The sequence below is a fragment of the Streptomyces sp. NPDC005794 genome (assembly GCF_042871445.1).
Taxonomy (GTDB): Bacteria; Actinomycetota; Actinomycetes; order Streptomycetales; family Streptomycetaceae; genus Streptomyces.
This window is the reverse complement of the sequence record NZ_JBIAIN010000005.1, coordinates 342,409-399,455: the sequence shown is the minus strand read 5'-3', so window position 1 is coordinate 399,455 and position 57,047 is coordinate 342,409. Positions and strand designations below refer to the sequence as shown.

General features: G+C 71.3%; 46 protein-coding genes and 6 pseudogenes (2 of these 52 only partly in view). 24 read left to right on the top strand and 28 right to left on the bottom strand.

The annotated features are described in order from the left end of the window. The 5 genes and pseudogenes from ACFYQ5_RS11075 to ACFYQ5_RS11055 all read left to right on the top strand — a co-directional run. On the top strand, positions 1-113 hold the 3' end of the coding sequence (locus ACFYQ5_RS11075) for a (2Fe-2S)-binding protein (protein ID WP_389196277.1). 484 nt of this gene lie to the left of the window's left edge; the window shows 113 of its 597 coding nt (coding positions 485-597); its start codon lies beyond the left edge, outside the window; its stop codon occupies positions 111-113. A gap of 2 nt (positions 114-115) precedes the next feature. Next, the gene (locus ACFYQ5_RS11070) at positions 116-2,533 is read left to right on the top strand and encodes a xanthine dehydrogenase family protein molybdopterin-binding subunit (protein WP_389196276.1); all 2,418 of its coding nucleotides are present in this window, start codon (positions 116-118) and stop codon (positions 2,531-2,533) included. Positions 2,534-2,725: 192 nt separating this feature from the next. Continuing rightward, the gene (locus ACFYQ5_RS11065; RefSeq protein ID WP_389196274.1) at positions 2,726-4,183 is read left to right on the top strand and encodes an NCS2 family permease; all 1,458 of its coding nucleotides are present in this window, start codon (positions 2,726-2,728) and stop codon (positions 4,181-4,183) included. Positions 4,184-4,226: 43 nt separating this feature from the next. Further along, a complete protein-coding gene (locus tag ACFYQ5_RS11060) occupies positions 4,227-5,366 on the top strand; it encodes an XdhC family protein (RefSeq protein WP_389196272.1) in 1,140 nt (379 codons plus the stop codon). A gap of 178 nt (positions 5,367-5,544) precedes the next feature. Continuing rightward, positions 5,545-7,340: pseudogene (locus tag ACFYQ5_RS11055) on the top strand (S8 family serine peptidase); the annotation flags it as partial. 102 nt (positions 7,341-7,442) lie between these two features. On the opposite strand, the gene ACFYQ5_RS11050 reads toward ACFYQ5_RS11055, so the two are convergent. The 7 genes from ACFYQ5_RS11050 to ACFYQ5_RS11020 form a co-directional block, all read right to left on the bottom strand. Next, a complete protein-coding gene (locus ACFYQ5_RS11050; protein ID WP_389196270.1) occupies positions 7,443-7,607 on the bottom strand; it encodes a hypothetical protein in 165 nt (54 codons plus the stop codon). Between the two features lie 264 nt (positions 7,608-7,871). Then, positions 7,872-9,419 (bottom strand): peptidoglycan-binding protein, encoded by a 1,548-nt coding sequence (locus tag ACFYQ5_RS11045; protein ID WP_389196268.1) that lies wholly within the window; start codon positions 9,417-9,419, stop codon positions 7,872-7,874. A 270-nt stretch (positions 9,420-9,689) separates the two neighbouring features. Next, positions 9,690-10,133: a nitroreductase family deazaflavin-dependent oxidoreductase gene (locus ACFYQ5_RS11040; protein WP_389196266.1), complete on the bottom strand. Its 444-nt coding sequence runs from the start codon at positions 10,131-10,133 to the stop codon at positions 9,690-9,692. A gap of 299 nt (positions 10,134-10,432) precedes the next feature. Continuing rightward, the gene (locus ACFYQ5_RS11035; protein WP_389196264.1) at positions 10,433-12,847 is read right to left on the bottom strand and encodes an endonuclease/exonuclease/phosphatase family protein; all 2,415 of its coding nucleotides are present in this window, start codon (positions 12,845-12,847) and stop codon (positions 10,433-10,435) included. A 162-nt stretch (positions 12,848-13,009) separates the two neighbouring features. Continuing rightward, entirely contained in the window at positions 13,010-14,191 is a 1,182-nt protein-coding gene (locus ACFYQ5_RS11030; RefSeq protein WP_389196262.1) for a DUF1266 domain-containing protein, read from the bottom strand. Then, complete coding sequence (locus ACFYQ5_RS11025; protein ID WP_389196260.1) at positions 14,188-15,366, bottom strand: DUF1266 domain-containing protein; 1,179 nt, start codon at positions 15,364-15,366, stop codon at positions 14,188-14,190. Before ACFYQ5_RS11025 ends, ACFYQ5_RS11030 begins: the two co-directional genes overlap by 4 nt. A 57-nt stretch (positions 15,367-15,423) precedes the next feature. Then, positions 15,424-15,834: a VOC family protein gene (locus ACFYQ5_RS11020; RefSeq protein WP_389196258.1), complete on the bottom strand. Its 411-nt coding sequence runs from the start codon at positions 15,832-15,834 to the stop codon at positions 15,424-15,426. Positions 15,835-15,954: 120 nt separating this feature from the next. On the opposite strand from ACFYQ5_RS11020, the gene ACFYQ5_RS11015 reads away from it, so the two are divergent. Next, complete coding sequence (locus tag ACFYQ5_RS11015) at positions 15,955-17,460, top strand: MFS transporter (RefSeq protein WP_389196256.1); 1,506 nt, start codon at positions 15,955-15,957, stop codon at positions 17,458-17,460. Beyond that, complete coding sequence (locus ACFYQ5_RS11010) at positions 17,457-18,488, top strand: glutathione S-transferase family protein (RefSeq protein WP_389196254.1); 1,032 nt, start codon at positions 17,457-17,459, stop codon at positions 18,486-18,488. Before ACFYQ5_RS11015 ends, ACFYQ5_RS11010 begins: the two co-directional genes overlap by 4 nt. Positions 18,489-18,518: 30 nt before the next feature. Here the strand turns inward: ACFYQ5_RS11010 and ACFYQ5_RS11005 are convergent, their stop codons facing one another. Beyond that, on the bottom strand, positions 18,519-19,385 hold the full coding sequence (locus ACFYQ5_RS11005; RefSeq protein ID WP_389196252.1) for a DMT family transporter: 867 nt from the start codon (positions 19,383-19,385) through the stop codon (positions 18,519-18,521). Between the two features lie 103 nt (positions 19,386-19,488). On the opposite strand from ACFYQ5_RS11005, the gene ACFYQ5_RS11000 reads away from it, so the two are divergent. Further along, complete coding sequence (locus ACFYQ5_RS11000; RefSeq protein ID WP_389196250.1) at positions 19,489-20,607, top strand: winged helix DNA-binding domain-containing protein; 1,119 nt, start codon at positions 19,489-19,491, stop codon at positions 20,605-20,607. 19 nt (positions 20,608-20,626) lie between these two features. Here the strand turns inward: ACFYQ5_RS11000 and ACFYQ5_RS10995 are convergent, their stop codons facing one another. Next, complete coding sequence (locus tag ACFYQ5_RS10995) at positions 20,627-21,472, bottom strand: response regulator transcription factor (RefSeq protein WP_389196248.1); 846 nt, start codon at positions 21,470-21,472, stop codon at positions 20,627-20,629. 103 nt (positions 21,473-21,575) lie between these two features. On the opposite strand from ACFYQ5_RS10995, the gene ACFYQ5_RS10990 reads away from it, so the two are divergent. Both ACFYQ5_RS10990 and ACFYQ5_RS10985 read left to right on the top strand, forming a co-directional pair. Next, on the top strand, positions 21,576-23,252 hold the full coding sequence (locus tag ACFYQ5_RS10990; protein ID WP_389196246.1) for an AMP-binding protein: 1,677 nt from the start codon (positions 21,576-21,578) through the stop codon (positions 23,250-23,252). Further along, positions 23,249-24,856 (top strand): AMP-binding protein, encoded by a 1,608-nt coding sequence (locus ACFYQ5_RS10985; RefSeq protein WP_389196244.1) that lies wholly within the window; start codon positions 23,249-23,251, stop codon positions 24,854-24,856. Before ACFYQ5_RS10990 ends, ACFYQ5_RS10985 begins: the two co-directional genes overlap by 4 nt. Positions 24,857-24,877: 21 nt before the next feature. Here ACFYQ5_RS10985 and ACFYQ5_RS10980 read toward each other — a convergent pair whose 3' ends face one another. Further along, a complete protein-coding gene (locus tag ACFYQ5_RS10980; protein WP_389196242.1) occupies positions 24,878-25,099 on the bottom strand; it encodes a hypothetical protein in 222 nt (73 codons plus the stop codon). Positions 25,100-25,170: 71 nt separating this feature from the next. Continuing rightward, entirely contained in the window at positions 25,171-25,917 is a 747-nt protein-coding gene (locus ACFYQ5_RS10975; protein ID WP_389196240.1) for a hypothetical protein, read from the bottom strand. Between the two features lie 257 nt (positions 25,918-26,174). Here ACFYQ5_RS10975 and gcl point away from each other — a divergent pair, with 257 nt between their 5' ends. Further along, positions 26,175-27,959, top strand: a complete 1,785-nt coding sequence (gene gcl, locus ACFYQ5_RS10970) for a glyoxylate carboligase (protein ID WP_389196238.1) — start codon at positions 26,175-26,177, stop codon at positions 27,957-27,959. A 308-nt stretch (positions 27,960-28,267) separates the two neighbouring features. Beyond that, complete coding sequence (locus ACFYQ5_RS10965; RefSeq protein WP_389196236.1) at positions 28,268-28,717, top strand: DUF6083 domain-containing protein; 450 nt, start codon at positions 28,268-28,270, stop codon at positions 28,715-28,717. Positions 28,718-28,926: 209 nt separating this feature from the next. Here the strand turns inward: ACFYQ5_RS10965 and ACFYQ5_RS10960 are convergent, their stop codons facing one another. The 7 genes and pseudogenes from ACFYQ5_RS10960 to ACFYQ5_RS10930 all read right to left on the bottom strand — a co-directional run. After that, positions 28,927-30,384 carry a catalase gene (locus ACFYQ5_RS10960; RefSeq protein ID WP_389196234.1) on the bottom strand — a complete coding sequence of 486 codons (1,458 nt, stop codon included), beginning with the start codon at positions 30,382-30,384 and terminating at the stop codon, positions 28,927-28,929. A 182-nt stretch (positions 30,385-30,566) separates the two neighbouring features. Beyond that, positions 30,567-31,460 carry a 2-hydroxy-3-oxopropionate reductase gene (locus ACFYQ5_RS10955; protein WP_389196232.1) on the bottom strand — a complete coding sequence of 298 codons (894 nt, stop codon included), beginning with the start codon at positions 31,458-31,460 and terminating at the stop codon, positions 30,567-30,569. Positions 31,461-31,502: 42 nt separating this feature from the next. After that, positions 31,503-32,342, bottom strand: a complete 840-nt coding sequence (locus tag ACFYQ5_RS10950; protein ID WP_389196230.1) for a TIM barrel protein — start codon at positions 32,340-32,342, stop codon at positions 31,503-31,505. Positions 32,343-32,499: 157 nt separating this feature from the next. Then, a pseudogene (locus ACFYQ5_RS10945) lies at positions 32,500-33,309 on the bottom strand (glycoside hydrolase family 16 protein); the annotation flags it as partial. Between the two features lie 194 nt (positions 33,310-33,503). Next, positions 33,504-33,805: pseudogene (locus ACFYQ5_RS10940) on the bottom strand (family 20 glycosylhydrolase); the annotation flags it as partial. Continuing rightward, a pseudogene (locus tag ACFYQ5_RS10935) lies at positions 33,805-34,121 on the bottom strand (hypothetical protein); the annotation flags it as partial. The pseudogenes ACFYQ5_RS10940 and ACFYQ5_RS10935, both read right to left, overlap by 1 nt. A 148-nt stretch (positions 34,122-34,269) precedes the next feature. Beyond that, positions 34,270-34,620: pseudogene (locus ACFYQ5_RS10930) on the bottom strand (extracellular solute-binding protein); the annotation flags it as partial. Between the two features lie 248 nt (positions 34,621-34,868). Between ACFYQ5_RS10930 and ACFYQ5_RS10925 the strand changes: the two are divergent. The 8 genes from ACFYQ5_RS10925 to ACFYQ5_RS10890 all read left to right on the top strand — a co-directional run bounded on the left by ACFYQ5_RS10925 (position 34,869) and on the right by ACFYQ5_RS10890 (position 41,605). Beyond that, entirely contained in the window at positions 34,869-35,717 is an 849-nt protein-coding gene (locus tag ACFYQ5_RS10925; protein WP_389196228.1) for a GntR family transcriptional regulator, read from the top strand. 80 nt (positions 35,718-35,797) lie between these two features. After that, positions 35,798-36,049 (top strand): hypothetical protein, encoded by a 252-nt coding sequence (locus ACFYQ5_RS10920; RefSeq protein WP_389196226.1) that lies wholly within the window; start codon positions 35,798-35,800, stop codon positions 36,047-36,049. After that, on the top strand, positions 36,046-36,423 hold the full coding sequence (locus tag ACFYQ5_RS10915; RefSeq protein ID WP_389196224.1) for a helix-turn-helix domain-containing protein: 378 nt from the start codon (positions 36,046-36,048) through the stop codon (positions 36,421-36,423). The genes ACFYQ5_RS10920 and ACFYQ5_RS10915 overlap by 4 nt, the downstream gene beginning before the upstream one ends. A gap of 155 nt (positions 36,424-36,578) precedes the next feature. Continuing rightward, complete coding sequence (gene uraD, locus ACFYQ5_RS10910) at positions 36,579-37,100, top strand: 2-oxo-4-hydroxy-4-carboxy-5-ureidoimidazoline decarboxylase (protein WP_389196222.1); 522 nt, start codon at positions 36,579-36,581, stop codon at positions 37,098-37,100. 5 nt (positions 37,101-37,105) lie between these two features. Beyond that, positions 37,106-37,498 carry a hydroxyisourate hydrolase gene (uraH, locus tag ACFYQ5_RS10905; protein WP_389196220.1) on the top strand — a complete coding sequence of 131 codons (393 nt, stop codon included), beginning with the start codon at positions 37,106-37,108 and terminating at the stop codon, positions 37,496-37,498. 8 nt (positions 37,499-37,506) lie between these two features. Further along, on the top strand, positions 37,507-38,439 hold the full coding sequence (gene pucL, locus ACFYQ5_RS10900) for a factor-independent urate hydroxylase (RefSeq protein WP_389196218.1): 933 nt from the start codon (positions 37,507-37,509) through the stop codon (positions 38,437-38,439). A gap of 86 nt (positions 38,440-38,525) precedes the next feature. Next, entirely contained in the window at positions 38,526-39,923 is a 1,398-nt protein-coding gene (locus ACFYQ5_RS10895; protein WP_389196216.1) for an 8-oxoguanine deaminase, read from the top strand. Positions 39,924-40,150: 227 nt separating this feature from the next. Further along, a complete protein-coding gene (locus tag ACFYQ5_RS10890) occupies positions 40,151-41,605 on the top strand; it encodes a nucleobase:cation symporter-2 family protein (protein ID WP_389196214.1) in 1,455 nt (484 codons plus the stop codon). Positions 41,606-41,667: 62 nt separating this feature from the next. On the opposite strand, the gene ACFYQ5_RS10885 is transcribed toward ACFYQ5_RS10890, so the two are convergent. After that, a complete protein-coding gene (locus ACFYQ5_RS10885; RefSeq protein WP_389196212.1) occupies positions 41,668-42,534 on the bottom strand; it encodes a chitosanase in 867 nt (288 codons plus the stop codon). A gap of 310 nt (positions 42,535-42,844) precedes the next feature. Here ACFYQ5_RS10885 and ACFYQ5_RS10880 point away from each other — a divergent pair, with 310 nt between their 5' ends. Further along, positions 42,845-43,528, top strand: a complete 684-nt coding sequence (locus ACFYQ5_RS10880; RefSeq protein ID WP_389196210.1) for an alpha/beta fold hydrolase — start codon at positions 42,845-42,847, stop codon at positions 43,526-43,528. A gap of 45 nt (positions 43,529-43,573) precedes the next feature. Here the strand turns inward: ACFYQ5_RS10880 and ACFYQ5_RS10875 are convergent, their stop codons facing one another. After that, on the bottom strand, positions 43,574-44,182 hold the full coding sequence (locus tag ACFYQ5_RS10875) for a TIGR03086 family metal-binding protein (protein WP_389196420.1): 609 nt from the start codon (positions 44,180-44,182) through the stop codon (positions 43,574-43,576). 117 nt (positions 44,183-44,299) lie between these two features. On the opposite strand from ACFYQ5_RS10875, the gene ACFYQ5_RS10870 reads away from it, so the two are divergent. Next, complete coding sequence (locus ACFYQ5_RS10870; protein WP_389196208.1) at positions 44,300-45,292, top strand: fibronectin type III domain-containing protein; 993 nt, start codon at positions 44,300-44,302, stop codon at positions 45,290-45,292. A gap of 418 nt (positions 45,293-45,710) precedes the next feature. Here ACFYQ5_RS10870 and ACFYQ5_RS10865 read toward each other — a convergent pair whose 3' ends face one another. The 6 genes and pseudogenes from ACFYQ5_RS10865 to ACFYQ5_RS10840 form a co-directional block, all read right to left on the bottom strand. After that, positions 45,711-46,373, bottom strand: a complete 663-nt coding sequence (locus ACFYQ5_RS10865) for a lysophospholipid acyltransferase family protein (protein WP_389196206.1) — start codon at positions 46,371-46,373, stop codon at positions 45,711-45,713. Positions 46,374-46,493: 120 nt separating this feature from the next. Further along, complete coding sequence (locus ACFYQ5_RS10860) at positions 46,494-47,663, bottom strand: VWA-like domain-containing protein (protein ID WP_389196204.1); 1,170 nt, start codon at positions 47,661-47,663, stop codon at positions 46,494-46,496. Continuing rightward, positions 47,656-48,864, bottom strand: a complete 1,209-nt coding sequence (locus ACFYQ5_RS10855) for an AAA family ATPase (protein WP_389196202.1) — start codon at positions 48,862-48,864, stop codon at positions 47,656-47,658. Before ACFYQ5_RS10855 ends, ACFYQ5_RS10860 begins: the two co-directional genes overlap by 8 nt. Next, on the bottom strand, positions 48,861-50,573 hold the full coding sequence (locus ACFYQ5_RS10850) for an ankyrin repeat domain-containing protein (protein WP_389196200.1): 1,713 nt from the start codon (positions 50,571-50,573) through the stop codon (positions 48,861-48,863). Before ACFYQ5_RS10850 ends, ACFYQ5_RS10855 begins: the two co-directional genes overlap by 4 nt. A 23-nt stretch (positions 50,574-50,596) precedes the next feature. Continuing rightward, entirely contained in the window at positions 50,597-51,733 is a 1,137-nt protein-coding gene (locus tag ACFYQ5_RS10845; RefSeq protein ID WP_389196198.1) for a gala protein, read from the bottom strand. Between the two features lie 92 nt (positions 51,734-51,825). After that, a pseudogene (locus ACFYQ5_RS10840) lies at positions 51,826-51,901 on the bottom strand. A gap of 123 nt (positions 51,902-52,024) precedes the next feature. On the opposite strand from ACFYQ5_RS10840, the gene murJ reads away from it, so the two are divergent. Further along, positions 52,025-53,893: a murein biosynthesis integral membrane protein MurJ gene (murJ, locus tag ACFYQ5_RS10835; protein ID WP_389196196.1), complete on the top strand. Its 1,869-nt coding sequence runs from the start codon at positions 52,025-52,027 to the stop codon at positions 53,891-53,893. Between the two features lie 168 nt (positions 53,894-54,061). Here the strand turns inward: murJ and ACFYQ5_RS10830 are convergent, their stop codons facing one another. Then, the gene (locus tag ACFYQ5_RS10830; RefSeq protein ID WP_389196194.1) at positions 54,062-54,478 is read right to left on the bottom strand and encodes a hypothetical protein; all 417 of its coding nucleotides are present in this window, start codon (positions 54,476-54,478) and stop codon (positions 54,062-54,064) included. A gap of 340 nt (positions 54,479-54,818) precedes the next feature. On the opposite strand from ACFYQ5_RS10830, the gene gntA reads away from it, so the two are divergent. Next, the gene (gntA, locus tag ACFYQ5_RS10825) at positions 54,819-55,535 is read left to right on the top strand and encodes a guanitoxin biosynthesis heme-dependent pre-guanitoxin N-hydroxylase GntA (RefSeq protein ID WP_389196192.1); all 717 of its coding nucleotides are present in this window, start codon (positions 54,819-54,821) and stop codon (positions 55,533-55,535) included. Between the two features lie 59 nt (positions 55,536-55,594). Here gntA and aceB read toward each other — a convergent pair whose 3' ends face one another. After that, positions 55,595-57,047: the 3' portion of a malate synthase A gene (aceB, locus tag ACFYQ5_RS10820; protein WP_389196190.1), read on the bottom strand. 167 nt of this gene lie beyond the right edge of the window; only the last 1,453 of its 1,620 coding nucleotides appear in the window; its start codon lies beyond the right edge, outside the window; it ends in the stop codon at positions 55,595-55,597.

The window sequence follows — 57,047 nt, the reverse complement described above, 5'->3', positions numbered from 1 at the left end:
ACCAGGACATCCGGGAGGCGCTCTCCGGCAACCTCTGCCGCTGCACCGGCTACGAGAAGATCCTCGACGCGGTCCGCCTCGCGGCCGCCCGTCAGGCAGAGGCGGTCCGATAGCCATGGCGCTGCACCCGCGAGCCGCGTCCGTACCGGCCGGCACCCCCACCAAGATCACCCAGGGCTCCAGGACACGCGGCGGCATCGGCGAGTCCACCCTGCGCCCCGACGGCACCCTGAAGGTGACCGGCGAGTTCGCGTACTCCTCGGACATGTGGCACGAGGACATGCTGTGGGGCCACACGCTCCGCTCCACCGTCGCGCACGCCGAGATCCGCTCCATCGACATCGGCGAGGCCGTCGCCACCCCCGGCGTGTACGCCGTCCTGACCTACGACGACCTGCCCGCGGCGATGAGGAACTACGGGCTGGAGATCCAGGACACCCCGGTCCTCGCCCACGGCAAGGTGCGCCACCACGGCGAGCCCGTGGCGCTCGTCGCCGCGGACCACCCCGAGACCGCGCGCCGCGCCGCCGCCAAGATCCGGATCGACTACGCCGGGCTTCCGGTCATCACCGACGAGGAATCCGCGACCGCCCCCGACGCGGTCCTGGTCCACGAGGGCCGCACGGACCACCACATCGGCCATGTCCCGCACCCCAACATCGTCCACCGCCAGCCCATCGTCCGGGGCGACGCCGACGCGGCAGCCGAACGGGCCGACGTGATCGTCTCCGGTGACTACGTCTTCGGGATGCAGGACCAGGCCTTCCTCGGCCCCGAGTCCGGCCTCGCCGTACCGTCCGAGGACGGCGGCGTCGAGCTGTACGTCGCCACCCAGTGGCTGCACTCCGACCTCCGCCAGATCGCCCCCGTCCTGGGCCTCCCCGAGGACAAGGTCCGCATGACGCTCTCCGGCGTCGGCGGCGCCTTCGGCGGACGCGAGGACCTGTCGATGCAGATCCACGCCTGCCTGCTGGCACTGCGCACCGGCAAGCCCGTCAAGATGGTCTACAACCGGTTCGAGTCCTTCTTCGGACACGTCCACCGGCACCCCGCGAAGCTCCACTACGAGCACGGGGCCACCAAGGACGGCAAGCTCACCCACATGAAGTGCCGGATCGTCCTGGACGGCGGCGCCTACGCCTCCACCTCCCCGGCCGTCGTCGGCAACGCCTCCTCACTCGCGGTCGGGCCGTACGTGGTCGAGGACGTGGACATCGAGGCGCTCGCGCTGTACTCCAACAACCCGCCCTGCGGCGCCATGCGCGGCTTCGGCGCCGTCCAGGCGTGCTTCGCCTACGAAGCGCAGATGGACAAGCTCGCCGCCGCCCTGGACATGGACCCGGTCGAGCTGCGGCGGATGAACGCCATGGAGCAGGGCACCCTCCTCCCCACCGGGCAGCCGGTCGACTCACCGGCCCCCGTCGCCGAACTGCTGCGCCGCGTCAAGGCACGCCCGATGCCTCCCGAGCAGCAGTGGCTCTCCGCCGACGCCGGGGGCAGCTCCGTCGACGTACGCGCCCTGCCCGGCGGGTTGTCCAACACGACCCACGGCGAAGGCGTCGTACGCGGTGTCGGTTATGCCGTCGGGCTGAAGAACGTCGGCTTCTCCGAGGGCTTCGACGACTACTCCACCGCCCGGGTGCGGATGGAGGTCATCAACGGCGAACCGGTCGCCACCGTGCACACCGCGATGGCCGAGGTCGGGCAGGGTGGTGTCACCGTCCACGCCCAGATCGCCCGTACGGAACTCGGCGTCAGCCAGGTGACCATCCACCCGGCGGACACCCGGGTCGGCTCCGCCGGCTCCACCTCCGCCTCGCGGCAGACGTACGTCACCGGCGGCGCCGTGAAGAACTCCTGCGAGGCCGTCCGGGAACAGGTCCTGGAGATCGGCCGCCGCAAGTTCGGCACGTACCACCCCGCCTGGGCCACCGCCGAACTCCTCCTGGAGGGCGGCAAGGTCGTCACCGACGCGGGCGAGGTGCTCGCCCCGCTGGCCGAGGTGCTGGGGGACGAGGCCGTCGACATCGAACTGGAGTGGCGCCACCGGCCCACCGAGGCGTTCGACCTGCGCACCGGACAGGGCAACGGCCACGTCCAGTACTCCTTCGCGGCGCACCGCGCGGTCGTGGAGGTCGACACCGAACTCGGCCTGGTCAAGGTCATCGAGCTGGCGTGCGCCCAGGACGTCGGCAAGGCGCTGAACCCGCTGTCGGTCGAGGGCCAGATCCAGGGCGGTACCACCCAGGGGCTGGGTATCGCCGTCATGGAGGAGATCATCGTCGATCCGAAGACGGCGAAGGTGCGCAACCCGTCCTTCACCGACTATCTGATCCCCACCATCCTCGACACCCCGACCATCCCGGTCGATGTGCTCGAACTCGCCGACGACCACGCTCCGTACGGGCTGCGCGGCATCGGCGAGGCCCCCACCCTGTCGTCCACCCCGGCCGTCCTCGCGGCGATCCGGAACGCGACGGGCCTGGAGCTCAACAGGACGCCGGTACGCCCCGAGCACATCACCGGTACCTGACGGGCCGCCAGGAGGTCCAGGAGTGGTGCCCGCGCACCCCGCGCCACTCCTGGCGCCTCACCCAACCGTCCGCTCTGCACGAAGAGTTCGTCTCGGGCCGTCCCCCGGGTCGTGCGCCTCGCAGTCATCCCGAATCCCGCAGTCACGCGAGCTCCACGCGGGTGTCCCTGTGAACCTTGGGAGTCAGGCAACATGACCCAGCAGTCCGTGGAACCCAGGAGCGGTGCGGAGGACGCGGGCTCCGGCTCGCGCGTCCCCGCCGGACGGTCCTGGCTCGACCGGTACTTCCACATATCCGAACGGGGATCGACCGTCGCACGCGAAGTGCGCGGCGGCGTCACGACCTTCATGGCCATGGCCTACATCCTCCTGCTCAACCCGCTCATCCTCGGCGGCGAGGACGTCGACGGCCAACTGCTCGGCCGGCCGGCCCTGATCACCGCCACCGCCCTCGCGGCGGCGGCCACCACCCTGCTGATGGGATTCATCGGCAAGGTCCCCCTCGCGCTCGCGGCGGGGCTGAGCGTCTCCGGCGTGCTCGCCTCACAGGTCGCGCCGGCCATGACCTGGCCGCAGGCCATGGGCATGTGCGTGATCTACGGGCTGGTGATCTGCCTGCTGGTCGTCACCGGCCTCCGAGAGATGATCATGAACGCCATCCCGCTCGCGCTGAAACACGGCATCACCATCGGTATCGGCCTCTTCATCGCCCTCATCGGCCTGTTCAAGGCCGGCTTCGTCCACCAGGGGGAGGCGACACCGCTCTCCCTCGGCCCGGCGGGTGAGCTCGCCGGATGGCCCGTCCTGATCTTCGCGGTGACCCTGCTGCTGATCTTCATGCTGCAGGCACGCAACGTCCCCGGTGCGATCCTGATCGGCATCGTCGTCGGCACCCTCACCGCGATCGTCGTCAACGCCGTCGCCGGCATCGACCCCAAGGCGTGGAGCAGCGGCCCGCCCGAGCTGAGCGGCGGCGCGGTCTCCTCACCGGACTTCTCGCTCTTCGGGAACGTCGAGTTCGGCGGCTGGGACGACGTCGGCGTGATGACGGTCGGCATGATCGTCTTCACGCTCGTGCTGGCCGGCTTCTTCGACGCGATGGCCACCATCATCGGCGTCGGCACGGAGGCGAGGCTCGCGGACGACAGGGGCCGGATGCCCGGTCTGTCGAAAGCGCTGTTCATCGACGGCGCGGGCGGTGCGATCGGCGGTGTGGCCGGGGGATCCGGCCAGACGGTGTTCGTCGAATCGGCGACCGGCGTCGGCGAGGGTGCCCGCACCGGGCTCGCCTCCGTCGTCACCGGGCTCTTCTTCGCCGCCTGCCTGTTCTTCACCCCACTCACGGCGATCGTGCCGGCCGAGGTGGCCTCGGCCGCCCTGGTCGTCATCGGCGCCATGATGATGCAGAACGCGCGGCACGTGGACTGGGGTGACCGCTCGGTCGCCGTGCCGGTCTTCCTCACCGTGGTCCTGATGCCGTTCACGTACACCATCACCACCGGTGTCGCCGCGGGCGTCATCTCGTACGCGGCCATCAAGCTCGCCCAGGGCAGGGCCCGAGAGGTCGGCGCCTTCATGTGGGTCCTGACGCTGGTCTTCCTCGTCCACTTCGCCCTGCACCCGATCGAGAGCTGGCTGGGCGTCAGCTGACCCCGCACGCCCTCTCGCACCTCTGCCCGGAAGGAGACACACCATGCTGGACATCTCCGAGGAACTCCACCGGTGGGTCGGACAGGGACGCGCGTTCGCCGTGGCCACCGTGGTCGCCGTCGGTGGCAGCGCGCCCCGGGAGCCGGGCGCCGCGCTCGCCGTCGACAGCGAGGGCACGGCCGTCGGCTCGGTCTCCGGCGGATGTGTGGAGGGGGCGGTGTACGCGTTGTGCCGACAGGCGATCGAGGACGGCACCACCGTGCGCGAGAGCTTCGGCTACAGCGACGACGACGCCTTCGCGGTCGGCCTGACCTGCGGCGGCGTCATCGACGTCCTGGTGACCCCGGTGCGCGCGGACGACCCCGCGCGCCCGGTGTTCGCCGCCGCGTTCGCCGCCGCCTCGGAAGGCCGGGCGGCGGCCGTCGCCCGGGTCACGCAGGGCTCGGAGCGCCTGCTCGGCAGGCCCCTGCTCGTCCACGCGGACGGAACGTACGCGGGCGGGCTCGGCGGACATCCCGAGCTGGACCGTACGGCCGCCGCCGAGGCCCGCGCGATGCTCGACGCGGGCCGCACCGGAGAGGTCGTCATCGGCGCCGAGGGCTCCCGCTGCGGCAGCCCTCTCACCCTGTTCGTCGAATCGAGCGTCCCGCCGCCCCGGATGATCGTCTTCGGGGCCATCGACTTCGCCGCCGCCCTGGTGCGGGCCGGCCGCTTCCTCGGCTACCGCGTCACCGTCTGCGACGCCCGCCCCGTCTTCGCCACGGCGGCCCGCTTCCCGGACGCCGACGAGATCGTCGTGGACTGGCCGCACCGCTATCTCGCCACCACCGATGTGGACGCGCGCACGGTGCTCTGCGTACTCACCCACGACGCCAGGTTCGACGTTCCCCTTCTGGAACTGGCCCTGCGGCTGCCCGTCGCCTACGTCGGCGCGATGGGCTCGCGCCGTACGCATCTGGAGCGCAACGAGCGGCTGCGCGAGGCCGGGGTCACCGACCGTCAGCTGGCCGCGCTGCACTCACCGATCGGCCTCGACCTGGGAGCCCGTACGCCGGAGGAGACCGCGCTCTCGATCGCGGCCGAGATCGTCGCGGACCGGCGCGGCGGCAGCGGTCTGCCGCTGAAGGGCGCCCATACCCCGATCCACCACGAGAGCGGCGCGGCGCTGGTCCCGGTCGCCTGAAGCCGCCCCTCGACGGCCGGTTCCACGACGGGCGGATTGCCGCCACGGCGGATTCACGCCAGGGGTGAAGCCGCCCGTGGCGCCGGATTTACCGGTAGATCAGCTGCATGACACTTTCCCTCTCCTCCGTTTCCGGCCGGGCGAGACCCGCTCGTGTGGGACGTAGGGCTCTGCTCATAGCGACCTCGCGGGCTCGGGAGCGGCGTCGGACGGCGCCAACAAGGGCGTCGCCCCCGCCGCCGACCTGATCGTCGGCAAGGTCCTCAGCGACGAGGGGTCCGGCGCCGACTCCGGCATCATCGACGCCATGGAGTGGGCGAAGGCCGAAGGCGCCGACGTCGTCTCCATGAGCCTCGGATCCAGCATCCCGGACGACGGCACCGACCCGATGGCACAGGCCGTCGACGCGCTCTCCGCCGACGGCGGCCCGCTGTTCGTGATCGCCGCGGGCAACTCCTACGGCGCGGGCACCATCGGGTCACCCGGCTCCGCCGCGAGCGCGCTCACCGTCGCCGCCGTCGACAAGAGCGACAACCGGGCGGACTTCTCCTCCATGGGCCCGCTCGTGCGGTCCCACGGCCTGAAGCCCGACCTGTCCGCCCCCGGTGTCGGTATCAACGCCGCCGCCTCCCAGTCCGTACCCGGCATCGAGGGCATGTACCAGTCGCTGGACGGTACGTCGATGGCCACCCCGCACGTCGCCGGTGCCGCGGCCGTCCTGAAGCAGCGTCACCCCGAGTGGTCCGGCGCGCGCATCAAGGACGCGCTGATGAGCTCCTCCAAGGAGCTGTCCGACCGCACGCCGTACGAGCAGGGCGTCGGCCGCCTCGACGTGAAGGCGGCGATCGACACGACGATCGAGGCCACCGGCTCCGTCGAGGTCGCGTCGTACGACTGGCCGCACGCCGCTTCCGACCCGGTCGCCGAGCGCACGATCACCTACCGCAACACCGGGGCCGAGGACGTCACCCTGAGCCTGTCCACCGGCACGGACTCCAAGGCGCCCCGTCCGTCCGGCAGCTGGCGAAGGTGGAGAACACCTTCTACGGTCACCAGGACGCCCTCGGCGCCGGTTACCGCTACGACATCCCGGACTACGGACCGGGCGTCGGCTTCGAGGAGTACGAGAAGTACCCGGGCACCCGCACCGAGTGGGTCACCCCGCTGCCCGGCGCCTCCTTCTGGTACGAGAACCACACCGTGCTCGATGCCGCGACCTCCCAGCCCGCGCACGAGGTGCGCAGCGGCGAGCTCGATCACAGGGCCGGCCGCACCTACCGTGACGACTGGTTCGCCCCGGTGACCGGCCCCCGTCTCGGCACCGGCTACTGGGGCCCGTTCCGAACGTCGTACAACGAGGTCCAGTTCAACATCACCCCGTGGACCGACTCGGGCGAGGGCCACTCCGGCTCGATGCCCACGGACGAGTACGACACGACCTCGTACGCCTTCCACCAGGGCGACACCCTGCTCAAGAAGGGCGCGGGCCGGGCCGGTTACGCCTGGGACCTGCCGGCCGAGGCGCTGCCCTACCGCCTGGTCATCGACTCGGTGCGGGACGAGGCCACCTGGAAGACCTCGACGCGCACCCACACCACGTGGGACTTCGTCTCGGGTGCTCTGCCCGAGGGCACCCCGCAGGCCGACATCCGGCTGCTCCAGCTCGACTACGACGTCGACACGGACCTGGCGGGCGACGTCAAGGCCGGCCGGCAGGTCGAGGTCGGTCTGGCCTCCGGTACCCAGGCATGGCTGGACGGCGCCGTGAAGGCGACGAAGGCCTCGCTGTCGGTCAGCTACGACGAGGGCGTCACCTGGAGCAAGGTGGAGCTGCGCGAGGGGACGTCCGGCGCGTGGACGGCGACGTTCAGGACGCCGGAGCACGCGGACTCCGTCTCGCTCAAGGCCCGTGCCGAGGGCCCCGGCGGCCTGGCCGTCGACCAGGAGATCATCAAGGCCTTCGGTCTGAAGTGATTCTCTGACAGTCACCCGCTGAAATGCCTGGTCGAGGTGGTTCCGCGCCCCTGTGGGTGATGCGGAACCACCTCTTCCGTGCGGGCGCCGGCGAGGGCGGCCTCACCGGCGGCGGGCGGCCTTCTCGCGTGCCTTGCGCCGCGCCACGGTGTACTTCGACCAGTCGCCCCGGAGCCGGTCGCACCGGGACGCGTCCTTCATCGCCAGCCGCCGGCAACGCGTGCCCTTCTGGGTGAGTGCCCCGCATTTCGACTGCGTACGAGCCATGTCCGACCGCCCTCCGAGTCCCGTCGGCCGCGTGCCGACAGAGCCCGGACTCGCCTGCGGACGCCGTACGGGGGAAGGCGCACCCGGGCCCTCCGGGTGCGCTCCGGAGCGCACGGGTGGCGGACGGGACCCGGTGGCCGGCGTGGGCTGTCAGGCCGGTCCGTCGGCCGTCGGCAGCAGACGCAGGAACGCCTTCAGGCTCTTCGCGCGGCTACCTGTACGCAGCGGGCGGGCGCTGGGCGCCGGGGTCCGGTGCGGCGGAGATCAGAGCCCGGACTGCAGCGCCTTCCAGGTGCCGGGGCCGACACTGCCGTCGACCGACAGTTTCCGGGTGCTCTGGTAGTCGCGGACGGCCTTGTCCGTGGTGGTGCCGAAGGACCCGTCGACGGCCACGGTTCTGCCCAGCGCCGCGGTCAGTGCCCGCTGCAGCCGCTTGACCACGTCACCTGAGGCGCCCATGACGAGCGGCGGCGTGGTGCCGGCGGAGAGCAGCGCGGTCCAGGTCTTCGGGCCGACCGCGCCGTCGGCGTCGAGGCCGCGCGCTTTCTGGAACGCCCGTACGGCGCTGTCGGTGAGCGAGCCGAAGATGCCGTCAGCGGTGCCCGCGTCGTAGCCCTGCTGGTTGAGCAGCGTCTGGACCGCGGTCACCTGCGGACCCTGCGAGCCCGTCTTCTGGATCGTGTACGACGGGAAGGTCAGCACGTCGCCCCCGCCGGCGGAGCCACCGACGAGCTGCATGTAGTAGGCCCAGTTCCAGTGGACGCCCGGGTCCGTGTGGTCGTTCCCGGGGACCTCGACGTGTCCGACGATGTGCGACCGGTCCTTGGGGATGCCGTACCGGTCGCACAGGTACCTCGTCAGTGCCGCCGAGGAGCGGTACATCGTGTCGGTGAACCACGACGGGTTGTCGACGAAGCCCTCGTGCTCGATGCCGAGCGACGAGGCGTTGGCGCTCTTGGCGTGGTACGCGGTGTCCGCGTCGCGCACCATCTGGGTGATCTGGCCGTCCGAGGAGCGGACCACGTAGTGCGAGCTGACCTGTGACGTCGCGTTCTGGAACCAGCTGATGGTTCCGGCGTACGAGCCCTGCGTGACGTGGATGACCACCTTGTCCAGCGCCGCCGTGCGGCCCGTCGCGAAGTTGGCGGAATGGGCGGCCACCCAGAGCGCCGGGGGGTAGTCCGGGCTCTGGACGGTGACGTCGGCCTTCGCGAGGGGGCCCTTGTCGGGGGACACCGGACGGGAGGTGACCGAGATCCGCTCGCCGCCGGCGACGTCGGCCCGCAGGCCCTGGGCGAGGAAGGTGTAGACGGTGTCGGCGTAGAGGGCGGCGATCGCGCCCTCGGCCCCGCTGTAGCGGGCCACGGCCGGGTACCAGGCGTCGATGTCCGTCCGCTCGGTCTTGTCCATGCCCAGCGCGTCGGCGTGGCTCCGCAGCACGGCGGCGCCGCCCAGGATGTTGGCTTCGGTGTCCTTGCGCAGGTCGGTCGTGGACTCGCCCGTCAGCGCGGCGGCCTTCTCCAGGGAGTGGTTGACGGGGTTGCTCACGAGGTGCATCACGCCGTAGCCGTTGTCCTGGCTGGGGCGCCCGGCGTGTCCGTCCAGACGGGTCTCGCCGTAGCCGACGGCCGCGAGCAGGTCACGCGGTACGCCGAACTCCTCGGCGGCCTGCTCGAAGGCCTGGTTCATGGGGTCCGCGGTGGCGGCGGGCGCGGCGCCGGCCGGGTGGCCGGTGGCGACGAGGGCGGTGACGGTCAGAGAGGCCAGAACGGCTGCGCGACCTCGGGTGTGGCCGGCGGGGCGTCGGGGCATACCTGCTCCAGGTCTGTGAGGGAGAGGAAGGCCACCGGACCGGTGAGGATGGGCCGAGGGCCGCTGAGCCAGCACAGGCTATCCACCTGTTCAGGGCATGACAATGACACCACACTGTGCCCAAATCCCTTTCACCTCAATGGAGTTGAGGGAGCCGGAGCGCCTCGTGGGCGGGCGGTCGCACCTCACCCCCCGCCCCGCGCGCACGGCTCAAGGCTCGCCCCGGGGGAGCCCTGTCGGCGCCCCCGCCCCTCCCCGGACCGGTGCGGGTCAGCGCCGCCGGAGCCGGATCACCGGAATGTCGCGGCTGGTCTTCGCCCGGTACTCGGCGTACCGGGGGAAGACCTCCACCAGATGTGGCCACACCCGCTCCTTCTCCTCGGGGGAGAGCGTCTCGGCGAGGGCGGGGAAGCGTTCGGTGCCGACCCGGACGTCCACCTCGGGACCGTCCAGGAGGTTCAGATACCAGAGCGGGTGGGAGTCCGAGCCGCCGTTCGATCCGACGATCAGGTAATCGTCACCGTCCCGCCCGTACATCAGCACGGTCCGCCGGACGGCCCCGCTGCGCCGACCGACGTAGTCCAGCAGCAGGCAGGGCACGCCGAGCTGCGTGGTGCCCTTCGTCCCGCCGGAGGACTCGTACAACTCGGCCTGCTCCGCCACCCACTTGGCCGGGCTCGTCCGTACCGCCTCGCCGTGCTGCTCTGTCGCCACAGTTCCTCCTCGTGCTCCGGCAGGTCCCCATGACCGTACGTCCGTGTCCATCGTGTCATCCGTCGACGCGGCGTGGCGGAATCGCACGCCTGGTCGTCCCTCCTCCTTATGGGGGAACGAGGTCGGGAACGGCACCCGCGAAGGCGTATCCGACGAGGTCGCCCGTGTCCTCGATCCGGTGGGTGCGGGGAGTTCGGCGGGGGAGCGGCCTCGGCGGTCATGCGGGGCACGGCAGCGATACGGCCGGCGAACGGACGGGGTCCGGGGGCGGCCCGGCCGGGGCCGCCCCCCGGGGGGCTTCAGTGCCGGGGGCCCTTGCCCTTCACGTCGATCCGCACGATCTGCGGGTCGTGATCGCTCGCCTGGTCGGCGAACTCCGCGTTGATGTGCACCACGTCGTAGTCGAAGCGGCGGACGGCGGGGCTGGTCAGGATGTGGTCCAGCGTCTGCGAGTTGCCGTCGTAGACATAGCTGTACTGCTGGTCCGCGGGCAGCGTGGTGATCAGCGGCTTGAGCACCTTGCCGCCGGTCAGCGCCGTCATCGTGGGGGAGAACGCGAAGTCGTTCAGGTCACCGAGCGCGACGACCTGGGCCGACCTGTCCGCCTTCAGCAGCGAGGTGACGAAGGTGTTGACCTCCGCCGCCTGCCGCACGCGCTGTGTCTCCGAGCTGCGCACCGGCTGCTGGTAGCGGCCGTGGAGGGACTGGTCGCCGCCCTTGGACGCGAAGTGGTTGGCGATGACGAAGACGCTCTCGCCACGGAAGCGGAACTCGCCCACCAGCGGTTTGCGGCTGTTGTCCCAGGCTGTGCTCGCGGGATTGATCCGGCCGGGTGAGACGGAGAGCGTGGCACCCTTCTTCGTCTTCACCGCCTGCACGGAGGTGGTCGCGTCGCCGCCCGGGCGGTCCACGAAGGCAACCCGGTCGGGGTTGAAGAGGAAGACGTTACGGATGTTGCCCCCGGGCTCGCCGCCGTCCCGGCCGTCCTGAGGAGCCACATAGCGCCACGTGTACCGGGGGCCGCCCGCAGCGACGATCGCGTCCGTGAAGCGCTTCAGTGTCGCCTCGGAACCCACGGTGCCGTCGTTCACCGCACCGTTGTCGTCCTGGATCTCCTCCAGGGACACGATGTCCGGGGACGAGAGACTGACCGCCACCCCCTGGGCGAGCGTGTCGAACTTCGTCTGCTCGTCCGCCGCGTCGAGGTTCTCCACGTTGTACGTGGCGACGGCGAGCTCCTTGCGCTTCTGCTTCCGCGTCACCTCGCGCTCGAGGCCGTTGTCCTTCAACGTGCCCAGCTCGGTGGCCTGCACGTTGTATCCGCCGTACGACGCGTAGTCGATGACCCCCGTGGTGGAGCCGGACAGCACGTCGCCCACGTCCGCGACCGGGACGGGCCGCGCGGCGTCCAGCGACATCACCTTGAGGCGGCCGGTGTTCTGGTCCTCGTAGGACGCGTACAGCGTGCCGCCTCGCCGGGTCGGGTTCTCCTCCGGCTTCACCGTCACCCAGACCTCGTCGTACGCGGTCGTCGCGCCCGTCACCCGGGTGTCGGCCATCGTGACGCGGGTGCCCTCGAGAGACTCGTACAGATCCAGGGCGTAGGCCGCCGGTTCGAGGGCGAGCGCCTCGACCGAACCCCCGCCGGCCGTCGGCACATAGGCGTCCGGTACCGAGGAGGCGTCGAGGGCGACCGCCTCAGGCAGAGCGTTGCCGGAGGACAGCACCGTGGTCAGCGGGGTGGTGATCTGCGTGAGCGACTGGGTGCCGGTGGCCGGGTAGTACTCGGCCACCTTGCCGCTGACCAGCACCGAGTCTCCGACGGTGACGGCGGGGGCCGTGGAACCGGTGTAGACGAACACGCCCTCGCTCGTGCGGGCGTCGTCGTCCGGCGCCGTGTCCTGGATCCAGAAGCCGCGTGACCCCGTGGTCCGCACACCGGTGACGACGCCCGGGACTCCGGTGACCGGCTGCCCGGCGAGCGGGGAGAGACGGGTCGTGCCCTGGATGTCGTGCACCCGCACCGTGCCCGGCTCGGCCGGTCCGCCGGGCTCGCCCGGCCCGGAGCCGCCTGCGGTCTCGCCCGCCGCGTTGAAGGGCGTCGGGGTGCCCGCCGTCAGGTCGATGGCGTTGTCGTCGGTGTCCGCCAGGGAGGTGCCGCGTGCCACGGACGAGGTGGCGGAGGCGCCCGTCACCGGTCCGCCGCCCTCACGCACGACCGCGGAGCCGTAGCCGACGAGGTCGACGATCCGGGTGTCGGCGGCGCAGTCCGCCGCGGTCCTGCAGGTCAGCGGGGCGGTGCCGGAGACGAGCGCGACGGTGCCGCTCGCCGCGGACATCGCGACCGTGCCGGTCGCGTCGGCGGCCGGCAGGGCCACCGTGCCGCCGGTGCCCGTGGCCTGCGCGACGAGGTAGCGGCCGCCCGGCGCGACGGCGCCGGACAGCGCGGAGACCTGCCACAGCGATCCGGCGGAGGGGCTGCCCGGCAGGTACTGGACGCTGAAGCCGGACAGGCCGAAGGAGCTCTGGCCGGCGTTGGCCAGCTCGACGTAGTCACGGGTGAGCGTCGCGCCGGAGTTGCCGCCGCCGCCGTACACCTCGGAGATGACGGCCGACGACGACGGTGCCGCGAACGCGGCGGGCAGCGCGGTCACCGACAGGGTCACGGCGACGGCGGCGGCCAGCAGGGCGGAGCCGGGTCTGGCTATGTGCACGGGAACTGCCCCCAAATGTGTAGTGAGGGGCCAAAAACTATGCGCGTAGACCCGTCGTGGCAAGAGACCGGAGGTTAATTCCGGGCGTCATTACCCCGCTCCCGCCGGACCGTTGGCGCCTCTCGCCCGGCCCACGGCAGCGCCAGGGCTCGGCGCCAGGGCTCAGCGCCAGGGAAGGTTCCGCCACGGGCTGCCTTCGCTCTCCGTCAGCAGACGGTGCGCCGTGACATTGCTCAGGTAGTAGTCGCCGTAGTCCTCTCCGTCGAACCGCAGCACACGGCCCAGCGCGTACCCCGCGGAGAAGTCCTCCCAGGAGCGGTAGGCCGACTTGCTCAGCGCACCGGCGTACACGATGGCCTGCTCCGCCTCGTGCGGGACGCAGAAGCGGGCGGAGAGCCCCCACCTCGCCAGGTTCACGGCGCGCCCGTAGTCGTAGGCGACCGTGGTGGTGACCCGGCCGTCCGGCGCCAGCAGCCCGTCGGCGCGGAACCGGGCCTCGTACCTGACGATGCGCCGCACCAGCTCCTCGATGTCCTTGACCGTGCCGTGGCCCGCCCCGATGTCCTGGGCGTGCCCGGCGGCCGTCTCGCGCCACAGATCGGCGGAGGGCTGCTCGCCGAGCCCGGCCGCGAGCTGTTCACGCACCCGGAGTACGAAATCGGGCTCGGGCGGACTGTTGTGCGCGTCCAGCAGGGCGTCCAACTGCTCGCGCCAGCCGGTCGGTTCCGTGATTCCCCAGGAGTCGCGCAGCAACTCCCGCTCGCAGGAGTACTCGTGGTAGGCGGTGCCCACCTCGTTCCACGGCACCCCGTTACCGACCGCCAGATGCGCCCCGCACGCCAGTCCGTAGGCCAGCGGGCCGTGGAGCGCCCCGTGCCGCAACGCGATGAGCCGGTCGTTCCTGGCACGGTCGTTCTCCGCGTGGTAGCGCAGCCACAGGGCGCGGTGCGGAGGCGTGGCCGCGAAGAGTATCTGGGCCGGAGTGCCCGTGTTGACGGACAGCAGTTGATACGGGTCCGGCCAGTCGAACTCCGCCACCCACTTGAGGGAGACGGCGTGGAACACCCACTCCGGATGCCACGGCGGCAGCATCCCCCGGGTGAGTACGCCTCGGCAGCTCCGGCCGGCCTCGTCGCGGTGCGAGCGCCACGTGACCATGTCGGGAGCGGCGTCCACCTCGGCCTTCGGCGCGATGATGTAGAGCTCCTCGCCGGCCAGTACGCGCAGTTGGGCCTCCGCGTCGCCGCGTGCTCCCGCCTCGTACAGCAGGTGTTCCGTCACGGACGGCGACACCCAGGGGGCGCCGTGGGCGGGGTGGCCGGGATGGGAAGGCAGTGGATTCATGACCAGGCGATGTTCCGGTAGGGGCTGTTGGGGTCGTGCGTCAGGACGCGGTGCTGGGCCAGTGACTGCCCGTACTTCACCCCGGACGGATCGTCCTCGTCGAAGTGCATCACGCGCGCCAGCGAGTAACCGAGGGAGAACTCCGCCCAGGAGCCGTATGCCTGCCCGGCCAGGGCGCCGATCCGCAGCACGGCCTGTTCCGCCTCGCGCGGGTCGCAGAGTCGGGCGCCCAGCGCCAGCCGCACGACGTTGACCGCCCGCCCGTGGTCGAAGGCGGCCAGGGTGTCGACCCGTTCACCGGGGCCGAGGACGCCGTCCGCACGGAACCGGTCCTCGTACGTGACGGCGAGCCGCAGCGCCTCATGGGCCTCGGCCGCCTCCGGCGGGGTGGACTGACGGCGCCTCAGCGCGTCGGTGAGCGCGGCCGACCACTCCGGGGTTGTGGGGGTGCGGCCCAGTCGTCCGGCGAGGGTGTGCCGGATCCGGAGCACCGACTCGTACGTACGGCCGACGAGCCGGGTGGCCAGCAGTGCTTCGAGCGTCTCCCGGTAGGCGGCGCGGTTCAGCACGCCCCAGGGGTTGCGGAGCCGGGCGCGATCCGTCCCGTACCCCTCGTAGGCGGCGCCCAGGTCGTTCCAGACGAGGCCGTTGTGCACGGCGAGATGGGCGCCGACGGCCAGACCGCGTGCGACCGGCCCGTGCAGCGGGCCGGTCCGGTGGGTCAGCAGCCTGCCGCCCTGCGGGCCGCCGGACCGCGCGTGGGCCTTCAGCCACGCCCGGCGACGCCCCGGCCCGGCCTCGACGGTGACGGCGTACGGCGTGCCCGGATTGACCGTCAGCCACCGCACCCCGTCCGGCCAGCGGCGTACGAGCTCCTCGAGCCCGGTCGCCTCGAACACCCAGTCGGGGTGCCAGGGAGGGAGCATGCCGGAGGTCAGCACCGCGACACACGTCCGGCCCCGATTCGCGGGATCCGGCTGCGTGGGGAGCGGGGGAGTGAAGCCGGGAGTGTCCGCGTGGAGCCGGGCGACGAGCGCGAAGAGCCTGGCCCCGGCCAGGGCGTCCAGCAGCGCGTCCCGGTCGCCGGCCGTCGCCGCCCCGTGCAGCAGGCGTTCCGTCTCGGTCGGCGCCGTACCCGGCATCGCTGCCCCTGGCGCCCCTGCCCCCGTCGTCACGGTCGGATCCTACGGAATGCCGCCGCCGGCCGGGACGCCGGCCCGGAGGACCCGGTCCTACGAGGCCGGTCCGGCGGACGGCACCCGGGCGGGGTGCACGGCCAGGGAGAAGGAGTGCCCGGCCGGGTCCGCGTAGACGCGGACGTCGCGAGGGCCGCTGTTGTCCTTGGCCTCCACCGGCCGGGCGCCGAGCCCGACCGCCTCGCGCTCGGCCTCGTCCATGGCGCCCCGGTCCACCAGGATGCGCAGATGGGCCTGTTGGGAGTCCTCGGGGCGGGGCCAGCTGGGTGGCGCGTAGCCGTGATCGCGGCGGATCGCCAGACACACACCGCTCCGGCCGACGATCTCGACGAAGTCGGGATCGTCCCCCACGCGCGTCTCCGCGTTCAGCAGAGCCGCGTAGAACTCGGCGAGCTCCATGTGCTCGGCACAGTCAAGGACCAGGACACTCGTTTTCGCGACAGTCATGCTCCACGGGTACCCGCGAAGCAGCCGGACAGGCCGGATGACGGCCGACAGAGGACCGTCGGCCGGCCGCACGGCGCGCCCGGGGCGTCGATCGGGGAACCACGTCCTAGGGTGCGGGTCATGGCAGCGAGCGAGGGGAACCGGGACACGGCCTCTTCCGGGACCGGCCCCGACGACCCCCGCCGCTGGCGTGCCCTCGCCGTCTGTCTGGTGGCGGGCTTCATGACACTGCTGGACGTCTCCATCGTCAATGTGGCGCTGCCGTCCATCAAGGAAGGCCTCGACACCCCGGAGTCCGGCCTCCAGTGGGTGCTGTCCGGCTACGCGCTCGCCTTCGGTCTCGTCCTCATCCCCGGCGGACGCCTCGGCGACGCACGGGGGCGGCGTGCGGTGTTCATGGCAGGGCTGGCCCTCTTCACCCTGGCCTCCGCCGCCTGCGGGGCCGCCCAGTCCAGCCTCTGGCTCGTCATCGCCCGGCTCCTCCAGGGCGCCGCGGGCGGGCTGCTCTCGCCCCAGATCTCCGCACTGATCCAGCAGATGTTCTCCGGACGTGAGCGAGGCCGCGCCTTCGGCATGTTCGGCACCGTGGTCGGCATCTCCACCGCCGTCGGCCCGCTCCTGGGCGGCCTCCTGATCCAGGTGGCCGGAGCAGAGGAGGGCTGGCGCTGGGTGTTCTACGTCAACCTGCCGATCGGGATCGTCTGCCTCCTGCTGGCCCGGCGGCTGCTCCCCGACACGCCGTCGGCGACCCGGGTACGCCCGCGCGACCTGGACCCCGTCGGTGTCCTGCTCCTCGGGGCGGGGGTACTCGCCCTGCTGCTGCCCTTCGTCCAGGCCCAGCAGTGGCCGGGCAGCGAGAAGTGGCTGCTCGTGGTGGTGGCCGCGGTCCTGCTCACGGCGTTCGTCGCCTGGGAGTCCCGCTGCGCACGACGGAACGTCCAGCCGGTGCTGAACCTGTCGCTCTTCCGGCTCCGGTCCTTCTGGCTGGGCTGTCTGATGATCCTGCTGTACTTCGCCGGCTTCACCTCGATCTTCTTCATCAGCACGCTCTACCTGCAGTCCGGGCTGCACTACAGCGCCCTGGAAGCCGGCCTCGCGATCACCCCGTTCGCCCTGGGCGCCGGCGCGTCGGCGAGCATCGGCGGCAGGCTGGTCGGCCGCTTCGGGCGTCCCCTGATCGTCGTGGGACTCACCATGGTGGCCGTCGGACTCGGGCTCACGGCCCTGGCCGCCCACCTGGTGCCGGGCAGGGGCGCCGGTCCGGCGATGGCCGCCCCGCTGCTGCTGGCCGGCCTGGGCAGCGGGCTCGTCATCGCCCCCAACCAGACCCTCACCCTCTCCGAGGTGCCCGTCGACAACGCGGGCAGCGCCGGCGGCACCCTGCAGACCAGCCAGCGCGTCGGCTCGTCCATCGGGATCGCCGCGGTGGGCTCGCTCTTCTTCGCCCAGCTGGGCGACGGCGACTGGGCGGCGGCCTACGACCACGGGCTCCTCGTCTCGGTCGCGTTCGTCCTCGTGGCACTGATCGTGGCTCTGGCCGATGTCTCGGCGGGCAGGCGGGGAAGGATGCGCTCCGAGACGTCCGACTCGACCGATGCCATCGACGCCCCGAGGAGAACACGATGAGCGACACCGAGGACCAGGAGCAGCGTGGGAACACCTCGTACGGACACAAGCCCTTCAAGCGTTCCCGCAGCCATTTCGCCGACCGCGTCACCGCCGACGGCCGGGACGGCTGGCCCGTCGAGGCCGGGCGCTACCGCCTGGTCGTCAGCCGGGCCTGCCCCTGGGCGAGCCGGGCCCTGGTCTCGCGCCGGCTGCTCGGGCTGGAGAGTGCCCTCTCCCTGGCCGTGACCGACCCCATCCAGGACGACCGAAGCTGGCGCTTCACCCTCGACGCGGGCGGCAAGGACCCGGTGCTCGGCATCGGCTACCTGAGCGAGGCCTACGACGCACGGGAGCGCGGCTACCCGGGCGGGGTCAGCGTGCCCGCGATCGTCGACGTACCGACCCGCGCCCTGGTCACCAACGACTACCAGCAGATGACGCTGGACCTGGCCACCGAATGGACCGGCCTGCACCGCCCCGGAGCCCCCGACCTCTACCCGGAGCGGCTGCGCGACGAGATCGACACGGTGATGGACGGCATCTACCGGGACGTCAACAACGGCGTCTACCGCGCGGGATTCGCCGCCGGACAGGGCGAGTACGAGGCGGCGTACGTCGATGTGTTCCGCCGCCTGGACCTGGTCTCCGAACGCCTCGCCGGGCAGCGCTACCTGGTCGGGGACACGATCACCGAGGCCGACATCCGGCTGTTCACCACCCTGGTGCGCTTCGACGCCGTCTACCACGGGCACTTCAAGTGCAACCGCTCGAAACTCGCCGAGGACCCCGTCCTGTGGGCGTACGTCCGCGACCTGTACCAGACCCCGGGGTTCGGGGACACCGTCGACTTCGACCACATCAAGCGGCACTACTACCAGGTGCACACCGGCATCAACCCGACCGGCATCGTGCCGCTCGGCCCCGACCTGTCGGGCTGGCTGACCCCGCACCACCGGGAGCAGCTGGGCGGCCGCCCGTTCGGCGACGGCACCCCGCCCGGACCGGTGCCGCCCGGCGAGGAGGTCCCGGCGCGGGGACGCCCCTGAACCGGTGCGCTCCACGCGGCCGCCCGCCCGTCAACGCACGCGTGACGGCGCCGGTTTCGCGGTCGCCAACGGGGAACGGGCGAGGACGACACAGCCCACGGCGATCAGGGCCACCCCGGTCAGCTGCGGCAGCAGCCACCACCCGGTCCGCAGTTCCTCGCCGAACAGGGTCACCCCGTAGGCGATGCTGATCAGCGCGTCCCCGAGCGTCAGCATCGGCTGCACCGCCACCAGCGAGCCGGCCTGGAGCGCGTTCTGGAGGAGGAACAACGCGCCCACGCCGGCCACCGCGGTGGCGTACAGCTGCCACGCCGTCAGCAGGCCGGCCACACCGTCGCTGTCCAGCCGCGCCATGGCGTCCTTCATCAGCGCGGCGGTCAGCGCGTACCCGCACGCCGCGGCCAGCCCCAGGAGCGCGGCCCGGGCGTTGCCGGCGGTGCCGAGCGCCGCGGCGATCAGCGCGGCCTCGAAGACCCCGGTCACCACGAGAGCCGGGATCCAGGCCGCCCCCTGCACGTGCTCACTGCCGCCGACCGGTGCGGCGGCAGCCATCCCGAGGGCCAGACCCAGCGTCACGGCGGCCACCCCGGACCAGACCTGGCGCGGCACTCCGGCCCGCATGACGAACCCGGCGAGGACCAGGGCCGCGGGCAGCTCGATCACGAAGATCGGCTGGACCACGGCGATGGGACCCGTGGCCAGCGCCACCGCCTGGCAGACCGCGGCGACGATCACGAGACCGATCCCGGCGAGCCACACCTTCTGCCGCAGCAGATGCGCGAACAGCGACAGACGCATCGCCTCGCTGGCGGGGACCTCGATGGCGGCCCGACGCTGCAGCACCGAGGCCGTGCCGTTGCTGAGCGCGGTCAGGACGGCGAACAGGACACTGATCACCGCCCCATCATGAGGGCCGGTGCCGTCCTGGCAACGGTGCCGCGGTGCGTGCGAGTGTCGCTCGTCCGGGCCGGTGTCACAGGGCACGCGTAATCTGCGGACCATGGCCACCGGACACGCTCCCGTACTCTCCACCCGCGCGCTCAACAGGGCGACGATGGCACGCCAGTTACTGCTCCGCCGCACCGCCGTGCCGGTCAAGGAGGCGGTCAGCCGCCTGGTGGGCCTGCAGGCCCAGAACACCAGGCCGCCCTACTTCCAGCTCCACTCCCGGCTGGAAGGCTTCCGCCCGGCCGCGCTCTCGGCGCTGATGGAGTCCCGCCAGGTGGTCAGGATCGTCACCCTGCGCTCCACCATCCACACCCATACCGCCGAGGACGCCCTCACCCTGCGCCCCCTGGTCCAGCCGGCCCGCGACCGGGAGCTGAACATGTTCCGGAGCGGACTGACGGGTGTGGACCTGGATCGCCTCGGCATCCTCGCCAGGGAGCTCGTCGAGGAACGGCCGCGCTCCATGAAGGAACTGCGGGAGAACCTGCTCCGCCACTGGCCGGACGCCGACCCCCGGGCTCTCGCCGTCGCCGCCCGCTGTCGGCTGCCGCTGGTCCAGGTCACCCCGCGCGGGCTGTGGGGACGCAGCGGGCAGGTCTCCCTGACGACAGCCGAACACTGGCTGGACAGCCCGCCGCGGCCCGCGGCCTCACCCGACGCGACGGTGCTGCGCTACCTCGGCGCCTTCGGACCGGCCTCCGTGAAGGACATGCAGATGTGGGCCGGGCTCACCCGGATGAGCGAGGTGTTCGAACGCCTGCGGCCCCAGCTGGTCACCTTCCGCGACGAGAACGGCGTCGAGCTCTTCGACCTGCCCGAGGCCCCGCGCCCCGACCCCGAGACCCCGGCCCCGCCGCGCTTCCTCCCCGAGTTCGACAACGTCCTGCTCGGCCACGCCGACCGGACCCGGGTGATCCCGCCCGCGTACAAGGGGCGCAACGGCGTCGGCAACCAGGCCTACGGGACCGTCCTGGCCGACGGATTCCTGGCCGCGCTCTGGCGCCTCGAAGAGACCGCGGACACCGCGGTCGTCACCGTGCAGGCCCTGGGCGGGCTCGGCCCGGCCACACGCGAGGAGATCACCCGGGAGGCCCTGGACATGCAGGCGGTGATGTCGTCGGCGCCCGCCCGCGACGTCCGGTTCGGCACGTTCGTCGACTTCGGGGACTGAGGGCCCTGCGGCGTCGTCCTCACGGCAGCAGTCCCGCGCGGCGTGCCGAGACCACCGCCTCCAGCCGGGTGTGCGCGCCCAGCTTCCGCATCGCGGACCGCAGATAGCTCTTCACGGTCTCCGGCCGCAGACCCAGCCGTTCGGCTGTCGCGGCGTTGGTCGCGCCCGACGCGACGCAGGCGATCACATCCACCTCGCGCGGGGCCAGCCGCACCAGGCCCGTTGCCGGGCCCCGGTCCGCCCCGGCGGCCGACGCGAGCCGTCCGCACACCGCGAGCAGTTCCTCGCGCAGCGAGGCGTCCACGATCTTCGGGGCCAGGGCCCGCAGCTCCCGATGCGCCTCGCGGACGTCCTCCCAGGTGCCGGGGCCGGTCCCCGGATCGGTCGCCTGTTCCCGGGTGGCCGCCAGGAGCTGCTGCACCTCGTCACGGACCGCCAGGGCCTGCTCCACGTCCCGGGCCGCGGAGGCCGCCGCGTCGAACGTACGGTCCCCGAGCGTCAGGGGCTCGCGCAGCGCCCCGTACAGCACACCGCGCACCGCCCGGCGTACGACGACGGGCACCGCGACGACCGAGCGCAGGCCCTCCGCCGCGACGGCCCTGTCGTACTCGTGGCTGATGTGGCGCGAGGAGGGGTAGTCCGTGACCGCGCACGGCCGGGACAGGGCGATGGCCTTGCCGCCGAGCCCGCTCCCCGGCGCGATGACGAGTCCACGCAGTGCTGGAGTCTGCGCACCGCTCAGCTCGGCGATCGTGGCGCGGCGGGTGTCGGACAGCAGCCCTCCGAAGACCACCGGCAGCCCGCTCGTCCGGCGCAGCCTCAGCAGGGCCGCCCGCAGCTCGGTCGCCTCGCCCGGTTCCGGCACGCCGATGTCTCTCCGCCCTGTCGCCCACCCCTGTTCGGGGGTGGTGAGATCTGGGTCACTGTTTACATGATGTTAAAGGACGGGTTCGTAACGAGGAGGGCACATGCCGGCAACGAGTGCGACGGAGACGTTCCGGGCGGCCCGGGACTTCCTGATCGAGCACCGTGAGGACTACACCACGGCGTACGAGGGCTTCCGCTGGCCCCGGCCCGACAGCTTCAACTGGGCGCTCGACTGGTTCGACGTCATCGCCGAGAACAACGAGCGCACCGCCCTGCACATCGTGGAGGAGGACGGCGGGCGCACCGAGGTGTCCTTCGCCCGGATGGCGGCCCGCTCCGACCAGGCCGCGAACTGGCTGCGGGAACAGGGCGTGGCCGCGGGCGACCGGATCCTCGTCATGCTCGGCAACCAGGTCGAGCTGTGGGAGACGGCACTGGCCGCGATGAAGCTGCGCGCCGTCGTCATTCCCGCCACCCCCCTGCTGGGGCCGGCCGATCTCCGTGACCGGGTCGGGCGCGGCAGGGTCCGCCACGTCCTCGTGCGATCGGCCGACACCGCGAAGTTCGACGAGGTGCCCGGCGACTACACCCGGATCGCCGTCGGCGCCGACGTCGAGGGCTGGCACTCCTACGGCGGAGCCGACGAGGCGCCCGAGACGTTCACCCCGGACCGGGAGACGGACGCCGGTGAACCTCTGATGCTCTACTTCACCTCGGGCACCACCGCGAGTCCGAAGCTGGTCGAGCACACCCATGTCTCGTATCCCGTAGGCCACTTGTCGACGATGTACTGGATCGGTCTCCAGCCCGGCGACGTCCATCTGAACATCTCCTCACCCGGCTGGGCGAAGCACGCCTGGTCGAACCTCTTCGCGCCGTGGAGTGCCGAGGCCACCGTCTTCATCTTCAACTACACCCGCTTCGACGCCGCCCGGCTGATGGCGGAGATGGACCGCTCGGCGATCACCAGCTTCTGCGCCCCGCCCACGGTCTGGCGGATGCTCATCCAGGCGGACCTCGCTCAGCTGCGGACGCCGCCGCGCGAGGTCGTGGCGGCCGGCGAGCCGCTCAACCCCGAGGTCATCGAGACCGTCAGGCGCGCCTGGGGGGTCACCATTCGCGACGGCTTCGGGCAGACGGAGACCGCCGTGCAGGTGGCCAACACGCCGGGGCAGCGGCTCAAGACGGGCTCCATGGGGCGGCCCAGTCCCGGATTCAAGGTGGAGCTGCTGGACCCGGTCACCGGTGAACCGGGCGTGGCGGAGGGCGAGATCTCCCTCGACCTGTCCGTGGCCCCCGTCGGCCTGATGACGGGTTACCACGGAGACCCGGAGCGCACGGCGGAGGCCATGGCCGGAGGCTACTACCGCACGGGTGACATCGGCGCACGGGACGAAGACGGCTACATCACCTACGTGGGCCGGGCCGACGACGTGTTCAAGGCCTCCGACTACAAGATCTCGCCGTTCGAGCTGGAGAGCGCCCTGCTGGAGCACGAGGCGGTCGCCGAGGCCGCGGTCGTGCCCGCCCCCGACCCGGTACGGCTGTCCGTCCCGAAGGCGTACGTCGTGCTCGCCGAAGGCTGGGAGCCCGGACCCGGCACGGCCAAGGCGCTGTTCGAGCACTCCCGGGCGGTCCTCGCCCCGTACAAGCGCATCCGCCGGCTGGAGTTCGCCGAGCTGCCCAAGACCGTCTCCGGGAAGATCCGCAGGATCGAGTTGCGCGAGCGTACGGCGCAGGGCACCGGCACCGAGTTCGACGAGGGGGATCTGCGATGAGCGGCCTTTCCTACGCGAGCGGCACCAGCACCACGGAGCTGCTCGGTGACACCATCGGGCGCAATCTGGAGCGGGCGGTCGAGTCGTTCGGGGAGCGGGAGGCACTGGTCGACGTGGTGTCCGGACGCCGCTGGACCTACGCCGAGTTCGGCGCCGCCGTCGAGGAGCTGGCCCGCGGGCTGATGGCGTCAGGGGTGGCCAAGGGCGACCGGGTCGGCATCTGGGCGGTCAACTGCCCGGAGTGGGTCCTCGTCCAGTACGCCACGGCCCGGATCGGCGCCGTCATGGTCAACATCAACCCGTCCTACCGCGCGCACGAGCTGGAGTACGTGCTGAAGCAGGCCGGGATCTCCGTCCTGGCCGCCTCGCTCGCCCACCGCACCAGCGACTACCGCGCACTCGTCGGGCAGGTCCGCGCCAACTGCCCCGCGCTGCGGTCCGTCCACTACATCGGCGACCCGTCCTGGGACGAGCTGACCGCCGGTGCGGGGTCCGTGACGGCGGAGCAGCTGGCGGCGCGCGAAGCGGAGCTGTCGTGCGACGACCCGATCAACATCCAGTACACCTCCGGAACCACCGGATTCCCCAAAGGGGCCACGCTCTCCCACCACAGCATCCTCAACAACGGCTATTTCGTCGGGGAGATGGTCGCCTACACCGAACAGGACCGGGTCTGTCTGCCCGTGCCTTTTTACCACTGCTTCGGCATGGTCATGGGGAACCTCGGCATCACCTCGCACGGCGCCTGCATCGTGATCCCCGCACCGGCCTTCGAACCCGCCGCCGTGCTGGCCGCCGTCCAGCAGGAGCGCTGCACCTCGCTCTACGGGGTGCCCACGATGTTCATCGCGGAACTCGGCCTTCCCGGCTTCGCCTCGTACGACCTCTCGTCACTGCGCACCGGGATCATGGCCGGATCGCCCTGTCCGGTCGAGGTGATGAAACGGGTGGTCGCGGAGATGCACATGGACGAGGTGTCCATCTGCTACGGGATGACGGAGACCTCTCCGGTCTCCACCCAGACCCGGCGGGAGGACGATCTGGAGCGCCGCACGGGCACGGTCGGACGCGTGATGCCGCACGTCGAGGTGAAGGTCACCGACCCGGTGACGGGCGTGACCCGGCCGAGGGGTGAGGCGGGTGAGCTGTGTGTTCGTGGATACAGCGTGATGCTCGGTTACTGGGGGCAGCCCGAGCAGACCGCCGAAGTCATCGACGCGGGACGCTGGATGCACACGGGGGACCTCGCGGTGATGCGGGAGGACGGGTATGTCCAGATCGTCGGCCGGATCAAGGACGTGATCATCCGGGGCGGCGAGAACGTCTATCCGCGTGAGGTCGAGGAGTTCCTCCACGGTCACCCGAAGATCGCGGATGTCCAGGTGGTGGGGGTACCGGACGACCGGTACGGCGAGGAGATCCTGGCCTGCGTCATTCCCCGTGACCCGGCCGACCCGCCGACGCTCGACGAGGTCACGGCGTACTGCCGTGAGCGGCTGGCGCACTACAAGATCCCGCGCGGGCTGCGCATCCTGGAGGCGTTCCCGATGACCGTCAGCGGTAAGGTCCGGAAGGTCGAACTGCGGGAGGGGTACGGCGCGTAGCCCGCGCCGGGGACCGCGGGGTCAGGCGGCCTCTATGATGCCGGAGCCTATGCTCTGGGTCGCCGCGGCCCACTCGATGAGCAGTACCTCGTACTCCGCGGCCTCCACCGGCGTCCAGTCCTGGCCGGCCCGCGAGTCGACAAGTGCGCGAATCGCCTCGTTGGCCTCGACGACGGAGGGGTGGGCGGGCTGGGCCAGAAATGCGGGAGTGGAGTGAGCGGGGAGCCGAGGAGTTAAGACCATGCCTTCACTCTACGTCCTCATACTGACAACAGCTCGAACATATGCGGCCGGCAGTGCACAGGTGACCGAAATCATTCGACGGGGGCGGGCGGTCCGGGGCCGACGCTGATCAACTCGTCCGCAGAGCCGTTCACCGGCTGCGGTGTTCCGGTGAGGTCCAGGACGAACAGGGGGATGGCGAGGCCGTCCGCGCGTGAACGGGCCTCGTCCGTGTAGCCGGCCAGGGAGAACAGTACGCTGGACACCGAGGTGTTCAGGGCGTTCAGCCACAGGCATTCGACATCGCGCAGGGCGGTCGGCCGCGTCGTCGCGTCGACCTGGGCGATGATACCGGAGGCCCTGAGGTCGATCCGGGAGCTGGGCCGCACCTCGGGCTGAACGACCTCGTCGAAGCCCAGCCACTTCAGGTACAGCGCCGCGGTGTTCACCGCGTCGCGCGCCGTGCGTATCACCAGGGGCCGGAACGCCGGCCGTGGGTGCGCGGCCGTGCGGGGCAGCGGCATGTGGGACGGGCCGGGCGGACCGGCCGCTGCGGGCGGTGGTGTGGTGCCGTGCGTGGCCACCGGGCGGACGGGTATCCGCAGCACCGCGCCGCAGGGACAGCAGAGTTCGGGGTGCGGCCACTGATCGCGGCGCCCGCAGGAATGGCACCGCACCCTCACCCAGTCGTCGTTCCAGGTGCGGTGCGTGATGAGCGCGGCCGGTGCGCCGCGCATCAGCGGCGGGGCGGTCGGGGAGCCGCACGGGCAGGGGTATACCGGCGTGATGTACGCGTGATCACGGCAGCAGGCCGGGCAGCGCACCGGTACGGACTCCACGTGCTGCCCCTTCCTTCCGCCCCTGTGGCGGCGACTGCGTTCCGTACCTCCATCGTCCACCAGGAGCGACGCTCGGGGGCGGAAATCGCACACTTCGGCCCGGCCCTGTCCGTCGCTTCCCCCGCCCTCCCTTGACGGCGGTCCAGGGTCGCCCTACATTGATTCCGCATAGCAGAATTGAACTTCCGTAATGTGGAATTAGTGCTCTCAGGTGGCGCGACAGAGCCCGACTCCACCAGGTCCGAGCAGGAGCACTCATGCCTCGTATGACCGCTGCCCGAGCGGCAGTTGAGATCCTCAAGCGCGAAGGCGTCAGCAACGCGTTCGGTGTGCCGGGTGCGGCGATCAACCCGTTCTACGCGGCCCTCAATGCCTCCGGCGGGGTGCGGCACACCCTCGCCCGCCACGTCGAGGGCGCCTCGCACATGGCGGAGGGGTACACCCGCGCCGCCGCAGGGAACATCGGCGTCTGCATCGGTACGTCGGGTCCCGCAGGCACCGACATGATCACCGGCCTCTACTCGGCCATGGCCGACTCGATCCCGATCCTCTGCGTCACCGGCCAGGCGCCGACCACAGTCCTCCACAAGGAGGACTTCCAGGCCGTCGACATCGCGTCGATCGCCGCGCCGGTGACCAAGGCGGCGACCACCGTCATGGAGGCCGCGCAGGTCCCGGGCGTCGTCCAGCAGGCCTTCCACCTGATGCGCACCGGCCGGCCCGGGCCGGTCCTCATCGACCTGCCCATCGATGTGCAGCTCACCGAGATCGAGTTCGACCCCGAGCTGTACGAGCCGCTGCCCGTCCACAAGCCCGCCGCGAGCCGCAAGCAGATCGAGCGGGCCGTGGAGATGCTCAACGCCTCCGAGCGGCCGCTGCTCGTCGCGGGCGGCGGCATCATCAACGCCGACGCGTCCGAACTCCTCGTGGAGTTCGTCGAACTGACAGGTGTCCCGGTCGTCCCCACGCTGATGGGCTGGGGCATCCTGCCCGACGACCACGAGCTGAACGCGGGCATGGTCGGCCTGCAGACCTCGCACCGGTACGGCAACGCGAACTTCCTGGAGTCCGACTTCGTCCTCGGCATCGGCAACCGCTGGGCCAACCGCCACACCGGCAGGCTGGACGTCTACACCGAGGGCCGCACCTTCGTCCACGTCGACATCGAGCCCACCCAGCTGGGCAGGATCTTCGCCCCCGACCTCGGCATCGCCTCCGACGCGAAGGCGGCACTCCAGCTCTTCGTCCAGGTGGCGCGGGAACTCAGGGCGGCGGGCACGCTGAAGGACCGCTCGGCCTGGGCCGCGTCCACTCAGGAACGCCGGTCCACGCTGCAGCGCCGCACGCACTTCGACGACGTGCCACTGAAGCCGCAGCGCGTCTACGAGGAGATGAACCGGGCGTTCGGCCCCGAGACCCGGTACGTCACCACCATCGGCCTCTCCCAGATCGCGGGCGCGCAGATGCTGCACGTCTACCGGCCGCGCCACTGGATCAACTGCGGCCAGGCGGGGCCGCTGGGCTGGACGATCCCCGCCGCGCTGGGTGTCGCCACGGCCGACCCGGACGGCTCCGTGGTCGCCCTCTCCGGCGACTACGACTTCCAGTTCATGCTGGAGGAGCTCGCCGTCGGCGCGCAGCACCGCATCCCGTACGTCCATGTGCTGGTGAACAACTCCTACCTGGGGCTCATCCGGCAGGCGCAGCGCACCTTCGACATCGACTTCCAGGTCAACCTGGAGTTCGAGAACCTCAACTCCCCGGAGCTGGGCGTCTACGGCGTGGACCACGTCAAGGTCGTCGAGGGCCTGGGCTGCAAGGCGATCCGGGTCACCGAGCCGGACCAGCTGCTGCCGGCCTTCGAGGAGGCCAAGAAGCTCGCGGCCGAGCACCGGGTCCCGGTCGTCGTCGAGGCGATCCTGGAGCGGGTCACGAACATCTCGATGAGCGGGACCGACATCGCGTCGGTCGACGAGTTCGAGGACGTGGCGACCGAGCCGGGTCACGCGCCGACGTCGATCCGCGCACTGACGGTGTCCTGAACCCGTCCGCGCGCGATGGGGAAGGACCTCGGCGGCCCGGCGGCGCCGGGGTCCTCGCGGTGCGCCGGCGGCGGCGCGTGGTGGGGGGAGGTGGGCACTCGGCTCGTAGGCACGTGACCACCGCCATCGCCGAGTCGGCGCAAGCCATGAGTACGCGTGACCATCAGGGCCCGGCCACGGCGTGAGGGGTGCCGGTGCTCCGGTGCACCTCATGTGGCTCCCCGGCCCACGGTGAAGGGGTCACGCACCGCCCGGCACGGCCGGATCGCGCCCTACCCCCACCCGCGGCCGGCCCGGATCATCGACCCATGGGGGACATCGACAACGTTTCGTCCCGTCCGGACCGGCCCGCCGACGACTCCGACCACGTCACCGCCGCCTTTCACGCACTTCTGGAAGGCGCCACGGCGCCACGGCCGCCCGCGCCGCCCGACTGCCCGTTCTGCGACCTCCCGCAGGACCGGTACGCCACCTCCTACAGCGGGCACTGGATCCTCCTCGAACCGCGCGTCCTCGTCCCTGCCCACACCGTTCCCCCGAGACGACGGTGGGTGATCACGTCGACCGGGACCGCCATGAACCTGTGGGACGCGGAGCCGCTCCCGGGGGCCAGGTGCCGTATCCCGCACCGCATCGCCTGCCCGGCGCTCCGGGTGGAGGACCACTGGCCGTGGATCACGGCGCTGCGGCACCACAACGACGTACGGGCGCACCGTCTGTTCGACCTGCCCGACGAGGGTCTCCCGGACGCGGGATGAGCACTCCCTGCGGCGTACGTATCCGTCACAGTGACCGCGACGGCGGCTGCGGGCTGCGGGCGGACCGGTTCCTTCAGGTCAGGAGCCGGGCCGCCCGGGCCCCTCGCCACCGCACTGGCGTCGTCCGCCGCCGCGGTCCCGTCCTGCCGGTGCCGCGCGCTGCCCCTCATCCGGGTGCGGCGGCACGGGCAGGGCCCCGGGAAGGAGGCTCAGTCCTCGCGCAGGGCGCGGACGGCCTCCTCCACGCGCCGGCCGTAGTCGGCGTCGGCGGCGTGGAAGTGGGCGAGGTTCTTCTCGATCACGTCGTCGCGGGTGACCTGCGAGAGGCCTCCGGCGATGTTGGCGATCAGGCGGTGCTTCTCGTCCGCCGACATCAGACGGTAGAGCTCGCCCGCCTGGAAGAAGTCGTCGTCCTTGGTGTGGGCGGGCGCCTCGTGCGTACCCGTCCAGCCGTGCACGGGCAGCGGAGCGGTCAGTGGCTGACCGGTCTGCGCGGGGCCGGCGTGCGAGTTGGGCTCGTAGTTCTTGTCGTGGCGTGATCCGTAGCGCGTCGCGTGGAGCCCGTCGCGCCCGTAGTTGTCGACGGTCGCCGCCTTCGGCGCGTTGACCGGGAGCTGGGTGTGGTTGATGCCCAGGCGGTAGCGCTGCGCGTCGGCGTACGCGAACAGCCGGCCCTGGAGCATCTTGTCCGGCGAAGGACCGATGCCGGGAACGAAGTTGTTCGGCGAGAACGCCGCCTGCTCGACCTCGGCGAAGACGTTGTCCGGGTTGCGGTCCAGCACCAGGCGGCCCACCCGCTGGAGCGGGTGGTCGGCGTGCGGCCACACCTTCGTCACGTCGAACGGGTTGAAGCGGTAGTCCGCCGCCTCCGCGGCCGGCATGAGCTGCACGTGCAGCGTCCAGGACGGGTTGACTCCGCGCTCGATGGCCTGGAGCAGGTCCGTCTGGTGCGAGTTGGCGTCCTTGCCGACCTGTTCGGCGGCCTGCTCGGCGGAGAGCGAGCGCACACCCTGGTTCGTTTTGAAGTGGTACTTGACGAAGAATGCCTCGCCCTCGGCGTTCGTCCACTGATACGTGTGCGAGCCGAAGCCGTTCATGTGACGGTACGAGGCGGGGATGCCCCGGTCGCCCATCAGCCAGGTGATCTGGTGCGTCGCCTCGGGGGAGTTCGCCCAGAAGTCCCAGACGTTGTCGGGCTCCTGACGGCCCGTGAACGGGTCTCGCTTCTGCGAGTGGATGAAGTCGGGGAACTTCACCGGGTCCTTGATGAAGAACACCGGGGTGTTGTTGCCGACCAGGTCGTAGTTGCCCTCGTCCGTATAGAACTTGAGCGCGAAGCCACGGGGGTCGCGGACGGCGTCCGCCCCGCCCAGCGAGTCGGCGACCGTCGAGAAGCGGATGAACGTCCGGGTGCGGCGGCCCACTTCGGAGAGGAAGTCCGCGCGGGTGAAGCCGGTGACGTCGTCGGTCACCTCGAAGTAGCCGTACGCGCCGGAGCCGCGGGCGTGGACGACGCGCTCCGGGATGCGCTCACGGTTGAACCGGGCGAGCTTCTCCAGCAGGTGCTGGTCCTGGAGGAGGATCGGCCCACCGGCGCCGGCCGTGGCGGAGTTCTGGTTGTCGGCGACCGGGGCGCCTGACTCGGTCGTGAGCACACGCTGGGACATGGAGACCTTCCGTACGGGGCTGCTGACGGCCTCAGGAGCGTAGATTCGCCGAGAACAGCGCGTCAACAGTTTGTTGAAATTGGAGGGTGAGGTTCCGGGTCGCGGCAGCGCCTGGGCGCGACAGGACAGGGTGTCAGCGCCACCGCGACCCGGAGTTCAGGGGCCCTGGGAAGGGCCGGGGGTCAGACCTGGGAGCCGGAGAGCCGCTCGACCGAGCGCAGCAGTGCCGAGTGGTCCAGGCCGCCGTCGCCCTGCGCGCGCAGGGAGGCGACCAGTTGGGCCACGACCCCGCCGACGGGCAGTGCCGCGCCGACGTTGCGGGCGGCGTCGGTGACGATGCCCATGTCCTTGTGGTGCAGGTCGATCCGGAAGCCCGGGGCGAAGTCCCGCTCGATGAAGTTGTCCTTCTTGCGGGTCAGGACCGTCGAGCCGGCGAGCCCGCCGTTCAGCACGTCGAGTGCGGCGGCGAGGTCGACCCCGGACTTCTCCAGGAAGACGACGGCCTCGGCGCAGGCCTGGATGTTCACGGCGACGATCAGCTGGTTGGCGGCCTTGACCGTCTGGCCGGAGCCGTGCGGACCGCAGAGCACGATCGTCTTGCCGAGCGCTTCGAGCAGCGGCTTCGCGGCGTCGAAGTCGGTCTGTTCGCCCCCGGCCATGATGGACAGGACGGCCTCGATCGCACCGGCCTCGCCGCCGGAGACGGGGGCGTCCAGCACGCGGATGCCCTTGTCCCTCGCGTGCTTCGCCAGGTCCACGGAGGTCTGCGGGGTGATCGAGGACATGTCGATCAGCAGGGCGCCCTGCCTGGCGTTCTCCAGGATGCCGTCGGGGCCGTACGCGATGGCCTCGACCTGCGGGGACGCGGGAACCATGGTGATGACGACGTCGGCGTCGCGCACCGCGTCCGCGATCGAGGCGGCACCCCTGCCGCCCGCCGCGACGAGCCGGTCGATCTTGTCCTGCTCCAGGGTGTGACCGGTCACCTGGTAACCGGCCCGGACCAGGTTCTCGGACATGGGGGAGCCCATGATGCCGAGCCCGATCCAGGCGACCTTGGGGAGGTTGCTGCTCATGAGGGTGCCTTCCGGTGAGCGTGTGTGCGGGAGGGGCGGGCCTCAGCGGGCCGGCCGGTGCTCGGCGGGGAGCCATGCGAAGGACTCGGCGCTCGGCCGGCCGCCCGGCTTGTACTCCAGGCCGACCCGGCCGTCGTAACCGGCCTCGGTCAGCTCGTCGAGGAGCCGCTCCAGCGGGAGTGAGCCGGTGCCGGGTGCGCCGCGCCCCGGGTTGTCGGCGATCTGGACGTGGCCGGTCTTCGCGGCGTACGCCTTGATCACCTGGCTGAGGTCCTCGCCGTTCATCGACAGGTGGTAGAGGTCCAGCAGGAACGTGGCGTTGCCCAGCCCCGTGGCCGCGTTGACACGGTCGACGACCTCGATGCCCGCCGGTGCGCTGACCAGGGGGTAGAGCGGCGACTCCGTGGAGTTGAGGGTCTCGATCAGGAGGGTCGCCCCGATCCGGTGGGCCGCGCGGGCGGCCAGGACCAGGTTCTCCAGGGCGAGTTCGTCCTGGACGGCCGGGTCCACGCCCTCGACACGGTTGCCGTACAGCGCGTTGAGCGCCGTGCAGCCGACCGAGGCCGCGAAGTCTGCCGCCACGCCGATGTTGGCGCGGAAACGGTCCGACTCCTCGCCGGGCAGCGAGAGGGCCCCCCGGTCGGGGCCGGGCAGCTCGCCCGCGTAGAAGTTCAGCCCCACCAGTCGCGTACCCGCGTCGTCGAGCGCCTTCTTCAGGGCGTCGAGCTCGGCCTGCGCGGGGGTGGGGGTTCGGGTCCAGGGCCACCAGAGCTCGACCGCCGTGAAGCCGGCGGCGGCGGCTGCCGCCGGACGCTCCAGGAGCGGGAGTTCCGTGAAGAGGATCGAGAGGTTCACATCGAAGCGCTGGTCCGAGTAGCCCATCATACGCTCCTTCCGTATTGCGGAAGTTAGTTTCTGCTTAACGGAAGATTGCCTGGCGCGTGGTGACGCTGTCAAGGGTGAGCCCGAATTTCGGGCACACGGAAACGGGGCGGAGGCCCGTCGGACCTCCACCCCGCTCCCGCTCACGTCCGACTGGTCAGACGGCCGGCACCGTGTCCTCGAACGTGGTGCCCGCGCTCCGGTATCCGCTCACCAGCGCCGACACCTGCGCGGGGGAGAGGACCTGGTCCTTCACGTGCAGCACGTAGTCCACCTGCTGGTCGTACGAGCGTGGCGTGGTGCTGGTCTGGCCGGCCAGATCGATCAGCCACTGGTTGAAGTTGATCGACATCGGCCGCTCCGGGAGGTACGCCGCCCCGTGCGTGCCGAAGAGCTGCCCGTCGACGTAGTACGTGATGGCGCTGTCGTCGATGGTCACCACCAGGTCGTGCCAGCCCGCATAGCTCTGCCGTGTCTCGCTGTGCTGGGTGACGGCCTCCCACGGATCGGGCCGGAAGGTCTCCCACGAGGTCGTGTAGAGGATGTTGGCGGGCTCGCCCCAGCCGCCGTTGGGCAGGTACTCGAAGTCGTACTCCGCATAGTCGTCCGCCATCGGCGCCTTCAGGTCGTTGATGGTGAAGAAGGCCTGGACGAGGCGGTCGCCGTCCGGGCCCGACCTCGGGGCGTCACTGAACTTCACCCGGGCCGCGTAGGTGCCGTTGCGGAACTTCATGGACCGCGTGAGGATCTCCGTCTGCACCGTCGAGGCGCCGGTACCCGCGGTCGACGTCTCCAGATTCATCACCGAATTGCCGCTCTGGTCCGCGAAGGTGACGTTCTCCGGAGCCCAGACGGCGCCCGGGACACCGGGCCCGCCGGAGTTGGCCCGGACGCTCCAGCCGTTCGCCGCGATCTTCGGGTCGGTGTGACCGGTGTAGTTGAAGTCGTCGAACAGAGCGGGCCCGTCGGCCGTCGCTCCCGACGCGCTCGCGCGGGTCTGGGCGGCGGGCGCGCCGCCCGCCGCGGCGCCGGCGGTCGTGGGCAGGGCGGCGAGGGCCGTGCAGCCCAGGGCCAGGGTGACGGCGGCGGCTGCCGCCGTGCGGATACGGTTCCTGCGGAATGTCCTCATGGCTGTTCCTTTCCGGAGCGGTGGGGGATGAGTTACCGAGGGGTTGGCGCTGTACCTGTGGTCGCGGTCGTGAGGGACCGCGGGGTCAGAGGCCGGTAGGGGACGCCGAGGGCGTCCAGCCGGGCGGTGTGGTCGCGCAGCCGCTCGACGAAACCGGCCCAGTCGCCACGAGCCGGGGGTGGGTGAGGTATTCGATCCGGTCCGGTGTGGTCACGTACTCGGTCCACACCTGCGCCTGCGTGCCCAGGACACGGGAGGCCTCCGCCGGCTCCCAGTCCTCCGGCACCGGCTCGTCCGCGTGGACCGCGTGCAGGGGGACGAGGACGCCCGGCTCACGGGCGCGGGCAGCGCGAAAGGCGTCGAGGCGGCCATGGTGGCGTCCCAGTCGGTGCCGAAGGTGTTCTGGAAGGAGGAGAGCCCGCGGTGATGAATCCGAAGAGCGAGGTGGCCATCGGTCCGGGGGCGAGCAGCGGCAGGGCCACCCGCGTGAACGCCCGGGTACGGGTGCAGTCGTCGATTTCGAAGCCGTCCGCCCGCACGGCCCGGCGGAAGTGGTCCAGCGTCCAGGTGCGGGGAAGGGGCCGGGGCTCCTCGGACCGGATGTCCCGGGACGGCTTGAAGGCGGTGGAGATCATCCAGTACACCGGGAAGGACCAGCACCCCGGACATCAGGACGACGGTGATCATCGACGCGGCGGAACCCAGGTCGTAGCGCTGGCTGGAGAGCGCCGTCTGGACCGCGTACACGGGCAGGATCGTGGTGGCGTCCCCGGGGCCGCCCCGGGTCATCACCCAGACCTTCCTGTCGCTGAGGTCCAGCAGCCCGCCGCTCTCCGCGAACTGAGCCACCTGCGTGTTGCCCGCCTCGATCACGTCGGGGGCGTCGTTGCTCGCCAGGGCGGCGGTGATCTTCTGGCCGATCCCGCCCCACTCCTGGATCTGGATCCGGACGTCGATGTCCGGGTGCGCGGCCTCGAAGCCCTCGGTGAACTCCTCCTGGAAGGCGGCCGAGACGCTGTCGCGCATCAGCCAGACATCGACCGTCCGCACGCCCCCGCCCTCGTCGGCGCCGTTTCCACCGGAGCTGCAGGCGCTGAGAGCGGCGGACGTCACGAGCGCGGCCGCACCGGCAGGCAAGCGGTACTTCACGGTTCACCTCGATGGGAGCAGAGACCTGACCACCTGACCAGTGAAGTCCACTGGACAGCTCATCTCCTGATGGTGGACGAAGGTGGCATAGACCAATGGGACCGTCAACCCCTTCTGTATGAAGGGGTGTTGGTTATCCGGCGGCGGACTGTCCATGTTCTGCCCGGCGTGAATGGTCATACTTTCCCTGACCAGTTACCCTCGGTCGGTCAACTGGTAAAGGGAGTGGGACGCCAGAGGGGGCACGCATGAAAGCGGACGTACGGGGGACGGTGCTCAAGCGGGAACGGGCACGCGACGCGGTCCTCGAACTGATCGAGAGCCGCAGCCCCGGGGACGCCATCCCGTCCGAGCGCGCGCTCTGCGCCCTGCTCGCGGTGTCCCGGCCCACCGTGCGCGCCGCCGTCGACGAACTGGTGGCCGCCGGGCTGCTCGTCCGCCAGCACGGGCGCGGGATGTTCGTCGCACCGGAGAAGATCACCCAGGAGCTCGTCTCCGCCGACCTCGCGTTGAGCGTGCCGCAGGCGGCCGGGGCATGGTCGAGCAGGCTGCTGGAGTTCACCACGCTCCAGGCCGGCGCCCGGGTCGGCCGCAAGCTGCGGATGTCGCCCGCCGAGGAGGTCGTGTACGTCGCACGGCTGCGCCTGGTCGACGGCGCCCCGATGGCGATCGAGCACCTGCACATCCGGGCGGCGCTGGTCCCCGGCCTGTCGGCGCAGGAACTGGAGGACGGCGATCTCTACGAACACCTGCGCCACACCCATGGGGTGCATGTCCGCGAGGCGGTCCAGGCCATCGAGCCCACCGTCGTCACCCGGGCGGAGGCCCAGCTCCTGGAGGTGCCCGAGCTCTCCCCGGCCCTGCTCTTCGAGCGCCTGACGTCGGACACCGGCGGGGTGCCCGTGGAGTACGTCCACTCGCTCTACCGGGGCGACCGCTACCGGATCGTCTCCCGGCTCGCGCTCGGACCGGCCGCCGCCGCCGGGGAGGCCGGTGCCGGACCCGTCCGGGAGGGGCACCATCCGGGGATCCCGCCCGGCGACTTCGCGCACGGCGACCCGATCACCTCGTCCACCCGGGGGGACATCCAGGCCTGACCGTGCGGCGAGGTGGCTTGCCATAGGGTCGGGACGAGCCGTGCGAGCCGACGGACGCGGCGGGACATGAGGGAGGCACCGTGCGCTTGAGGGTGGAATTCACCACCGAGCCCTTCGATCTCGAGGAGGCACCCGCCCACGCGGTGGTGGCCCGCGAGGTCATCCAGGCGGCCGATCTGGACGGCGTGGACGTGGGCCCCTTCGGGAACACGGCCGAAGGCGGCGCCGACCAGGTCCTCACGGCGGTGGACTCCCTGCTGCGCGAGGCCCTGGCCTCGGGCGCCACCCGGGTCTCCCTCCAGCTCAACGTGATCGGGGAGGACACCCCGTGACCGAACCCGCCGACCACCCCCTGCTCACCGCGGTGAAACCGCTCGTCGACGCCATGGGAGCCGAACTGCTGAGCCCGGAGCAGGCGGCGGACGACGACGTCGTACTCGCCTGGGAGGGGGCGGACGTCATAGCGGTGCGCCTCCCGCAGCTCTCCGAGTCGCTCGACCACATCCTGGCCGCGATGGAGCGACGGCACGGGATGCCGCTGGCGGACCTGGACCGTAAGACCAAGCAGGGCGTGGTGCGCACGCTGGAGGCACGCGGTGCCTTCGCGGTGCGGCACGGGGTGGAGACCGTGGCCGGCGCTCTCGGGGTCAGCCGGTTCACCGTCTACAACTACCTGAACCGGGACAACGCGGCCAAGGGTGAGTAGCGGAGCCCATTGCGGTCTCATGCCGTCCCCCGGACATCCGGGTGGCGGCATTCTCCGTTCGTGGAATTTCAACAAACTGTTGACGTGGTGTTGTGGAGGGCGTTAGCTATCCGCAGCCCGACAACGCACAGCGAAATACAGCCACGGAGGCTCCCGTGACTTCGAGCTCCACACCGGGCCTCGCCCGGTTCAACACCCTGGCGGCCGGCGAGGTCACCGCCGTGCTGCACGAAGTGTGCGCCAGTGCGGAGTGGGGGAAGACCGTCCTCGCCCACCGGCCGTACGCCGGCACGGAAGCCCTGTTCACCGCGAGCGACGCCGCCATGGCAGAACTCTCCGCGGAGGACCTGGCCGAGGCGATGGCCGGCCACCCGCCGATCGGCCGCCCGAAGCCCGGCGACCCGGCCTCCGCACGCGAACAGCGAGGGATGGCCGGTGCGTCCGAGGAGCTCAGGACCGAGATGCTCGAACTCAACCTGGCCTACCAGGAGCGGTTCGGACACGTCTTCCTGATCTGCGCCACCGGAGCCACCGGTGAACAGATGCGCGACGCGGTGAAGTCCCGGATCGGTAACTCGCCCGAGCAGGAGCGCGAGATCGTGCGCACCGAACTGGGCAAGATCAACCGCATTCGGCTGACCCGCCTCGTACGGGACCTCTCAGAACAAGGAGCGTGACGGTCTTGAGCACCGACACCACCGCATCGGTGTCCACCCACGTCCTGGACACCAGCATCGGCCGCCCCGCCGCAGCCGTAGCCGTCTCGCTCGCCGCACGCGGCGGCACCGACGCGGACTACGTGGCGCTCGGCGGATCCGTGACCGACGTGGACGGGCGCTGCGAAGACCTGCCGGCACTGCCGGAGGGAACCACTCATGTACGGCTCGTCTTCGACACCGAGTCGTACCTCACCGCGAAGAGGCAAGCCGAGGCGCAGCAGGACGCCCCCCGCGTAAGGGACAGCGGCGCGTTCTTCCCGGAGGTGGCGATCGCGTTCGCCGTCACCCCGGGCGAGCACTATCACGTACCGCTGCTGCTCAACCCGTTCGGCTACTCCGTTTACCGAGGGAGCTAGCAGACAACATGCCCACGATTCTCGGCCAGAACCAGTACGGCAAAGCAGAGAACCGCGTCGTCAAGATCACGCGGGACGGCGACACCCACCACATCAAGGACCTCAACGTCTCGGTCGCTCTCTCCGGCGACATGGACGACGTCCACTACTCCGGCTCCAACGCCAACGTCCTGCCGACCGACACCACCAAGAACACGGTGTTCGCCTTCGCCAAGGAACACGGCATCGAGTCCGCCGAACAGTTCGGCATCCACCTCGCCCGGCACTTCGTGAGCTCGCAGGAGCCGATCAAGGTGGCCAGGATCAGGATCGAGGAGTACGCCTGGGAGCGCATCGCGACCTCCGACGGCAACTCGAAGTTCATCGGCGCCGAGGAGGTCAAGCACTCGTTCGTCCGCAAGGGCCAGGAGACGCGCACCTCCCAGATCACCTACGACGGTGAGAAGTGGGAGGTCATCTCCGGCCTCAAGGACCTCACCGTCATGAACTCCACCCACTCGGAGTTCTGGGGCTACGTCAAGGACACGTACACGACGCTGAAGGAGGCGTACGACCGCATCCTCGCTACCGACGTCTCCGCCAGGTGGCGGTACAACTGGACCGACGACGAGCAGCGCATGCCGAACTGGGAGAAGTCCTACGAGCAGACGCGCAAGCACATGCTCCAGGCCTTCGCCGAGACGTACTCCCTCTCGCTCCAGCAGACCCTGTACCAGATGGGTTCGCGCATCATCGACAACCGCGGCGAGATCGACGAGATCCGTTTCTCGCTGCCGAACAACCACCATTTCCTGGTGGACCTGGAGCCCTTCGGGCTGAAGAACGACACCCCCGACGGTGCCGTGTACTTCGCGGCCGACCGCCCGTACGGCCTCATCGAGGCGACGGTGCTGCGGGACGGCGTGGAGCCGAAGATCCCGGTCGACATGACCAACCTCTGACGCGGTGCTGACGGTCCCCGCCCTGCCGCGGGCGGGGGCCGGTCATCGCCGTGCCCACATCGCCAGAGACAGAAGAGGGAAGCACTATGGCAGCTTCGGCGGATCCCGGGACCACGCAACGGATCGTCATCGACAACTGTTCGATCGCCACCGTCGACGCACACGACACCGAGTACGCCTCGGGGCACGTCGTCGTGGCGGACAACCGCATCGAGTGCGTCGGCGCGGGCAGGGCACCGGAGAATCTCGAAGGTGTCGTGCGTCGCGTCGACGGCACCGGGCACCTCGTCACACCCGGCCTCGTCAACACCCACCACCACTTCTACCAGTGGATCACCCGGGGCCTGGCGACCGACCACAACCTCTTCGACTGGCTGGTCGCGCTGTACCCGACCTGGGCGCGCCTCGACGAGCCGATGGCCCGCGCCGCCGCCCAGGGTTCGCTCGCGATGATGGCCCGCGGCGGTGTCACCACCGCCATGGACCACCACTACGTCTACCCACGCGGTTCCGGCGACCTGTCCGGCGCGATCATCGGTGCCGCCCGCGACATGGGCGTACGCTTCACCCTCGCCCGCGGCTCCATGGACCGCAGCGAGAAGGACGGCGGGCTGCCGCCGGACTTCGCCGTGGAGACCCTCGACGGAGCGCTCGCCGCTACCGAGGCCACCGTCGACGAGCACCACGACACCTCCTTCGGCGCGATGACGCAGATCGCTGTGGCGCCCTGCTCGCCCTTCTCCGTGTCCACCGAACTGATGCGACAGGGCGCCGAGTTGGCGCGTCGGCGCGGGGTGCGGCTGCACACCCACGGCTCGGAGACCGTCGAGGAGGAACAGTTCTGCAAGGAGCTGTTCGGGATGGGCCCGACCGACTACTTCGAGTCGACCGGCTGGCTCGGCGACGACGTGTGGATGGCGCACTGCGTCCACATGAACGACTCCGACATCGCCGCCTTCGCCCGCACCGGCACCGGCGTCGCGCACTGCCCGTCCTCCAACGCCCGCCTCGCCGCAGGCATCGCCCGCGTCCCCGACATGCTCGCCGCCGGTGTACCGGTCGGGCTCGGCGTCGACGGCACCGCGTCCAACGAGTCCGGCGAACTCCACACCGAACTGCGCAACGCCCTCCTCATCAACCGCCTCGGCGCCCACCGCGAGAAGGCCCTCGACGCGCGCCAGGCGCTGCGCCTGGGAACGTACGGCGGGGCGCAGGTCCTCGGCCGGGCCGACGAGATCGGCTCCCTGGAACCCGGCAAGCTCGCCGACCTCGTGCTGTGGAAGCTGGACACCCTCGCCCACGCCTCCATCGCCGACCCCGTGACCGCCCTGGTCTTCGGCGCCGCGGCCCCCGTCACCCTCTCCCTCGTCAACGGCAGGGCCGTCGTCGAGGACAGCCACCTCACCACGGTGGACGAGGACGCCATCGCCCGCGCGACCCGCGACGAGGCCAGGCGCCTGGCACGGATCGCCGCCGGAGCCTGATGTTCCCTGCCCCCTGACAGGCCGGCCGAGGGGGACGGCCCTCGGCCGGCCGCCGTGGACCCGACGGGTTCACGGCAGCCGGTGCGGGTGCGCGTACCTTCGTACGCGCACCCGCACAGGTGAGTACCGAGCTGCCCGCACCAGCTGCACGACCTGCACCAACGCACCACTCCGCACCACCTCCCTGACACCCACGTCGCCCGACGTGTACCCGACCGGAGGAAGCCGTGGCAGCTACGCCCAGGTTCCGTAAGAACGCAGTCGACGCAAACGCAGCCGAAGGAAGCGCGGCCCGAGGAGGGGCGGCCGGAGAGCCGGGCGCCACACACCCGGTCGACGAGACACTTCCGCCTCTCAAGATGTTCACCAGCGGCCTCCAGCATGTGGCCGCCATGTACGCGGGCGTGGTGGCCCCGCCCATGATCGTGGGGCCCGCCGTGGGTCTCAGTGCCAAGGAGACCGCCTTCCTCATGGGGGCGAGCCTCTTCACGGCGGGGATAGCCACCCTGCTCCAGACCCTCGGCTTCTGGCGCATAGGCGCCCGGCTGCCGTTCGTCAACGGCGTCTCGTTCGCCGGGGTGACCCCGATGATCGCGATAGGCAAGGACCGCGGGCACGAGGGCATCGCCGTCATCTTCGGCGCGATCATCGTCGCCGGCCTCCTCGGCTTCCTCCTCGCCCCGTACTTCTGCAAACTGGTGCGGTTCTTCCCACCTGTGGTCACCGGCACCGTCATCACGCTGATCGGCGTCTCGCTGCTGCCGGTCGCCTTCAACTGGTCGCAGGGCGGCAACGCGACCGCCGACGACTACGGTTCGACGACGAACATCACCATGGCCGCCGTCACCCTCGTGGTCGTGCTGGCCCTGCGCAAACTGCTGCGGGGCTTCCTCCAGCAGATCGCCATCCTGCTCGGCCTGGTCATCGGCACCCTGATCGCGATCCCCGCCGGCATCACCGACTTCGGGGCCCTGGGCGACGCGGACGTGGTGGGCTTCCCGACGCCGTTCCACTTCGGCGCGCCGCAGTTCGAGATCGCCGCCATCATCTCGATGTGCATCGTGATGCTGGTCTGCATGACCGAGTCCACCGCCGACATGCTGGCCCTCGGCAAGATCGTCGGCCGTCCGGCGGACGAGCGGACCATCGAGGGCGGACTGCGCGCCGACGCCCTGGGAAGCGCCGTCAGCCCGCTCTTCAACGGCTTCATGTGCAGCGCGTTCGCCCAGAACATCGGGCTGGTCGCCATGACCAAGGTCCGCAGCCGGTTCGTCGTCGCCGCAGGCGGAGTCATCCTGGTCCTGCTCGGCCTGGTCCCCGTGGCAGCGTCCGTCATCGCTCTCGTACCGCTTCCGGTCCTCGGCGGCGCGGGCATCGTGCTCTTCGGGTCGGTCGCGGCGAGCGGCATCCAGACGCTGGCCACCGCCGCCCTGGAGAAGGGCGAGAACGCCCTGATCGTCGCGGCGGCCGTCGGCGTCGGGCTCATCCCGATCGCCGCGCCGGACTTCTACCACGCCTTCCCCGAGGACCTGCTCGTCGTCCTGGACTCGGGTATCTCCACCGGCTGCGTGGTGGCGATCGTGCTGAACCTGGCCTTCAACCACTGGGGCCGGACGCCGGAGGCGGAAGCCGCGGACAGCGAACAGCCGAAGGACCCGATGGCCGTGCCCGTCGCCCACTGACGCGGACGGTGCGCGTACGGGCCCCTTCGCCGGGCCCCGTACGCGCACCGTGTGCGGTGGTGTCAGCCGATGTGGAAGCTGTCGCCGTAGACCTGCCAGTCCAGTGGCGGGTCCAGATTCAGATTGCCGTTCCGCAGGAACACCCGCTGGGCCGTGTCCACCCGGCTGGTGTCCGAGTGGGCCTCCTCCTGCTTCATCGCCCAGACCCGTGCGTCCAGGAACGCGTCGAGATAGGCGACCTCGTCACCGCCCCGCGAGGGCGGGGCCGCCTGTTCCAGGGCCATCTGCCGGATCGCGCCGAAGCTCGTGCTGTCGGTGCCGCCGCCGTGCATCACGATGGCGTCGTAGTACGCGAACTGACCGAGCGTGCCGAGACCGTCGTCCTTGCCCTGGCGTACCGCCGGGTCGAAGTACACCCGGTCACGCTCGTCGTTCTGCGCCTGCTGGAACGCGGGGTCGGACGCGGCCTCGGCCCAGTGGCCGGTGAAGCCGGGATCGAGCCCCTCGTGCGAATCGGTCCCGTCCACCTCGCGGAGGGCGGGCAGGTACGCCGCCAGGGCGTTGCCCGGCACGCGCTCCGTGTACAGCTCCACCAGGTCGAGCATGTCGCCCGTGCCGGAGCAGAATCCGATGATGCCGGCGGTGTAGCCGCGGCCGTCACCGATGTCCTCGATGTAGTCGTACTGGGACTTCCAGTCCAGCGAGGAGTTCTCCGCGCTGGACACCAGCTGCATCGCGATGTCCTTCTTCGCCGGGTCGTCGAGACCGGTCGCGGCTGCCTCCAGGTGTGCGGCCGGCGGCGTGGGGGCGCCGGCCTGGGCGAAGGCCGGGATCGCCGTGAACGTCAGCCCGAGGGCCAGCGCGGCGAGTCCGACGGTGCGGGTGAAGCGGGTGGTGCGACGTGAGGTGCTGTTGTGGGGGTGATGCACCAGACCTCCATCAGGAGTTCGTCGTATAATCTGTTAGGAAACTTTCCTACCAGAGGACCGGGTGCGCGGTAACCCCTCGTGCACGGATGGGGGCGGTGTTCTTCACCCGCCGTCCGCGTACTTCGACCCGGCGGGTGAGCGCGCCGAGGCTGACGGGCTCAGAGCCCTGGGGCAGTTCATCTACTACGACGGTCCCGCTCCGTGTCCCGCGACGACCGGAACACCGGATCGTCCGCCGCGCTTCACGCACCGAACGTGCCAGGCCGGGGGCGGTGCCGACGGGGGGTCCTGCGCCTGTAGCGTTCGCGACATGGAAGATCAGTCTGTTGTGGACGTCGGCGAAGTGCGGCTGGCGTATCGGACCTGGGGTGACCCGTTCGGCTCGCCCGTCGTCCTCTTGCACGGCCTCGGCGGCTCGTCCCTGAGCTGGGAGGCGGTGGGCACCCTCCTCGGCGAGGAGTGGCGGGTGTACGCCATCGATCTGCGCGGCCACGGCGAGAGCGACTGGCCCGACGAGTACGGCTTCGAGCAGATGCGGGACGACGTCCTGGAGTTCCTCGACGCCTGCGAGCTCGACCGGGTCGGCCTCGTGGGCCACTCGATGGGCGGAGTGGTCGCCTATCTGCTCGCCGAGGAGCACGCGGACCGGGTGGAGCGGCTGGTGCTGGTCGAGACCCCGCCGCCGTTCCCGGGGCAGTCGGCCGACGACAGTCCCCCCGCCGGCCCGGTGGACTACGACGAGAACGTCCTGCCGGCCGTCCGGGCCCAGATCGCCGAGCCGGATCCCCGCTGGGAGGAGGAGCTGGGCCAGATCGTCGCTCCCACCCTGATGATCGCGGGGGGACCGGAGAGCGGTATGCCGCAGGAGAGGCTGGCCGACATGGCGTCGCTCATCCCCGACTGCCGACTGCTCACCCTGGGCGGCGGCCACCAGGTGCACAAGAAGCACGCGGACCAGGTGGCCCAGCAGATCAGCGAGTTCTTCACCAGCTGAGCGGCTCCGCACTCCTGAGCGGAGCCTGCCGCGCTCGCGACGCCGTCAGCCGCCCGGCTGCCAGTCGGGCCGGCGCCCGCTCAGCGCGATCACCCTGTCGACCGGCGGGGCGCCGGCCGGGACCGGGACCGGGGGGCCGAAGATCGCCTCGGGGCCGGACCTGTCGTCGTCCCCGGGCGCCAGCACCGCCTCCGACGAGCGCAGGCTCGCCTCGTCCGCGCGGAACTCCTGACCCGTGGCCCTGGCCAGGTCCCAGCCGTGCACGACCAGCTCGTTCAGGGCAACCGCTCCGGCGACCCGGCCGGGAAGATCCATCCCGCCCACCCGGGTCATGCCCTCCAGCGCGGCAGGTGTGCGCCAGGCCGTGACCAGCTCGTCCAGCAGCGGAGGCAGCGTCTCGCGCCAGTCGGCGGGCAGCACCGGCAAGGCCGACGTCGGGGAGGTGTCGGTCGTCGGGCCCGGCTTCTTGTACGCGGCGTCGCGGAAGGCGACGGTCAGCCCGTGCAGGTGCCCGAGGAGCTCCCGTACGGCGTAGTCGGGACAGGGTGTCGGACCGGCCAGCCGCAGGTCGTCGATGGGGCCGATGAGTTCCTGGATCTGTCGCGCCGCCGGTCCGAGATCGAGGCCGGGTGCGGTTTCGTCGTGAGGGTCCATGCTGTGGAGACCGCTTCCGGGCCGGGAACTCATCGCGGACACCGTGGAACGCTCCGATCCGCCCTCTTGTCGTAGGCCCCACACGCGTGGCATACAGGTCTGGACCATTGCTGTCGGATGGAAGGCATCACTGTGCAACGCCCCCACGCACGCACCGCGTTGGCCTGCTCCGCCGCGCTGCTCCTCGCCACGCTCACCGCCTGTGGCGGGTCCGCGCAAGCGGACACCAAGCACCCGACAGTCCCCGAGGGGGTGACAGCGCAGGCCGGCAGTGCCACCTCCGTACACGTCATGTGGGAGCGGGCCTCGGACAACGAGGGGATCGCCGGCTACGACGTCTACCGGGCGGGGAGGAAAGCCGCCTCGGTGGCCGCGGGGAAGCTGATGACCGACATCGACGGTCTGGCCGCGTCCACCGCCTACACCTTCACCGTCAGGGCCCGCGACGCCGCCGGAAACCTCTCCGCCCCGAGCGCCGCCGCCCCCGTCACCACGCCCGCCGCCGCTCCCGCCGACAAGGAGGCGCCGACCGGACCGACGGAACTGCGGGGCGAGGCGGCCGGAGGCCGGACGGTCACCCTGTCCTGGGGCGGTTCCACGGACGACGTGGGCGTGACCTCGTACGACATCTACCAGGAGGACTCCAGGATCCACAGTGTCCCCGGCACACGGACCACGGCCCGGCTCACCGGATTGCGGCCCGGCACCGTCTACACCTTCACCGTCCGCGCCCGCGACGCCGCCGACCGGTCCTCAGCCGACAGCGACGCGCTCGACCTCACCACGCCGTCCGCACCGGGCGCCCCCGACAGCACGGCGCCCACCGGGCTGCGGACGAAGGCGACGGCGCGGGGCGAGGAGTCCCTGGTCGACCTCTCCTGGGACCAGCCGGACACCGGCGGCACGATTCCCGCGTACCAGCTGTTCCTGAACGGCGAGCCGACCACCACGATCGTCTGGGGCGGCACACCGCCCACCGGCCGCGCGACGTACCGGCTCACCCTGACCGACCCGCCCGGCACCCGCTACTCACTCAAGATCCGGCCCAAGCTCCCCGACGGGAAGTGGGGCGACTTCTCGGCCCAGCGCACGGTGGTCCTGCCGGGGTGACGGGCCGGTCGTCCGGCGGCCGCTCGTCCCCGACGGCGCCCACGCGCTGAGGTACCGGGCCCCGGGCGGCGGTTCCGGAGCCCCGGCAGAGGAGGCGGTCGGCCATGCGAGGTGCGGGAGCTTCCCGGCGGGTGGTCGCCCGAGGCCATGTCGTGCACTGCGCCTGCCGGCTCTTCCTGCGGCACGGCACGGTGGACATGGACGCGCTCGCCCAGGATCTCGCGGTCAGCCGGGCCACGCTCTACCGCGTGGCCGGCAGCAGGGACGGGCTCCTGGCCGACGTGCTGTGGGAGCCGGCGGATCACCTCCTGGACCGGGCGCGGCACCGGCGTACCCGCGGGCGTGGACGGCCTGGAGATCACCCGGCCACCTCCGCGCCACGGCGGGGGTGGCCGTGCCGGCCACGACGAAACGCTCCTCAGGCGGCGAGCGCGGCGGGTTCTCCGAGCTGTGCGGCGGCCGTGCGCCAGGCGGCGGTCACCGCTGTGCGGGCCTGCTCGGTCCGGGCAACCCCCTCTGCTGTCAGCTCGACCGGCTCTCCGACGTGGACGTGCAGTTCCGGGCGGCGCAGCGGCGCCGTGAACAGCCCCGCGAGCTGCTTGGCCGTGTTTCCCGAGGTGATCCGACGGGCGCCGGCCTGGCCGACGGGCACCACCGGGGCCCCGGTTCGTCGCACGAGCCGCGACAAGCCGCTGCGGAAGGGTGCGGGTGCCGCTTCCGCGACGTCCGTGCGGTGTGGGATACCGCCCTCGGCGTAGATCAGGACCAGGCGTCCGCGCTCGATCGCCTCGGCGGCTCCGTCCAGGGCGTGCGCCGCGCGTCGGTCGCCGCGGTGGACGGGGATGTGCCCTTCGCGGGCGAGCGCGCGGCCGAGCACCGGGACGCGCCACAGCCCGGCGGCCGCCATGACGACCGGACGGGCCCCGAGGCGGTGCAGCGCGGCGAGCACGACGGCGGGGTCGGCGAGCGAGGTGTGGTTCGCCACGATGATGCTGCCGGGGGCGAGTTCGGCGCCCGCGTCGGCGGTGATCGTGAGGCGGCCGACGACGGGCACCAGGGTGTCGGCGAGGCGGCTGAGCATGTCCGGTCTCCTGAGCTCGGCGATGTCGAGCTCCATCGTCGGCCGTGGGAGTGCCCGGATCCTGAGTAGGCGCACTCATCTTTGCCGGGCGGGGCCGGCGGTGACCACGAACGACCCGGCCTACGTGACGCGCACCGTCTCGACCCACGGGGGAGCGGCCGGGGCGGACGGGCCGATGAGGGCGGCGACGACCCGGCACGACGGGGCCCCTTCCGGCCAAGGCGTATGACTGTCCGTCAGGACCACGATGACGCCCGGGCGTTCACGCCCGGCCAGCGCGGCCGCGATCCCGACCCGCATGTCGGTGCCACCGCCGCCGCTCAGCGTGATCTGTTCGGCGGCCGTCACCCGGGAGACGGCCTGGACGTCGGCGTCACAGGCCAGGACCGCCACCCGGTTGCCCCGGATCCCCACCTCGCGCAGCACACCGGTGACCTCGGCGAGTGCGGCGGCGATCTCCGCCTCACCCATCGAACCCGAGGTGTCGATGACGACCGCCACCCTGGGCAGCGGCCGCCGGAGGCTGGGGAGCACGACGCCGCGCAGCGCCGCGCTCCGGCGGGAGGGCCGGCGGTAGGTGTAGTCGATCGCCCCGGCGGCCCAGGCGGCGGCTTCCCGTACGGCGCCCGCGAGCGCCTGCCGCCAGTCGACGGTGGGTTCGAGGACCTCGTCCGCCCAGCGCTTCCAGCCGCCGGGCAGGGTGCCCCTGGTGCGGGCATGGGCGCGCATCGTCTCCGCGGTGTGACGCCTCAGCGCCTCCGCCTCGACCGTGCCGACCCCTGCCGGGCCCGCACCGCCGGTCAACTCCCAGGGAGTCGGCTGCCCGTGGGCCCCCGACCCGCAGTCGTGGGTGACAGGGGAAGGCGGCAGAGAGGGCAGATATGCCTCGAAGAGCTGCCCCTCCGGAAGGCCGAAGAGCCGCGGCTCCAGCCGCCCGGCGGGCAGCGGCAGCCCGTCGGCGAGCAGGTCGTCGTTGATCTCGCAGTCCTGCGCGGCGTTCACCCGGTACCGGTCACGCTGGTCCGCCGCGGGAAGCAGCTCCGCCCGCCCGTGATGGTCGCGCAGCAGATGTGCCACCTCGTGCACCCACACCGCCGCCAGCTCCGCCACCGGGGTCTCCTCGACGAAGCCGGGCGAGACGTAGCAGCGCCAGTGCCGGTCCACGCCCATGGTGGGCACCTGATCGCTCGGCACCACCGTCAGGGCGTACAGCGCCGAGGCGAGGTACGGGCGGTCCGAGGCCGCCCGGTAACGCGCCGCGAGCAGCTTGGTGGTGTCCAGCTCAGCCACCCTGGGGCAGGGCGCCGGACTGCCGCAGCAGATCCAGGAAGCCGTCGATCCCCGGCGGCACCGGCCAGTCGAGGTCCCGCATCGCCGCAAGGTCGACCGCGGCCCGGGCGGCCACGTCGGGCACTCCCGCGTCCACGGCCTTGGCCAGCACGGCCCACCCCGCTTCCCAGCGCTGCCGGGTGAGATCACCCTGGACCGCGGCGACGACCGCGATCAGGAAGGCGAGCTGCCGGTCCCCGCGCTCGGGCAGTGCGCAGGCGTCCGGGTCGGCGAGTACACGGTCGGGGTCGGGAAGATCCAGGTGCTCCAGGTAGGACAGCAGCTCGATGCCCGCACCGTCCCCGACGGCCCCGGTGAGCACGGCGGCGACAGCCTCCCGCCCGGCGCCCGCCGCGTAGCCGGTGGCCAGCAGCCGCAGGGCCATGTCCCAGGTCCTCGGGGACGGCCACGCCCGGCCCCGGCTCTCCGCGTCGGCCGGGATGTGATGGACCAGGCCCGGCCGGGCCGTCAGGAATCCGGACACCGCGCCCCGGGCCCGCGCCGCCGCGCCCGGCACCCTGGCCGGGTCGACGACCGGTACACCCAGGGCCGGCCAGGTCCCCGCCATGCCGCGGGCCACGGTGCGCGGGTCGTGCGTCCACTGAAGATGGACGAAGCGATTGGCGAGCGGCGGACTGAGATGCCAGCCGTCAGCCGCGCTCGACGGCGGGTTGGCCGCCGCCACGATACGTACGGCCTCCGGCAACCGCAGGCTGCCCACCCGCCGTTCGAGTACGACCCGCAGCAGCGCGGCCTGCACGGCGGGAGGCGCCGAGGACAGCTCGTCGAAGAACAGCAGACCCTGGCCGGTACGGGCGAGCCGGACCGCCCAGTCCGGTGGTGCCATCGGCACACCCGTCACCGCCGGATCGTCCCCCACGACCGGCAGTCCGGCGAAGTCCGACGGCTCGTGGACGCTCGCGATGACCGTCTCCAGCTCCAGCCCCAGACCGGCGGCGAGCTGCTCCATCCCGGCCGACTTGCCGATTCCCGGCTCGCCCCACAGGAGTACCGGCTGATTAGCCGTCACGGCCAGTGCCAGGGCCTCCAGTTGGGGGCTGTCGGCGGGCTCGGTCCGGGTGGTGCGCAGCCGCCGGTTGAGCTCGTCGGCCGCCTCCAGCGGCCCGGGGGCGACGGAGGGGGGCCGGATGGTGGCGGTCACTGTTCCTCGTCCTCTTCGGTGTCCTGAGACCACGTGTCGTACCACGCGGACCCGATGCCCGGGTGCTCCGCGACCACTCGTTCCCTGAGGAAGTCGAGATCCTTGCGCTTGTACCGGCGGATCGTCTGCGCCAGCGAGAGTTCCGTCGCGTCGGTCACGTCGATCCGGGCACCGGCGTCGAGCAGCGCCCGCACCAGCGCGGTGGAGCCCCCTTCGCTCACCGCGACGCACAGCGGGGTCCGCTCCTGGTGGTCCCGGGCCTCCAGGTCGAGCCCTGCCGCCAGCAGCCGGGGCAGCAGCGCGTCATGGTCGAGCAGGGGCAGGAGGTGCAACAGGCCCCGCCGCCTGGCGTCCCGCACACGGAGGTCCACACCGGCGGCCAACAGCTCCAGGACTCCAGGAGTGTCTCCGTGCTGGGCGCGCAGGAACAGCTCCTGGCGCTGTGCCCGCAGCGCCTTCGGCAGCCGTCCCCTCCCCGACGTACAGGAGTGCTCCACCGCGAAGCAGCCGGCGACGGCTCCGCCGAAGGCCCGCATGGCACTCTCGCGTCGGTGTTCCTCCGCGGTGTGCGGGGTGCGCAGCGCACCGTCCCGGAAGACGACCTCGTGCCACTCACCCCGGCATCTCACCCGTACGGGACGTGGCACCGACGGCCCCGGCGGGCCGAACGGTCCTTCGAGGGCGGGGAAGAGGGACCCGGCGACCGTCGGGTGCAGCCATTGCGGCGGCATGGCGCCGATCCGCAGCAGATCGAGGTCGGGAAGACGGCGCCAGGCTGCTTCCGGGAGGCGCGCCGCAGTCGCGGCCACCGTCTTCGACTCGACGATCCGGGCCCGTAGCCGCCCGCCCGTGCCGTGGTCCGTGAGGTCCAGCAGGACGGCTGCCCGCCAGCTGAACGCGATCAGGAAGCGTTCCCTGCCGCCGACGGCGGTCGCGCGGCGCACCGCCGCGTGCAGCCGGGGAATGTCGATCGCCGTCCGGCGGAGTACCCACTCGGGGGCCAGCCCGCGCCACGACCGTTCGGACGCAGGCAGGGCCGGATCCCAGTCGACGCCCGCGGTGGCGAAGGCTTCGGTGAGCTCGCCCTCCTGGTACAGCAGGGTCACCCGCTCCGCCCGGGCCGCCGCGTCGTCGCCGGGTGCGGCGAGTTCCCTGGACGTGAGCGGTGTGCCGTCGTCGTGGAGGAAGGGAATCCGGCCGCCGGCCGCGACCGCCGCCCGAAGGCCGTCCGTGTGCCGTGCGTCCCACAGATACCGGGTCGCCCGCCAGTCCTCGACACCGGCGGCGAACACCCCTGGAGCGGCCTCACCGGGCACGGCGCCGAAGCGCAGTGCGAGCCGCTGGGGCCCGTCGACCATCGGAGGCGTACGCAGATGGAGATACGGCGCCAAGGGCAGGCCGGCACCGTAACCCGCCAGGACCACGGTGCGGTCGGTGGCGATCGTCGTGCGGCCACCGAGCACCCGGGGCAGGTGCCAGCGCACGAGGTCGGGCACCAGGTGCCGCAGGTCCGACATGAGGACCCCGGCCACGGCCGTACCGTACGTGGCGGCCACCTCCGCCGGGTCGAAGGTCACATCGACCCCGGCCACCGCGAGAGCTCCCCGCCAGTCGCCCGCCAGCCGCCGCTCCGTGGCCCGTTCGACCAGTCGGCGGGGCACGGCGTACTGACGGACCCGCCGCAGACTCGACTCCTCCTCCGCGGACATGAACCGCTCCTCGGAACCGCGCATCACCGGTAGACGCTCCGGATCGCACGCAGATCCGCGTGGGCGCCGGCGTCCGGGCGCAGCCGCGCGGTGAAGGACCGCTTCACCTTGCGGGGGAGTCCGGGGCCGAGACCCACGTACTCCAGCCGGGAGTCCACGCCGACCGCGCGCAGCAGTTCCTTCGCGCCCCGACCGGTCAGCCCCGTGTGGGCCAGCTCCAGGCGCCGCAGCGGGCTGCCGGGGAGGGCGGCGGCCAGCGCGTGGGCCCCGGCGTCGCCGGTCGCGTTGCCCGTCGCCCCGAGGCTGCGCTCCGACATCGGGCGTCCGAGGTCGAGAGCCTCGATCCCGCCGAGCGCATCGGCCAGTGCCCGCGCCCCCGCAGGTCCGATCCCGTTGCCGCCGAGACCGAGCCGCACCGGGCGCGCCCGGTCGGCCGCGGCGGCGAGCGCGGCGGCTCCCGCGTCGCCGAGATGGTTGGCCGAAAGGTACAGCTCCCGCACCCTCGCCTCACGGATCAGCGCGGCCAGGATCGGGGCGGCGTCCGGACCGAGCCCGTTGCCGCCGAGGAACAGCCTCTCCAGGGGCAGCTCCCGCGCGGACAGCACGTCGAGCAGGGCTGCCAGACCGGCGACGGTGATCCCGCTGTTGACCAGGTCCAGGGTGCGCAGGGCGGTGTTGCCCGCCAGCATCGGCACGAGCGCCCGGACCCCCGCGTCACCCAGCGGATTGCGCTTCAGCCACAGGGCCCGGACGGTCCCGTCCCCACCGAGCGCCCCGGCGAGCGCGGCGGCTCCTTCGGCCCCGATGCGGTTGCAGCCGAGATAGACCGTCCGCAGCCCGTGCCCGTCCCGGCGCAGGGCGTCCGCGACCGAACGCGCGCCCTCGTCCCCCAGGGAGTTGGTGCCGAGCAGGACGTGCCCGGCGTGCGGGGAGCGGGCAAGAGCGGGCATCAGCCTGGCGGCGCCGGCGGCCCCGAGACCCCGCTTGCACAGATCGACACGCCCGTCGCCGCGCAGGGTCCCCAGCGGGAACACCTCGTCCGCCCCGACCGGACGCTCCACCGCGAGCCGCCTCACCAGCGGCTCCAGCAGCGCCGGGTCGGCGAGCGGGATGTCCGGGTGCTCAACTGCCGGGCAGCGCACGGGCATCGGCTGCGACATCACACTCTCCAGTCCTTCGCCCACGAACCCGGCCGGAGCGGACCGCGCCCGCCACCCACCCGGCACACCGACGCCGTCCCTCCAAGAACAGGTGGCAAGACCGGCCGGATTCGAACCGGCGTCCTCCAGCTCGATGCGTGGGCGCGACGACCTCTGCGCTACAGCCTTGCCGTGCGTGATCATAGCGGCGACCGGATCGAAATCGCACGCCAGTACGCTGGTTGTACGAGGTCGGACAGGGGCGACAGCCGGTCCTGACCGGTATCGCTGACGCATGGTGGGGGATGAAGGATGAGCGCGCCGAACGACCCGAGGGACGACACCCGGGGACCCGGAGGCGGCACGCCGACCGATGACACGATGGTCCTGCGCGTCCCGGCCGACGACACGATGGTGCTGCGCCTCCCGCCGGGCAGCGCGCTCGCTGCCGGACCCGGCGCGGGAAGCGAGGGCCGCCCGGAGCAGGCCGACGAGGGCTCACCCGTGCCGCCCGCCCCCGAGCGGGGTGCCCGGCCGAAGTCTTCCGGGCCTTCGAGCCTGCTCAAGTCCAGTGCCGTGATGGCCGCGGGCACGATCGTCTCCCGTATCACCGGCTTTCTCCGCACCCTGGTCATGGCGGCGGCCATCGGCGTCGGAACGCTCAACGACTCCTACCAGGTGGCCAACGTCCTGCCCACGATGATCTACGTCCTGGTCGGCGGAGGAGCGCTCAACGCGGTCTTCGTCCCCCAGCTCGTGCGGGCCATGAAGAAGGACGACGACGGGGGTGAGGCCTACGCCAACCGACTGCTCACGCTGGTGATGGTCGCGCTGGCGAGCGTCACGCTCGTGTGTGTGCTCGCCGCCCCGCTGCTGGTGCACATGATGTCGCCGGACATCGCCTCCGACCCGCGGCGCATGGAGGTCACCGTGGCCTTCGCCCGGTACTGCCTGCCCACGCTGTTCTTCATGGGCGCCCACGTGGTGCTCGGACAGATCCTCAACGCCCGCGAGCGCTTCGGCGCGATGATGTGGACGCCGGTACTCAACAACCTCGTGATCATCGCCTCGTTCGGCAGCTTCGTCTGGGCCTTCGGCGGGTTCACCGAATCCGGCGTCACCCCGTCGACCATCACCCCCGAAGGCGTACGGCTCCTGGGCCTCGGCACCCTGCTGGGACTCTCCGTACAGGCACTCGCCATGCTCCCGTACCTGCGCGACGCGGGCTTCCGGCTGCGTCCGCGGTTCGACTTCAGGGGCCACGGCCTCGGCAAGGCCATGGGCCTGGCGAAGTGGACGCTCCTCTTCGTACTGGTCAACCAGCTCGGCATGATCGTCGTGACCCAGCTCGCCACGAAGGCCGGCTCCCTCGCGGAAGGCGCCGGGCACCTGGGTTCGGGGATCACGGCCTACAACTACGCCCTGCTGCTCTGGCAGATGCCGCAGGCCATCATCACCGTCTCGGTGATGACCGCCGTCCTGCCCCGGATCTCCCGCTCGGCACAGGACGACGACACGGCGGCGATCAGGGACGACCTCTCGTACGGTCTGCGGACCTCGGCCGTCGCCATCGTGCCGTGCGCGTTCGCGTTCCTGGCCCTGGGCGTACCGATGGCCACCCTGCTCTACGCCGGCTCCGGCGCCGAGGGCGCGAGGGGCATCGGATACGTCCTGATGGCCTTCGGCCTGGGGCTCATCCCCTACTCCGTCCAGTACGTCGTCCTGCGCGGTTTCTACGCCTACGAGGACACCCGCACGCCTTTCTACAACACCGTGGTCGTCGCCCTGGTGAACGCCGCCGGCTCGGCCCTGTCCTTCGTCGTCCTCAGCCCCCGCTGGGCCGTCGCGGGGATGGCCGCCTCGTACGGCCTGGCCTACGGGGTCGGGGTCGGCATCGCCTGGCGCCGGCTCCGCAAGCGTCTGGGCGGTGACCTGGACGGCCGGGGCGTCCTGCGCACCTACACACGCCTGGTCGTGGCAGCGGCCCCCGCCGCGCTGGCCGGCGGCGGCGTGGCGTACGCGGTGACCGGGGCGCTGAGCAGCAGTGCCTCGGGCTCGCTCGCGGCTCTGGTCGCCGGTGGCCTGGTCCTGCTCGGTGTCTTCCTGGCCTTCGCCCGTCTCCTGCGGATCCCGGAACTCAGCGCCCTGACCGGGATGGTGCGGGGGCGCCTCGGCCGCTGAGGCCGGCTGCCGGATCGTGCGCTCCTCGGGCGGCGAGCGCGGCGGGTTCTCCGAGCTGTGCGGCGGCCGTGCGCCAGGCGGCGGCCACCGCTGTGCGGGCCTGCTCGGTCCGGACAACTCCCTCTGCTGCCAGCTCGATAGCCGGCCCGCCGCAGAGCGCCCCGTCGGCTACGCCGGAGGCCGCACCCACGGAGCGGAGCGCTGACCAGGGGCCGCGTCGTCCCGCCAGTACCTCAGAACGGTCTCGTGCACGATCTCCAGCCGCTCCGCGCCGATGAGGCGGGAGACGGGCTCCCGGCCGCCCGCGTCCGCGTCGAAAGCGACGAGAACCGGCGGTTCCTCACCGAACTGACGGGCCACCCGTCCCCGCTCCTCGCCTGTCGGAGCCCGGAAGCGCGGATCGTGGAACATCACCGGGCAGCTGACGAGGACGGGACCGCCGAAGACCAGCTCCAGGCCATGGTGGTAGCTGAGGGCGTACCCGGCCGCCAGACGGAACTGACCGGCATCCCAGGTGATGACCTCCCAGTCCCACCAGGACCCCTCGGGCAGCTCGGTGCCGACGTGCCGCTGTCCCCTGTCCATCCTCACCCACCCCATCTCACCCCATCTCACCCCATCGCACCGGCTGTCCGACTCTCCACGCGTGGACCCGGTCGGTCATGGTCCGGCGGACCTCACCCAGGTCCGTGGAGCTGACCCTGGGTGACGAGATCAGGCAGGATTTTCGATGATCGGCATCCGTCCCCCACAATCAGACAGCGATCTCCCTCGTGACACCACGGGCTCAGTCATGCCCGCTTCAGGCCGTCACCGCCGCACAGCCCGCAGGACCGGGTGCCGCGGGCATGAGGTGGGCGCCACCGGAAGTACGCAGGAACCATCTCCCTGCTGAGGAGGCACGTAGTTGGAAGGAAGGCTGGCCATGACGGTCGACGCGCGCGGCGAAGTCGAGGAGTTCATCCTGGGGGACCGGTTCTCCTGTCTGGCGGGCAGGTCCGCCTGGCGACGTGGCGGCATCGTCCATCGGCACTACGACATCCTCGGGGGAGAGGAGTCCGCCCGGCTGATGGCGTTCGACCTCGCCGAGTTCGTGGGATCGGCGGACTGGAGCCCCCGGACGTTCAGCAGTTTCCTCGCGACCTTCGAACAGCCTCGCGGAGTGGACGAGCTGAAGTTTGAGGAACTCCTCTGGAAACAGCTGCAGTTGCTGCACGAGCAGGATGCGCGAACACACCGCTGGGCCGACGGCTACTCGTCGGATGCCGGGTCCGGGGAGTTCGCGTACAGCGTGGCCGGCCATCCCTTCTTCGTGATCGGCCTGCACGAGACCCACCGCAGGTGGGGCCGGCGGCCACCGTTCCCGATGCTTGCCTTCAACTCGCACGAGCAGTTCGACCGGATCAAGGGCGCCGGAATGTGGGACCGGCTGGCGGACAAGATACGCAAGCAGGACATCAAGCTGCAGGGCGACATCAACCCCAACCTGTACGAGTACGAACAGCTCTCCGAAGCCCGTCGCTACTCCGGCCGTCCCAAGCCGGTCGACTGGGAGTGCCCCTTCGCCGCCGGCGCGCCGGAGTCGCAACAGCAACAGCAACAGCAGGAGCAGGAGCTGACGGCCTCGCGCTCGGGCGCCTGAGAAAAAGCGCGCCGCACCCCGCGCTGTGATCGCGGGGTGCGGCGCTCCGGGGTGTGCGGTCAGCGCAGCTGCTCGTACGCCGGCAGCGTCAGGAAGTCCGCGTAGTCCTGGTCCAGCGAGACCTGGAGCAGCAGGTCGTGGGCCTGCTGCCACTTGCCGGACGCGAAGGCCTCGTCGCCGGACTCCGCGCGGATCGCGTCCAGTTCCTCGGCCGCGACCTTGCGGGCCAGATCCGCCGTCGCGTGTTCGCCGTTCTCGAAGACCACGTCCGCGTTGATCCACTGCCAGATCTGCGAACGCGAGATCTCGGCGGTGGCCGCGTCCTCCATCAGGTTGAAGATGGCCACCGCGCCCATGCCGCGCAGCCACGCCTCGATGTAGCGGATGCCGACCGCGACCGCGTTGCGCAGGCCGTCGTACGTGGGCTTCGCGTCCAGCGTGTCGATGGCGATCAGGTCGCCCGCCGCCACCGAGACGTCCTCGCGGAGGCGGTCCTTCTGGTTCGGCTCGGTGCCGAGGACCGCGTCGAAGGAGGCCATCGCGATCGGGACCAGGTCGGGGTGGGCCACCCAGGAGCCGTCGAAGCCGTCGTTCGCCTCGCGGTCCTTGTCGGCCTTGACCTTCTCGAAGGCGACCTTGTTCACCTCGGCGTCACGCCGCGAGGGGATGAAGGCCGCCATGCCTCCGATGGCGTGCGCGCCGCGCTTGTGGCAGGTGCGGACGAGGAGTTCGGTGTACGCCCGCATGAACGGGGCGGTCATCGTGACCAGGTTGCGGTCCGGCAGGACGAACTTCGAGCCGCCGTCGCGGAAGTTCTTGACGATGGAGAAGAGGTAGTCCCAGCGGCCCGCGTTCAGTCCGGAGGCGTGGTCGCGGAGCTCGTAGAGGATCTCCTCCATCTCGTACGCGGCGGTGATCGTCTCGATCAGGACGGTCGCGCGGACCGTGCCCTGCGGGATGCCGACGTAGTCCTGGGCGAAGACGAAGATGTCGTTCCAGAGGCGGGCCTCCAGGTGCGACTCCGTCTTCGGCAGGTAGAAGTACGGGCCCTTGCCGAGGTCGATCAGGCGCTGGGCGTTGTGGAAGAAGTAGAGGCCGAAGTCGACCAGCGCGCCCGGCACCGGGGTGCCGTCGAGCTGGAGGTGGCGCTCGTTCAGGTGCCAGCCGCGCGGGCGCGTGACGACGGTCGCGAGCTCCTCGGCGGGCTTCAGGGCGTACGACTTGCCTGACCTGGGGTCGGTGAAGTCGATGTTCCGGGCGTAGGCGTCGATCAGGTTGAGCTGGCCGGTGATCACGTTCTCCCAGGTGGGGGCGGACGCGTCCTCGAAGTCGGCGAGCCAGACCTTGGCGCCCGAGTTCAGGGCGTTGACGGTCATCTTGCGGTCGGTCGGACCGGTGATCTCCACCCGGCGGTCGTCCAGCGCGGCAGGGGCCGGGGCGACCTTCCAGGTGTCGTCCACGCGGACCGCCTCCGTCTCCGGCAGGAAGTCCAGCGTGGAGGTGCGGGCGATC

Coding starts and splice junctions, on each gene's coding strand:
- ACFYQ5_RS11070 (WP_389196276.1), top strand. CDS start 116: ATGGCGCTGCACCCGCGAGCCGCGTCCGTACCGGCCGGCACCCCCACC.
- ACFYQ5_RS11065 (WP_389196274.1), top strand. CDS start 2,726: ATGACCCAGCAGTCCGTGGAACCCAGGAGCGGTGCGGAGGACGCGGGC.
- ACFYQ5_RS11060 (WP_389196272.1), top strand. CDS start 4,227: ATGCTGGACATCTCCGAGGAACTCCACCGGTGGGTCGGACAGGGACGC.
- ACFYQ5_RS11050 (WP_389196270.1), bottom strand. CDS start 7,607: ATGGCTCGTACGCAGTCGAAATGCGGGGCACTCACCCAGAAGGGCACG.
- ACFYQ5_RS11045 (WP_389196268.1), bottom strand. CDS start 9,419: ATGCCCCGACGCCCCGCCGGCCACACCCGAGGTCGCGCAGCCGTTCTG.
- ACFYQ5_RS11030 (WP_389196262.1), bottom strand. CDS start 14,191: ATGAATCCACTGCCTTCCCATCCCGGCCACCCCGCCCACGGCGCCCCC.
- ACFYQ5_RS11020 (WP_389196258.1), bottom strand. CDS start 15,834: ATGACTGTCGCGAAAACGAGTGTCCTGGTCCTTGACTGTGCCGAGCAC.
- ACFYQ5_RS11015 (WP_389196256.1), top strand. CDS start 15,955: ATGGCAGCGAGCGAGGGGAACCGGGACACGGCCTCTTCCGGGACCGGC.
- ACFYQ5_RS11010 (WP_389196254.1), top strand. CDS start 17,457: ATGAGCGACACCGAGGACCAGGAGCAGCGTGGGAACACCTCGTACGGA.
- ACFYQ5_RS11000 (WP_389196250.1), top strand. CDS start 19,489: ATGGCCACCGGACACGCTCCCGTACTCTCCACCCGCGCGCTCAACAGG.
- ACFYQ5_RS10990 (WP_389196246.1), top strand. CDS start 21,576: ATGCCGGCAACGAGTGCGACGGAGACGTTCCGGGCGGCCCGGGACTTC.
- ACFYQ5_RS10985 (WP_389196244.1), top strand. CDS start 23,249: ATGAGCGGCCTTTCCTACGCGAGCGGCACCAGCACCACGGAGCTGCTC.
- ACFYQ5_RS10980 (WP_389196242.1), bottom strand. CDS start 25,099: ATGGTCTTAACTCCTCGGCTCCCCGCTCACTCCACTCCCGCATTTCTG.
- gcl (WP_389196238.1), top strand. CDS start 26,175: ATGCCTCGTATGACCGCTGCCCGAGCGGCAGTTGAGATCCTCAAGCGC.
- ACFYQ5_RS10965 (WP_389196236.1), top strand. CDS start 28,268: ATGGGGGACATCGACAACGTTTCGTCCCGTCCGGACCGGCCCGCCGAC.
- ACFYQ5_RS10960 (WP_389196234.1), bottom strand. CDS start 30,384: ATGTCCCAGCGTGTGCTCACGACCGAGTCAGGCGCCCCGGTCGCCGAC.
- ACFYQ5_RS10955 (WP_389196232.1), bottom strand. CDS start 31,460: ATGAGCAGCAACCTCCCCAAGGTCGCCTGGATCGGGCTCGGCATCATG.
- ACFYQ5_RS10950 (WP_389196230.1), bottom strand. CDS start 32,342: ATGGGCTACTCGGACCAGCGCTTCGATGTGAACCTCTCGATCCTCTTC.
- ACFYQ5_RS10925 (WP_389196228.1), top strand. CDS start 34,869: ATGAAAGCGGACGTACGGGGGACGGTGCTCAAGCGGGAACGGGCACGC.
- pucL (WP_389196218.1), top strand. CDS start 37,507: ATGCCCACGATTCTCGGCCAGAACCAGTACGGCAAAGCAGAGAACCGC.
- ACFYQ5_RS10895 (WP_389196216.1), top strand. CDS start 38,526: ATGGCAGCTTCGGCGGATCCCGGGACCACGCAACGGATCGTCATCGAC.
- ACFYQ5_RS10880 (WP_389196210.1), top strand. CDS start 42,845: ATGGAAGATCAGTCTGTTGTGGACGTCGGCGAAGTGCGGCTGGCGTAT.
- ACFYQ5_RS10875 (WP_389196420.1), bottom strand. CDS start 44,182: ATGGACCCTCACGACGAAACCGCACCCGGCCTCGATCTCGGACCGGCG.
- ACFYQ5_RS10870 (WP_389196208.1), top strand. CDS start 44,300: ATGGAAGGCATCACTGTGCAACGCCCCCACGCACGCACCGCGTTGGCC.
- ACFYQ5_RS10865 (WP_389196206.1), bottom strand. CDS start 46,373: ATGCTCAGCCGCCTCGCCGACACCCTGGTGCCCGTCGTCGGCCGCCTC.
- ACFYQ5_RS10850 (WP_389196200.1), bottom strand. CDS start 50,573: ATGTCCGCGGAGGAGGAGTCGAGTCTGCGGCGGGTCCGTCAGTACGCC.
- ACFYQ5_RS10845 (WP_389196198.1), bottom strand. CDS start 51,733: ATGTCGCAGCCGATGCCCGTGCGCTGCCCGGCAGTTGAGCACCCGGAC.
- murJ (WP_389196196.1), top strand. CDS start 52,025: ATGAGCGCGCCGAACGACCCGAGGGACGACACCCGGGGACCCGGAGGC.
- ACFYQ5_RS10830 (WP_389196194.1), bottom strand. CDS start 54,478: ATGGACAGGGGACAGCGGCACGTCGGCACCGAGCTGCCCGAGGGGTCC.
- gntA (WP_389196192.1), top strand. CDS start 54,819: ATGACGGTCGACGCGCGCGGCGAAGTCGAGGAGTTCATCCTGGGGGAC.